Genomic DNA, 54,125 nt, shown 5'->3' on the forward strand with positions numbered 1-54,125 from the left:
GGGCGGTGTGTACAAGACCCGGGAACGTATTCACCGCGGCATGCTGATCCGCGATTACTAGCAATTCCGACTTCATGCAGGCGGGTTGCAGCCTGCAATCCGAACTGAGACCAGCTTTGATAGGATTGGCTCCATCTCGCGACTTCGCTTCCCGTTGTACTGGCCATTGTAGTACGTGTGTAGCCCAGGTCATAAGGGGCATGATGATTTGACGTCATCCCCGCCTTCCTCCGGTTTGTCACCGGCAGTCATTCTAGAGTGCCCACCTTAAAGTGCTGGCAACTAAAATCAAGGGTTGCGCTCGTTGCGGGACTTAACCCAACATCTCACGACACGAGCTGACGACAACCATGCACCACCTGTCTCCTCTGTCCCGAAGGCCGCCTCTATCTCTAGAGGATTCAGAGGGATGTCAAGACCTGGTAAGGTTCTTCGCGTTGCTTCGAATTAAACCACATACTCCACTGCTTGTGCGGGTCCCCGTCAATTCCTTTGAGTTTCAGTCTTGCGACCGTACTCCCCAGGCGGAATGCTTAATGTGTTAACTTCGGCACCAAGGGTATCGAAACCCCTAACACCTAGCATTCATCGTTTACGGCGTGGACTACCAGGGTATCTAATCCTGTTTGCTCCCCACGCTTTCGCGCCTCAGCGTCAGTTACAGCCCAGAAAGTCGCCTTCGCCACTGGTGTTCCTCCACATCTCTACGCATTTCACCGCTACACGTGGAATTCCACTTTCCTCTTCTGCACTCAAGTCACCCAGTTTCCAGTGCGAACTAGAGTTGAGCCCTAGCCTTAAACACCAGACTTAAGTGACCGCCTGCGCGCGCTTTACGCCCAATAATTCCGGACAACGCTTGCCCCCTACGTATTACCGCGGCTGCTGGCACGTAGTTAGCCGGGGCTTTCTTCTCAGGTACCGTCACTCGGATAGCAGTTACTCTACCCGACGTTCTTCCCTGGCAACAGAGCTTTACGATCCGAAAACCTTCATCACTCACGCGGCGTTGCTCCGTCAGGCTTTCGCCCATTGCGGAAGATTCCCTACTGCTGCCTCCCGTAGGAGTCTGGGCCGTGTCTCAGTCCCAGTGTGGCCGTTCACCCTCTCAGGTCGGCTACGCATCGTCGCCTTGGTGAGCCGTTACCTCACCAACTAGCTAATGCGCCGCAGGCCCATCCGTAAGTGACAGATTGCTCCGTCTTTCATTACCGCTCCATGCGAAGCGATAAATTATCCGGTATTAGCTACCGTTTCCGGTAGTTATCCCGGTCTTACGGGCAGGTTGCCTACGTGTTACTCACCCGTCCGCCGCTAACCATCAGAGGAGCAAGCTCCTCATCAAGTCCGCTCGACTTGCATGTATTAGGCACGCCGCCAGCGTTCGTCCTGAGCCAGGATCAAACTCTCCAAGAAAGTTTGTAGCTCATTTTGAATCTGACGAGAATTTAATTCTCAATGTTTGCTCCGCAAATCATCCAGCCATAGGCTTGGACCGACTTGCTTCGCGATCGGCTTTGCAAGCAAAGCCTGTATCTCACTCGTTGTTCAGTTTTCAAAGATCAAATTCTTTCGTTTTCGTTCATCACCGCATCTCAGCGGCGACTTTTATAATATATCATACATGCTCGATGTTTTGCAAGACTTTTTTTTAAACTTTTTTTTCGAAGTTTTAAATTCGTCAACATCTCGCAGCTTTCCGTTTTATTTGACTAAAACCGAAGCGAAAATAAATTTATCATAGATCCCCGTTGACCGTCAAGCACTTTTTTCGCATTTATTGTTTGAATTGAGACAGCTTGCTGTTACGCGCATATTTGGAAAGTTCCTTCGGGGGCGCGAATCTGGCATACATGCGGAACACCGTGCGATATCGGCTCGCGATCGCGTTTCTCACTTCCAGGTCCAATCTATGGTCGCTTAAGTCAAACAGCATTTCATCCAGCTCTTTACGCAGTACATAATCCAGTTCTTTGCATTCCTTATCGTTAAAAAGCATACCCAGCATGGTTGCTTGGCCTCCTTGTCGACTAGAGCATATTTTCTGAAATTATCGGAATTTGCAACATTCTAAAATGTGGCTCGATATGCCGCCTTAATGTTATGCACAGTTTTTGGGAAATTTATGAATGCGGTATGCCGAAAAAAGGCAAATAGACGCTATGCCTATTTACCCCTTCATCAGCGTGTAAGTAATCGTGCTTTCGATAATGGCGGCCACAAACAATAAAATGACGATCCATACCGATGCCGTCCATGCCTGCCGGAAACCCTCCTTCCATTTCCCCTTTAATCCTTCCTTCCCGCTCCCGCCAAGGCTCGCAATGACAAGCATCCCCATCCGAACCCCAAAAGCGCAAGCGATGATAATCGCCGGAATTTCAATGATCCCATGAGGCAGCAGACCTTTCACGACCAGATCGAACAAGCTGTTTCCCTGCTCCATAGAGGTATGAACCAGGAACCCGACAACCATGCCGTTCACAAGCAAAAACAAAATCGGAAGGATGCCCAAAAACAACCCCAAAAAGATCATCAATACGGCCTTGATGCTGTTATTGAAAAAGATGAACACGAAAAAATTCCACTTCGGGTTGGACGACCTGCTCAGGCTTTCCCCGATATCGCGGATTCCTCCCATCTGCTGATCGATGAACTGCGCCAATACGCCGGTGCTGTACCATCCCGCGACGATGCCCAAAACGAACAGGACCGTGACGAACAGCAGGGTCTTGCGGATCGAACCCAAATCTTTCAGAAAAACCGAAGGGCGAAGCATAGTTGACCTCCTCCTGGTATAACTCGCTAGTACGAGCATACTATGTAAAGTAAACAAGCATTTCCATTGTGGGAAAGGAGCGACAAACGCAAATGAATTCATTTTTTTATGTGCTGAACGGCCGCAAAATCAAACGCACCTTCTTCGTGCTCGCCGCGGCACTATTTGCGATCGGCATCATTTATGTAGAGTCAGACAATGTCACGGTATTCTCCGAAGGGGATCCAGCCGCCATTTACAGCGTTCCTACCGAAAAGAAAGTGATCGCCCTGACCTTTGATATCAGCTGGGGAGAAAAGCGCACCGAGCCTATCCTGAACATTCTAAAAGAAAAAGGCGTAACCAAAGCAACCTTCTTCCTCTCTTCCCCTTGGAGCAAAAGCCACCCGGATATCGTCAATAAAATCAAAACCGCGGGCTTCGAAATCGGAAGCCATGGCCATAAGCACGTCAACTACAGCAGCTTAAGCGACGAGGAGATCAAAACCCAGCTCATGACGGCTAATTCTATATTAACCGATCTGACGGGTAAGGAACCTACCCTGCTCCGCCTGCCGAACGGCGACTTCGATAAACGCGTGCTTAAAATCGCCGACAGCATGAATTACAAGGTCATTCAATGGGATACCGACTCGCAGGATTGGAAAAACATCGGGGTCGACAATATCGTGAACCGCGTCGTAAGCAGCGCCCATCCGGGCGATATCGTTCTCCTCCATGCAAGCGATTCGGTCAAACAAACCCATCAGGCGCTCCCGATCATTATCGACGAACTGCGGAAACAAGGTTATGAATTCGTCACGGTTTCCGATTTATTGTCGCAAGCCGATACCAAAGGAAAAGAAGTGCAGGATCAGGCGACGCTGCAGCAAGCCCTTGAAGATGCGGCAGGCATGTAGCATACGAAAATTTAAAGAAAAAAGAGCTAAGTTTCTTAGCTCTTTTTTGGTTTCAGCACTTTATGCAGTATTAAAATCTGGTATGCATTGCACGCAAGGAGTGGTACCACAATAAAGATCGTGGCATTGTTCTCATTGATTTTCAGACCGCCGACCATTTCGACGATAGTCACGGCGATCATGAAAAAGAGGGTCGGCACCCATGCGGTAACGTTGGTGGCTTTCGCTTTAAAATAGGCAACGGCAACAGCCACGATCAAAATCGCCAGTCCCAGGAGCAAATCCGCCATTTGGCTGTTTTCCTTGCCGACGAAGGAACGGAAGAACATCACTTCCAGCAGCGCCAATATTGCTAAAACAAGCTGTATGTATTGCCAAGCCTTTTTTGGGAATACACCGATAGCCGTATAATTCAGGATCATATAAGCAAAAAAACCAAGCTGCGAGTAAACGCTCGTAAGTGCTCCAAAACCGAAAAGAATAAGCACGTAAAACAATACATCGCTTACATCCTTGAAGGAAATGGATTCCCTGCTGAACGGCAGCAGAAAACCGGTGATGATGGAGACGGCGGCTCCCACCAGCAATGTTTGCAAAAATAACTTGGACCAATTTTTCAAGTTCAAATCGCCTGCACCCCCAAGACTTTATTTTACCAACGTTCACATTAAAAAACCATGCCCGGAAACGACATATTTCGAAATCCACTTCGGCATACTACATGCAGGATGATAAGCAAAAGGAGTGACGCTCATGAAGTGGCCTGTTTTAGGCATTTGGGGAATCATATTCGGACTTACCACCGTACTCTCAGGCTGCGGATCCGAACCGAGCTATGCACCGCCTCAAGGCGATTATAAAGAAATGAAGACGATGGTGGTCGACATCCTGAAAAGCGACGAAGGCAAAAAAGCCGTCGAAGATGCGCTGAAACAGGGCGGCGGAGGCTCTTCGGGCGGCAGCGGCGGTCCCGGCATGCAAATGATGACGATGCAGGCTACCGATCAGATCCGAACGGCGGTCAAGGATACCATCACCTCGCCGGAATATAAAAAGGAATTCGAAAAAATCATGACCGATCCGCAGTTCGCCGGCGACTTTGCCAAGGCGATCAGCACCCAAAACAAGCAGCTGCACATGCAGCTGATCAAGGATCCGACGTATCAAAAGGCGATCTCCGATATCATGAAGTCGCCCGAGGTCATGAAGATGTTCCTCGATTTGACCAAAACGCCGGAATACCGCAAGCAATCGATGACGGTCATGCAGGAAGCGATGCAAAATCCGATGTTCAAAATGGAAGTGATGTCGCTCCTGCGAAACGTGGTGACCCAGGAACTTCAGCCGAAGGTCGAAAAGGAAGGCGGCCAAGGCGGAGAAGGCGGCAAACAGAAGGAAGGCGGGGAAAAAGGCGATAAAGAAAAAGAAGGCGGTGGCGGCGGAGAAGGAGAAGAAGGCGGTGGCGGCAACGCTTCCTAAAAAACGAATGACACAAGAAAAAAAGCCCTCGCGACGGGGCTTTTTTTCTTTGAACCAAACGGTCTATTTTTCGCATTTGGCGATAATGCTCGCCGCCAGCTCATTGTAAATTCGTCCGCTAGCGGATTCGGATTTATATACCGATGGCGAAAAATCCGGCTCTGAAATATGGTTGTCCGGCGCTCCGAGCGGAAGCTGGGCCAAAAGTTCGGTGTGAAGCGTTTCCGCCAGCTGTCCGCCGCCGCCTCGGCCGAACACGAAATCCTTTTCTCCGCAATGGGAGCATTCGTAGTATGCCATGTTTTCCACGACGCCCAGTATTTCATGATTCGTCTGAATGGCCATGGCCCCTGCACGGGCTGCGACAAAAGCGGCCGTCGCATGCGGGGTCGTCACGATGATTTCCTTGCTTTGCGGAAGCATTTGGTGAACGTCCAGCGCAATGTCACCGGTTCCCGGCGGCAAATCGAGCAGCAGGTAATCCAGCTTGCCCCAGTTGACGTCGCCGAAAAATTGATGGAGCATTTTGCCGAGCATCGGGCCCCGCCATACGACCGGACTGTTTTCGCGGATGAAAAAGCCCATCGACATCACCTTGACGCCAAACCGTTCGACGGGAATGATCAGTTCATTCTCAACGACGGGGCCTTCCTCGATTCCCATCATGTCCGGAACGCTAAAGCCGTAAATATCGGCATCGATCAAACCGACCCGTTTGCCTTGGCGGGCCAGCGCCGCAGCAAGGTTGACGGTTACCGTGGATTTGCCGACTCCCCCTTTACCGCTCGCCACCGCGATAAAATGCACGTCCGGATCGTTCAGCAGCTCGTTTCTTTCGAGGCCGGCCGCATGCCCCTTCACCAGCTTGTCTTTATCCGTTTTTCGTTCGTGGTCGCCCAAAATCTTGCCGCGCTCATGCTCGTTGGCCGGACGGATGCGGATGTGCACATCTCCCGCTCCGGCAGCTTGCAGACGCTCGCGGATTTCTTTTTCCAGCGCTTGTCCATAATCGTCCAGCGTAATCACGGATAGCGACACCCTGGCGTCTTTCACGACGATATCTCTTATCATTTGCAGCTCCATAAGGCTTCTACCGGTAACAGGCTCGCTTACGGGCTGTAGCACCTCTTGTACTTGCTCACGTGACAACATGATGGCAGCACCTCTGCTTTGTATATTGTGCATCCGCACGAGGCGAATGCGCCCCAGAAGCCATTATACCATCAACGCTTACATTTCTGGCGACAAATTCGCCTTTTCCCCCGATAAATACCGCAGCATCCCTTTATACACCGCAGCCGCGACCTTCCGCTGGTATCCTTCGTCCCTTAAGAGCTGAGACTCCTCCGGATGGGACAAAAAGCCGACTTCGACCAATGCCGCGGGCATTTTCACGGCTTTAAGAAGGTACACGTGGTTTACGGTTTTGGCGACGCGGTCGGTATTTTCCAGGTTGCGCTTGATTTCCTCCTGGATGAACACGGCCAGCGTCTTATTGTCAGGATGATTGGGATAATAAAAGGTTTGGGCTCCGCTCCATCTGCCGGGGAAGCTGTTCAAATGGATGCTCAGAAACAGGTCGGCGTTGGAGTTTTCGATCATCTTGGCGCGCTGCTTCAAATCCTCCGTTTTGCGTTTGGAGTATCCTTTCGTATCCTTCCCTGCCAAATCGTAGTCGCCTTCCCGCGTCATGTACACGACAGCCCCCGCCTGCTGCAAATAATCGCGCAAATACAAGGCGATCGCCAGATTCACATCCTTTTCGATCAGGCCCTGCTTGCTTACGGCTCCGCCGTCGGGGCCGCCGTGGCCCGCATCGAGCACGATGACCTTTCCCGATAACGGAAGGCCCCATTGCCCCGTCGTTTTAACCGCGGGAATATTCAGCGTGGCTACGGTGACAAACACGATCGCCAGACATATGCCGATGAAAAGCTTCTTGATAGAGCTCAGCCGGATCCACAGCACCTGCTTGCCAGGCTTGGACATCAAAAATCCACCTCCGTTCCCATATCGACTCTACTCATCTATATGGGCGAAGGTGGACAAATAGTACCTTTAAGGCGTAACTTGCGCGCGCATGCCTGCGATCAGCACTTCAGCGACTTCCGGACGGGTGAATTCCGGCGGCGGACACTGCCCGTCGCGGAGCAATCCGCGTACCTTGGTGCCGGACAGGGTCAGGTGATCTTCCTTCGGATGCGGGCAGGTTTTGCTGGACGCCATGTTGCCGCATGTTTTGCAGAAGAAGCTATGCTCGAAAAACAGCGGCGTAATGCCGAGCTCTTCAGGCGTAAAGTTCGAGAATATCTCCTGCGCTTCATAAGTGCCGTAATAGTCGCCTACCCCGGCATGGTCGCGTCCGACGATGAAATGGGTGCAGCCGTAATTTTTGCGGACCATCGCATGGAAAATAGCCTCTCTAGGACCCGCATAACGCATGGCGGCAGGAAACACGCCCAAAAACGTCCGGTCCTGCGGATAATAGTTTTCCAGAAGAACCAGGTAGCTCTTCATTCGTACGTCCGCCGGAACGTCGTCCGATTTCGTCTCGCCGACAAGCGGATTCAGGAACAGGCCGTCAACGATCTCTAGCGCCGTCTTCTGAATGTACTCGTGGGCCCGGTGCACGGGATTGCGGGTTTGGAAGCCGACAACCGTTTTCCAGCCCTTTTCCCGGAACAGCTCCCGGGTTTGCGCCGGGTCGAAATAAAATTCGCGGAACTTTGCAGGCTGCGGGCGGTTAAGGACCTTGACGCTCCCGCCGACATAGATCGGGGAACGCTCGAACAGCTTTTTCACGCCGGGATGCTCCAGATCGCTCGTTTTGAACACCTTCAGCGCTTCTTCCTCCTGATCGGCTTCGTACACGCTTTCCACGGTCAAAACGGCATACACGACGCCGTCCTCGGCTCCGGTCAACGCCACTTGATCCCCCAGGCTAAGCCCTTGGGCCGTCGTTTCATCGACGGATAACGTCACCGGTATGCTCCATACCGTTCCATCGGCAAGCCGCATCGTGCTGACCACCGAACGGTAATCCTCTTCGTTCAGAAATCCTTCAAGCGGAGAAAATGCCCCGTTCCCAATTAAATCAAGATCGGAAATGGTCCAATTGTTCACCGGGATCTGCTTCAAAAACGGCGAAGCCTTCAGAAGCTCATCGCGTTCGTTTCCTTCTGCAAACCTGTTAACCAGCTTGCCGCCATGCGGAAGTATTCCAGTCATGCCGTTCATTCCTCCTATTTCGAAATTTATTGATGCAGTCCGCATTCCGTTTTTTCCGTTCCGGACCAGCGGCCGGCTCTTGGGTCTTCGCCCGGCTGCACCGGACGGGTGCAGTGTTCGCAACCGATGCTCGGATAGTTCCGGTCATGGAGAGGATTGTACAGCACTTGGTTTTCGCGAATATATGTCCAGACATCGTCGGATGTCCAATCGGCAATCGGGTTGAATTTGACCAGCCCGAACTTATGATCATATTCCACTTTCTTGGCATTGGCTCGCGTCGGAGCCTGGTCTCTGCGGATCCCCGTGATCCAGGCGTCGTATTGGGAAAGAATCCGGGTGAGCGGCTCGACTTTGCGGATGTTGCAGCACTGGTTCGGGTCGCTTTTCCACAATTCCTCGCCATGGCTGGCCGCTTGCTCCTCCGGCGTCAATTTGGGAGACACGCGCACGAACTGGATGCCGTATTTGGATTCCAGCCGGTCTCTCGTTTCGTACGTTTCCTTAAAGTGAAAATCCGTATCCAAATAAAAAATATCGGTGGACGGACTCACCTTTTGCAAAATATCAACCAAAACCACGTCCTCGGCCCCAAAACTGCACGCAAACGTAATATTCGGGAATTTCTCGACGGCAACTCGAATGACCTCTTCGGCGGAAGCATGCTCCAGCTCGGCGGCTTGAACCTCGATCCACTTTTCTTTTTCAAGCAAATTCATGCGAATGTCTCCCCTTCCAATAATTCGTATCATAATCATTGCAATAATAATCAGTGAATACCAAGCGGTTTAATATGATTTAAATCCAGTATAAAGCAATATCTTTAGTTGTCAATCCTATAAAAAGTCCTGAAACCTACGAAGAAGAAAAAGACCTTTCGCTGCGAAAGATCTTTTTCTTGGCCGGGCCCTTACATCTCCAGCGCTTTTTTAGCGGTTTTCTTATCGTTTTCGAGCAGCTGATGCAAATCGTATGCGGGATAAAATCCGCGTTCATGCATGAAGTTAAACACTTTCGTATGCAGCTTGATCGCATGGTTCAGATGTTTGACGAATGTATCTTTAAGCTGCGGAGTAGCTGCCTCCGTAACGGCTGCCGCGTAGTTTTTGACGGAGTTTTTGGCTATCCCGAGCAGATGGCCGGCATAAAAGGCGGTCAGGTCTTCGTGATGCGGCTTGCTTTTGTTGTTTCTCGCTTCCATGGGAGCCATCGGATAAAATTGCAGCAGCTCCTTCAGGTTGGACTCCGTGGAGCGGATCGTCTCCTCATAAAGCCCCCGCAGCTTCGGATCCGCCACGTCATGTACGTGCATTTTAAGCCCCATCAAAGTGTTGGACTGCGAAGCGGTAAGTTCATGCAGCTCCATCGTTTCATGCCATGCCAAATGTTTATGCTGTGCGTTAGGTTGCAAAATCAAATCCCTCCGTTCGAGTTATGCTACAGCATATGATGAATCCGCCCAATGGGCACATTGTCTTACCAAAAAAGAATAAGAATCCGCCCTGCAAAGGAACAATACGTAAGGGATCAAAACCATACCAGACTACCGAAGGAGGCATTCCCTTTGAATCAGTTCAACCAAACGCAGCAAATTACCCAGCTCGTCCAGCAGTTGATTCAGCAAACTCAACAGGCTTCGCAAGCTTACCAACAGCTGTTGAGACAAGAAGAAAGCAACGCGATGCAGCTCGAGCAACTCGCTCAGCGTGAGCGCCATGCAGCCCAGGTGATCCAAAACGCGTTGCAAGGACACCAAACTGCGATTCAACAGCTGCAGCAAATTTCCAATATGGCTCATCAAATGGAAAACGTCAGCCATTCCTACACCGGCTTTGGCCAACAGCAGTACGGAATGGGCAACAACTACCAAGGCTTTCAGCGTCAATAATCATCCAAACGGGAAATAGATCGAGCAGTTCGGTCTATTTCCTTTCAAAATTCCGATGAGGTGAAAAAGCATGATTGTTTCCTCCAACCAGCTTGGCCAATCGTTGTATTGCAGCCAATGCGGCAAGGAAAACGAACAGATCAACGTATGGTGGAAAGACGGACGGAATGACGACGGATTGGGTTACAGCGAGGTTTTTGCCGAATGCCCGGCCTGCCATGCCCAGCTCATGAAAAAACATGCGTACGGGGAAATCGGCTCTGTCGATGATGCATTACATATTTTGCAAAATGAATAACTCCGCTTTTTTGAGGGTTAATCCAACTGCCGCAAGGCAGTTTTTTTCTGGAACGGGCAAAATAAAAAGCCCCTGGCCGGTAAAGGCCAGAGGCTTGTATCCTGAAATCCAGGAAATATTAACGTTTCGAGAATTGTGGCGCGCGACGAGCCGCTTTGAGACCGTATTTTTTACGTTCTTTCATGCGTGGGTCACGAGTCAGGAAGCCCGCTTTTTTCAAAGCCGGACGGAATTCTGGGTCAGCTTTCAGCAGCGCACGGGAGATACCGTGACGGATTGCGCCTGCTTGACCGGAGATGCCGCCGCCGTTAGCGATAACGAGTACGTCGTATTGTCCGAGCGTTTCAGTCAGAGCCAGCGGTTGCTTCACGATCAGTTTGAGGGTTTCCAAACCGAAATATTCGTTGATGTCGCGTTTATTGATGACGATGCGTCCTTCACCCGGTACAAGGCGAACACGTGCTACCGAATGTTTACGACGACCTGTCCCATAGTATTGTACTTGTGCCATGAAACTTGTCCTCCTTTTAATTATCCGCGAAGTTCGTAAACTTCTGGTTTTTGTGCTGCATGTGGATGTTCGGAACCTGCATATACTTTCAGTCTCAGCTTCATTTTTTCGCCCATGCGGGTTTTAGGAAGCATGCCGTGAACAGCGGATTCCAATACACGTTCAGGTTTGCTGTTCAAGAGGTCTTGAGCGTTGGTCACTTTCAGACCGCCTGGATGCAGGGAGTGACGGTAGTATTTTTTGTTTTGCAGTTTTTTGCCTGTCAGATGGATCTTCTCAGCGTTGATGATGACAACGAAATCGCCGCCGTCAACATGAGGTGTAAATTGTGGCTTGTGTTTGCCGCGGATCAAAGCAGCTGCTTCGCTCGCCAAACGACCAAGCGTTTTGCCTTCGGCATCGATGATGTGCCAATTGCGCTCAACTTCATTTGGCTTCGCCATATAGGTGGTACGCATGAATAGTTCCTCCTTGTAATCGTCCGAAAATCATTTATCTTCGTTCATCTTTGTTATGAAAAGAAAGTCATTTGTAATGTTAGGTTTGTCGTTTTCTTACTGGGGGCTGTGGGAGAGCCATAAGAAAACACAACTTTTATTTTACAGTATAGGCAGATAAATCGCAAGCCGATTTTCAATGTTTTTAATCGAAATTCTCATACTCCACATTCCATAACATGAGACCCTTCGATTCGGCCGTCGGACCTGCTTTCATCCGGTCTTTGGCCTTCAGGATCGACGCAATGTCCTCAGGACGTCTACGGCCTTTGCCCACTTCCAGCAGCGTGCCCACGATAATGCGGACCATATGCTGCAAAAAGCCGTTTCCGGTGATATAGACATGGATCAGGCCCTGATCCCGGGTTCCCGGGCGGCACATGGATTGATCCCTTTCGATATGGGCATCATATACGGTGCGAATATGGGAAGGCTTGGTGGAATGACGGGAAGCAAAGGAAGTAAAGTCATGGGTACCGATCAAATGCTTCAGCCCTTCGGACATCGCTTCTACATCGAGCTTGCCGGGATGATGAAGCTCCGTATTTCTGCGGAACAGATCCGGATATTGATTGGCATTGATGGTGTAACGGTACGTTTTTCGCTTCGCGTTTCTTCTGGAGTGAAAATCCAGGGAAACCTCCCGGGCTTCGGTCACCAAAATATCTTTGGGAAGTCTCGAATTCAGCGCCAGGCACCATCGTTCCACGGGAATTTGGGAGGCGGTATGAAAATGAAACACCTGCCCGATCGCGTGAACGCCGGCGTCCGTCCGGCCCGAGGCATGGATTTTCACCTGCTCGCCCGTCAGCAGCTTAATGGCCTTCTCCAAATAATCCTGAATGGCGTTTCCGTCCGGCTGCGTCTGAAACCCGCTGTAATTCGTACCGTCATAACTGACTTTCATGCAAATGTTGCGCATTCCCCAAATCCTCCTGACCTCTTGCTTCCTGCTTCGATGACGCGCTTCATGCCGCAAACATAAAACGGCTCCGCCGTAATTCACGGCGAAGCCGTTCCAAGGTAATTCAAAAGGAACACGAAACGGGGCCTCTTATCCGGATAAGAAAAATCTTATTCCGTATACAGGCCCCGGACGTGAAAAAAAGGGTTCGATCAGAATCATGCGATTCCTTCCCCCCTTTCCCCATCCTCACCTGTTTACGCGCGGTCAACCAGTTCCAGATAAACCATAGGCGCGGAGTCACCGCGGCGAGGTCCGAGCTTCAGGATACGAGTGTATCCGCCTGGACGCTCAGCGTAACGGGTAGCCAACTCGCTGAACAGTTTTTGGATAGCGTCTTGCTCTCCGTCAACTGTTTCACGACGTACGAATGCTGCCACTTGGCGGCGAGCATGAAGGTCACCCTTCTTCGCTTTCGTGATCAGCTTCTCAGCGATGGAACGAACTTCCTTCGCTTTCGCTTCCGTTGTTTGAATGCGCTCATATAAGAACAGGTCGGTTACCAGGTCACGGAACAAAGCTTTACGTGCGCTGGAATCGCGGCCCAACTTTTGGTATGCCATGTTTTCCCCTCCTTCGCTAACGAATCTAAGATGCTATTCTTCTGTACGGAGTCCCAAACCGAGCTCTTCGAGCTTCTCTTGAACTTCCTCCAAAGACTTGCGGCCCAGGTTGCGGACTTTCATCATATCTTCTTCGGTCTTCGTGGTCAGCTCTTGTACCGTGTTGATGCCGGCACGCTTGAGACAGTTGTAGGAACGAACAGAGAGATCCAGCTCTTCGATCGTCATTTCAAGCACTTTTTCTTTTTTGTCTTCTTCTTTTTCGACCATGATTTCCGCATCTTTCGCCTCATCGGTCAAGCCGACGAACAGCATCAAATGCTCGGTCAAAATTTTGGCGCCGAGGCTTACGGCCTCTTCCGGACGGATGCTTCCATCAGTCCAGATTTCAAGCGTCAATTTGTCGTAGTTGGTCACTTGACCAACCCGCGTATTCTCCACGCCATAATTCACGCGGCTAATCGGGGTATAGATAGAATCGACCGGGATGACGCCAATCGGTTGATCATCACGTTTATTCTTATCTGCTTGGACATAGCCACGACCGCGGTTAGCAAAAATACGCATGTGAAGTCTCGAACCTGGTCCCATGGTAGCAATATGCAGGTCTGGGTTGAGAATTTCGACATCGCTGTCCGCCCGGATATCTCCTGCCGTCACGACTCCTTCGCCCTCAGCATCAATCTCAAGGACTTTCTCCTCGTCGGAATGAATTTTCAGGGAAAGAGCCTTCAGGTTCAGAATAATTTCCGTCACGTCTTCCATTACACCCGGAACCGTTGAGAACTCGTGCAGTACGCCATCGATTTGAACGGACGTTACGGCTGCGCCTGGCAGCGAGGACAACAGGATCCGGCGAAGGGAATTCCCCAGGGTCGTTCCATATCCGCGCTCAAGCGGTTCTACTACAAACTTGCCATAGGCACCGTCTTCACTGACGTCTACGGTCTCAATTTTCGGCTTTTCGATTTCAATCACGCAAGTACCCCTCCTTCAAGCGTCGCTCCTATTTGAAACTGTCATTACCCTTGTGTACTCATGTAGTATGCCTAAACAACCATTATTAGCAGATTGTGCCGGAAATATACCACATTTTACAGGTTTGCTTCAATTAGACACGACGACGCTTAGGTGGGCGGCAACCGTTATGCGGAACTGGAGTTACGTCTTTGATCAGGTTGACTTCCAGACCAGCAGCTTGCAAAGAGCGGATCGCTGCTTCACGGCCTGCACCTGGACCTTTAACCATAACCTCTACCGACTTCATGCCATGTTCCATCGCAGCTTTAGCCGCGGATTCGGCAGCCATCTGCGCTGCGAACGGAGTCGACTTACGGGAACCTTTGAATCCAAGGCCGCCGGAGCTTGCCCAAGAAATCGCGTTTCCATGAGGATCCGTAATCGTTACGATAGTGTTATTGAACGTGGAACGGATATGAGCCACTCCGGATTCAATATTTTTGCGGTCACGACGTTTAGTACGTACGACTTTTTTCGGTTTAGCCATTGTCTTTTATCCCCCCTTCTTATTTCTTCTTGTTCGCTACAGTACGACGAGGGCCTTTCCGTGTACGAGCATTCGTTTTAGTACGTTGTCCACGAACCGGCAGACCGCGGCGATGACGCACTCCACGATAGCAGCCGATCTCAATGAGGCGTTTAATATTCAAGGAAATTTCACGACGCAGGTCACCTTCAACCTTAACCGTTTTGTCGATCGTTTCACGCAGTTTGCTGACTTCATCTTCCGTCAAATCACGAACACGAGTGTCCGGATTGATGCCTGTAGTGCTCAGAATTTTCTGGGAAGTCGTTTTACCGATTCCGAAAATATAAGTCAAGGCGATCTCAACGCGTTTGTCACGTGGCAAATCCACACCAGCTATACGAGCCATTTTACGCTACACCCCCTTCTATTAACCTTGTTTTTGTTTGTGCTTCGGATTTTCACAGATAACCATTACAGTCCCTTTGCGGCGAATGACTTTGCATTTTTCGCAAATAGGCTTTACAGAAGGTCTTACCTTCATGTTAATTACCTCCCTCAAGTTTTGCAAAAAACAAAACTCGCTTCGTAAGGATTGACTAAAGTCTTGCTTTTACGCAAAACCTTCTTCAGAGAATTTACTCCCATCATGAAGGAAGCAAATTCATATTTAAGGATCAACCGGACTTTACAAATGTAAACCCTCGATCGAATATTTTCAAGTGCCCTATAGGATCATAACATCCCGGGCGTCCTATTGAAAGAAACGGTAAAAATTACTTACGGTACGTTATACGGCCTTTGGTTAAATCATAAGGCGATAACTGCACGACCACTTTGTCGCCTGTCAGAATACGGATAAAGTGCATCCGCAGCTTACCGGAAACATGGGCAAGAATTTGATGACCGTTCTCAAGCTCGACTTTGAACGTTGCATTCGGCAGCGGTTCGATGACCGTGCCTTCCACTTCAATTACATCCTCTTTAGCCACAGTTAGTCTCCTTTCTCTTCAGCATGGGTTTCGGTGGACTTCATAAACTTCATGACTGCATAACGCAGTTTTCCGTTCGTGACCCGACCGCTTTCATTTAAACTGTTTGCGACCTCGCTGCTTATGAAGGACTGGGGCTCCAGGTGGAGAAGGTTTTTCTTCTTTTTCTGGTCAAACTTTCGTTTGTTCCCGTCCGCTATATACACGAACCTGCTGTCCTCAATGGATACGACCACGGCCACCTGTCCGGCGTCTTTGCCTTTCAGGATCTTCACAATCTGGCCGATTTGCAGGCTGCCTGGATTACTCAAGAACCATCACCTACATATCGAGTTTTGTGAGAATTTCATGGCCTTCGGCTGTAACGGCAACCGTATGCTCAAAATGGGCACACAAGGAACCGTCGACCGTAACGACCGTCCAGTTGTCTTCAAGCGTTTTGACATAACGGGATCCGGCATTCACCATCGGTTCAATCGCCAGCACCATGCCGGGTTTGAGCCGCGGGCCCCGATCCGGAACGCCAAAGTTCGGAATTTGCGGTTCTTCATGCAGTTCTGCCCCAACTCCGTGTCCGACATACTCGCGAACAACCGAGAAGCCGGCGTCTTCGATGACGCGCTGGATGGCATGTGAGATCGTGAACAGGCGCACATCTGGTTTGACAAGCTCCAAGCCTGCATACAAGGATGCTTCGGTAACGTCCAGCAATCGCTGGGCTTCTTCCGAGATCTTGCCTACAGGATAGGTCCAAGCGGAGTCTCCATGGTAACCACGGTACTGCGCACCGATGTCTAGCGTAACAATGTCGCCTTCGTTTAATTTGCGTTTGCCGGGAAATCCGTGTACCAATTGATCATTGACTGAAGCGCAAATGCTGGCAGGAAAACCATTGTAGCCCTTAAAAGACGGCAGTGCTTTTTGACTGCGAATGTAGTGGTCAGCGATAGCGTCCAGTTCCCCGGTCGTGATGCCCGGTTCGATATGCTTTGCCATAAGACGGTGCGTTTCCGCCACAATTCGCCCTGCTTCCCGCATAAAGCCGAGTTCCGTTTCGGACTTACAAATGATCATTACGACTAACCTCGCAGCACCGACACGATCTCTTTCGATACCGCATCGATTTGTTGATCACCATCGATCTGACGCAAAAGACCTTTGTTCTCATAAAATGCAAGGAGTGGTGCTGTTTTGTTGATATATTCGTCCAGACGGGTACCGACGCTCTCTTCGTTGTCATCCGAGCGCTGATACAGCTCGCCTCCGCATTTATCACAAACACCTTCCTGTTTAGGCGGGTTGAAGATCACATGGTACGTAGCGCCGCAGCTTTTGCAAATCCGCCGCCCCGTCAAGCGGGCGAGCAGTTTGTCGCGGTCCACTTTCAGGTTGATGACATGATCCAGCTTGGTGTTCAGTCTGCTAAGGATATCATCCAGCGCTTCCGCTTGCGAAAGAGTTCTTGGAAAACCATCCAATAAAAAACCTTTTTCGCAATCGGACTGCTGCAGACGTTCCTCCACGATGCCGATCGTGACATCATCCGGTACCAAGAGCCCTTGATCCATGTATTCTTTGGCTTTGATCCCAATGGGAGTTCCCTGTTTAATCGCCAGACGAAATGCATCGCCGGTGGAAATGTGGGGAATGCCGAATTCATTGACAATGACTTCTGCCTGCGTTCCTTTCCCTGCCCCAGGAGGGCCCATGAATAGTATGTTCACGTTTCTCTCTCCCTCCGACTTGCCTCTTTACAAGAAACAACGCAATAAGTTGCCGGGAAGCGCAAAAAACGACTTCACCGGAACCTATCACTATTTATTGATAAAACCTTTATAGTGGCGTTTGATCAACTGACTTTCGATGGTCTTCATCGTATCGAGCGCAACCCCGACGACGATCAGCAGTGAAGTGCCTCCGATTTTGACCGAACTAGGCAAGCCAGCCAGCGTACCCAAGCCGATCGGCAGCAAGGAAATAACAGCCAGGAAGATGGCGCCTGTCATGGTTAGACGGGACATGACCCGGGTCAGATATTTCTCGGTAGCTTTACCAGGGCGAATGCCCGGAATATAGCCGCCGTTTTTCTTCATATTGTCTGCCATCTGGTTCGGGTTCATCTGCACGAAGGTGTAGAAGAACGTGAAACCGATAATCATCAGGACATACAGTACCATACCAAGAGGGTAATCATATCTCAAGTTTGTTTGGATCCATTGGGCCCAAGCATACGTGTTAAAGAATCCCGCGATAATGGTAGGGAACTGCAGCAGGGATACGGCGAAGATGACCGGAATGACGCCTGCCGCATTGATTTTCAGCGGAATATGCGTATTCTGTCCACCGTACATCTTGTTGCCAACCACGCGTTTGGCATATTGGACAGGAATTTTACGAATCGCCTGTTGGATGTAGATGACACCCACAATAACCGCCACAATAACAATCAGGACGATCAAAGATTTCAGCGTATTCATAAAAGCCTGACCTTCTTGAATGAAACTGGACTGAGCCGTTGTACGGATATATGTCGGAATGTTGGCGATAATCCCGGAGAAGATCAAGATGGAAATACCGTTGCCGATTCCCTTTTCCGTAATCTGCTCGCCGAGCCACATCAAGAACGCGGTACCTGCGGTCAATACGATCGCAATCACCAAGTAATCCGCGAACGTGGCGTTGGGAATCATCTGCGTACCGTACAAACGGTTAAAACCGACGGACATCGCAAATGCCTGGATGAGACCCAACACGATCGTACCATAACGAGTCAATTGCGCCGATTTCTTTTTCCCGTGCTCGCCTTGTTTTGCCCACTCGGCCAGCTTCGGAATAACGTCCATCGAAAGCAATTGCACGATAATGGACGCGGTAATATACGGCACGATCCCGAGGGCAAAAATAGAGAACTGATGGAGCGCGCCCCCTGAGAACGTGTTTAAGAGACCAAACAATTCTGAACCTTGTTGATTCGTCTGTTCCAGGACATCTTTATTGACGCCAGGAACAGGAACGAATGAGCCAATACGGTAAATGATCAGCACGAACAAGGTAAACAAAATTCTTTTTCGAAGGTCCTCAACCCGCCATATATTCTTCAGGGTCTTAAACATTAGATCACCTCGGTTTTACCGCCGGCAGCCTCGATCTTCTCTACCGCAGATTGAGAGAACTTATTTGCTTTTACAGTCAATTTCACGGTCACTTCACCGTTGCCAAGAATTTTGATGCCGCTTTTCGTGTTTTTCACTACGCCGCTCTCCACCAAAATTTCAGGAGTAACTTCTGTGCCCTCTGCAAAGCTGTTCAGTTCCTCGATGTTAACAATCGCATACTCTTTCCGGGTAGGATTTACAAAACCACGTTTTGGCAAACGACGATACAGCGGGTTTTGGCCACCCTCGAATCCAGGACGTACACCGCCGCCGGAACGAGCGTTTTGACCTTTATGACCGCGACCGGATGTTTTGCCCGTACCGCTACTTGTACCGCGACCTACACGCTTGCGGTCTTTACGGGAACCCGCAGCTGAAGTAAGTTCATGTAACTTCATCGTTCGTTGCACCTCCTTAATATTTGTAAGTTAATTCGACGCTGGAATTAACCTTCAATTTCTTTAACAGATACCAGATGGCTCACTTTGTTGATCATACCGCGAATCGCGGGATTGTCGTTGTGGACCACGCTGGAGTTAAGTTTACGCAAGCCGAGAGTTTTCACGGTAGTACGCTGAGTTTCAGGACGACCGATCACACTGCGGACGAGGGTAATTTGAAGTTTAGCCATGACATTCCCTCCTTAACCGAGCAGCTCTTCGACAGATTTGCCACGAAGTTTGGCAACCTCTTCAACGCGTTTCAGACGGGACAAGCCCTCCAGAGTCGCGTTGACCATGTTCATGGAGTTCGAAGAACCCAAAGATTTTGTCAAGATGTCACCTACACCGGCCAGCTCGAGTACTGCGCGAACAGGACCGCCGGCGATTACTCCAGTACCTTCGGAAGCTGGTTTCAACAGAACGCGTCCAGCGCCAAAGTGACCAGTAACCAGGTGAGGAATAGTTGTTCCTACGATCGGAACGTGGATCAAGTTTTTCTTCGCATCTTCGATGCCTTTGCGGATCGCGTCAGGTACTTCACCGGCTTTACCGATACCTGCACCGACCCAGCCTTTGCCGTCGCCGACAACAACCAGTGCGCTGAAGCTGAAACGGCGTCCGCCTTTTACAACTTTAGCTACGCGGTTAATATTTACAACTCTTTCAGTCAGTTCTAAAGTGTTCGGATCTACACGCAAGTCGTTAACCTCCTTTTTAGAAATTCTTAGAATTCCAAGCCTGCTTCGCGTGCTGCTTCAGCCAGGGCTTGAATCCGTCCATGATACAGATATCCTCCACGGTCGAATACAACCGCTGTGTGTCCTTTTTCCTTCGCGCGTTTTGCTACCAGTTCGCCTACTTGACGAGCTGCTTCCACGCTGCCGCCGTTTTTCACGGAACCGCTCAGTTCTTTATCAACCGTAGATGCGGATACCAGGGTTACGCCTGCTACGTCATCGATCAGTTGAGCATAGATATGTTTAGAAGAACGGAATACGTTCAAACGCGGACGAGCTGCAGTACCTTGGATTTTCTTGCGTACACGCAGATGACGTTTGACACGTGCCTTGTTCTTATCCTGTTTTGTAATCATGACTTCCTTTTCACTCCTTTCAGTTTGCCATTACAGCTTCACTAAGACGCACAAGGCAAAAGACCGGTAAGCTTAGAAAGCTTATTTCTTCTTACCAGCTTTACCTTCCTTACGGATAATGCGTTCGCCTTCGTACTTAATCCCTTTGCCTTTGTACGGTTCAGGTTCGCGAACGGAACGAATTTTAGCGGCGTATGCACCTACGCGCTCTTTATCGATACCGCGAACGATGATTTTCGTATTTGCAGGCACTTCGAATTCAATACCCGGTTCTGGAGTGATTTCAACCGGATGAGAGTAACCAACGTTCAGGACGATCTTGTCTCCGGACTTGTTTGCACGATATCCGACCCCAACGAGTTCCAGAGATTTCGAGAATCCTTCGGTTACGCCGCTCACCATGTTGCTGACAACGCTGCGGGTCGTGCCGTGAAGGGAACGATGCAGTTTGTTGTCGGATGGGCGTTCAACGATGATTTCGTTGTTCTCAACCGTTACTTTCATATCCTTGTGAAGTTCACGAGTCAAAGATCCTTTCGGTCCTTTAACCGTGATTGTAGTATTGTTCAGTGTGACATCCACACCGCTAGGTACTGCGATTGGTTTGCGACCAATACGGGACATTTGTTGCACCTCCTTGTTCTGTGACGTGTATTACCAAACGTAGCAGACAACTTCTCCGCCAGCTTTGGATTGACGAGCTTCTTTGTCGGTCATAATCCCCTTCGAAGTGGAGATAATCGCAATTCCAAGACCGCCGAGTACACGAGGGATTTCGTTGCTCTTCGTGTAAACGCGCAGACCTGGTTTACTGATTCTCTTCAAGCCGGAGATAACGCGTTCGTTGTTAGGACCGTATTTCAGGAAAACACGGATAATCCCTTGTTTGTTATCTTCGATATATTCTGCATCACGGATGAAACCTTCACGCTTCAGGATTTCAGCGATTTGTTTTTTCATCGTCGAAGCAGGCATCTCAACTGTTTCGTGACGCACAGTGTTCGCGTTACGAATACGAGTAAGCATATCTGCAATTGGATCAGACATAGTCATGTGTGTAAACCTCCTTCCCGATTATAAACTTCTTACCAGCTTGCTTTTTTCACGCCAGGGATCTGGCCTTTATAAGCTAATTCACGGAAACAAATTCTGCAAATTTTGAACTTTTGCAGTACCGAATGTGGACGACCACAACGTTCGCAACGTGTATAAGCACGTACTTTGAACTTAGGCGTACGTTGTTGTTTTACTTTCATCGAAGTTTTTGCCACTTAGCCTGACACCTCCTAAAAATTTTCGGAGAAATGGATTCGCGAATTACTTCGCGAAAGGCATTCCCAATTGAGCGAGCAGCTCGCGGGACTCTTCGTCAGTTTTAGCCGTCGTTACGATAACGATATCCATACCGCGGACTTTATCCACTTTATCATACTCGATCTCAGGGAAGATCAGTTGCTCCTTGAGGCCAAGCGTATAGTTTCCGCGTCCGTCGAATGCTTTCGTGGACACGCCGTGGAAGTCACGCACGCGTGGAAGAGTGATGTTGAACAATTTGTCCAGGAAGTAATACATGCGCTCACCGCGCAGCGTTACTTTCACACCGATCGGCATATTCTCACGCAATTTGAATCCTGCGATGGATTTTTTAGCACGAGTGATTACCGGTTTTTGACCAGCGATCAGCTGCATGTCGTTAACTGCGGAATCAAGCACTTTCGAGTTGGATACGGCATCACCCACACCCATGTTGATGACAACCTTCTCGATTTTAGGTACTTGCATAACAGTAGAATAGTTGAACTTCTGCATCAAAGCAGGAGTAACTTCATTCAAAAAACGTTCTTTCAATCTTGCTGCCATGAATCATAAACCTCCTTTCTTTAGCTCTCGATTAGTCGATAACTTCTCCGGATCTTTTCGCTACGCGAACTTTCTTACCGTTATCGAGCACTTTATAACCAATGCGGGTTACTTTGCCGCTCTTCGGATCGATATGCATCACGTTGGATACATGGATTGGCGCTTCCTGCTCGATGATTCCGCCTTGCGGATTCATTTGGCTAGGCTTTTGGTGTTTTTTCACCATGTTCACGCCTTCCACCAGTACGCGGTTTTCACGAGGATAAGCTGCAATGACGCGGCCTTTTTTGCCTTTGTCTTTACCGCTGATCACCATTACTGTGTCGTCCTTTTTAACGTGAAGCTTGTTGTTGTAGGATTCCAGAACCTTTTTCACTTTTGGCATTCGTTACACCTCCTGCGGGCTTGCCCATGGCAAGTAACTTGGAACGATTTATTCAATCGGTTATCCGATTCAATTGAAGACTTAGATAACTTCCGGTGCCAAGGAAACGATTTTCATGAAGTCTTTATCACGAAGTTCGCGTGCCACTGGTCCGAAAATACGAGTTCCGCGTGGGCTCTTGTCTTCTTTAACAACAACCGCTGCGTTTTCGTCAAATGCGATGTAAGATCCGTCCTTACGACGTACGGAACGTTTCGTACGAACGACAACAGCCTTGACTACGTCACCCTTTTTGACAACGCCGCCTGGTGTTGCTTGTTTTACGGAACAAACGATCAAATCGCCAATCGCTGCAGTACGACGTCCTGTTCCTCCCAATACGCGGATACACATCAGTTCCTTCGCACCGGAATTGTCAGCTACTTGCAGACGTGTAAATGGTTGAATCATTGAAATTTCCTCCTTTCGGAAAAACTGTCGCTATATCTTTAGATGATAACCGCTTTTTCAACGACTTCTACCAGTCTCCAGCGCTTATCTTTGGAGATTGGACGAGTTTCCATGATTTTAACGGTATCTCCGATTTGTGCAGTGTTGTTCTCATCATGCGCTTTAAATTTTTTAGTGTATTTAATGCGTTTGTGATAGAGATCATGCTTCTTGTAAGTTTCAACAGCTACGACAATGGTTTTATCCATTTTGTCGCTGACAACTTTACCGATTTGCACTTTACGAGCATTGCGTTCTTCGCTCATCGTTAGCCTCCTTCCTGAATACAGGCAATAATGACTGCATCAATTAACTAATCCCAAGTTCTCTTTCACGGATGACGGTTTTAGCACGAGCTATTTCCCTGCGCACATCACGGATCCGAGTCGGGTTATCAAGCTGTCCGGTAGCCAATTGAAAACGGAGGTTAAAGAGTTCTTCTTTAAAGCCCGCAATCTTTTGCTCAATTTCTGCAGTGGTCAAGTTACGCAGATCATTAGCTTTCATTTGCTTCACCACCCAATTCTTCACGTTTCACAAACTTCGTTTTGATCGGCAGCTTGTGAGCGGCGAGACGCATCGCTTCGCGAGCAACTTCCTCTGGCACGCCTCCAAGTTCAAACATAATCTTGCCTGGTTTAACAACTGCGACCCATTTTTCAACGTTACCTTTACCGCTACCCATACGAACCTCAAGAGGTTTTTGAGTGATCGGCTTATCTGGGAAAATTTTAATCCAAACTTTACCACCGCGGCGGATGTAACGAGTCATCGCGATACGCGCTGCTTCGATTTGGCGGTTCGTGATCCAAGTTGGCTCCAGAGCCTGCAGACCGAATTCGCCGAAGTTGAGCTCAGTGCCGCCTTTTGCCATACCCTTCATGTGACCGCGTTGCTGCTTGCGGTGTTTTACACGTTTTGGTACCAACATGATTAGTTGCCTCCTTCCTGAGCTACTTGTTTCTTAGCCGTAGGAAGAACCTCTCCACGATAGATCCATACTTTCACGCCAAGACGGCCGTAAGTCGTATGTGCTTCAGCTGTACCGTAGTCGATGTCAGCACGAAGCGTATGAAGTGGAACAGTTCCTTCACTGTAGCCTTCCGTACGAGCGATTTCAGCGCCGCCAAGACGTCCGCTGACTTGAGTTTTGATACCTTTAGCGCCTGCACGCATCGTTCTTTGGATTGCTTGTTTCAATGCACGACGGAAAGAAACGCGGCGTTCCAATTGTTGTGCAATGCTTTCTGCAACCAAGATCGCGTCCATGTCCGCTTGTTTGATTTCAGAAATGTTGATGTGAACTTTTTTACCGCCTGCAATTTTCGTTACTTGGTTCCGCAGTACTTCGACTTCAGAACCACCTTTACCGATAACCATGCCTGGTTTCGCAGTGTGGATCGTTACGTTCACACGGTTAGCCGCTCTTTCGATTTCGATGCGAGATACGGCAGAGTCTTTCAATTTATTTTTAAGGTATTCACGAATTTTAACGTCTTCCAGCAAAAGATTTCCGAAATCTTTGCCTGCATACCATTTCGATTCCCAATCACGGATAATACCGATCCGGAGTCCGACTGGATTTACCTTTTGGCCCACACGTTATCCCTCCTTATTTTTCAGATACCACCAAAGTAATGTGGCTGGTGCGTTTGTTGATTCGGCTCGCACGACCCATGGCACGTGGACGGAATCTCTTCATGGTCGGCCCTTGGTTTACGTAAACCTGGCTCACAACCAAATTGTTAATATCCATCGAGTAGTTATGCTCAGCATTGGCGATCGCCGAGTTCAGCAGCTTCTCTACGACCAGGGAAGCCGATTTCGGAGTGTGGCGAAGAATGGCGATGGCCTCACCAACTTGCTTACCGCGGATCAAGTCAACCACGAGCTTGACTTTACGAGGAGCAATCCGGATCGATCTGGCATGTGCTTTTGCTTCCATTTGTTTTACCTCCTCTCAAACAAAGAGCTTCAGTTTTATCTTCTTGTTTTCTTGTCATCGTCCGTATGACCTTTGTAAGTACGCGTTGGCGCGAACTCGCCCAACTTGTGACCTACCATGTCTTCCGTTACGTATACAGGAACGTGCTTGCGTCCATCATATACACCGAACGTGTGACCGATAAATTGCGGGAAAATCGTAGAGCGGCGGGACCAAGTTTTGATAACGGCTTTCTTGTTCGATTCGTTCATCGCTTCTACTTTTTTCAGCAGGTACCCATCAACGAAAGGTCCTTTTTTCAAACTGCGACTCATCTATAAAATCCTCCCTTCGTCCAATCTCTCGTTACTTTCGGCACTTCACAAAGTTATGCACAGCGTGCATTATTTTGTGCGGCGGCGAACGATATACTTGTCAGAAGCTTTTCCTTTTTTACGCGTTTTGTAACCAAGGGTTGGTTTGCCCCATGGAGACATAGGCGATTTGCGTCCGATTGGAGCGCGGCCTTCACCACCACCGTGAGGGTGATCGTTAGGGTTCATGACGACACCGCGAACTTCAGGACGTTGTCCGAGCCAGCGGCTGCGGCCTGCTTTACCGATTTTGATCAATTCATGATCTTCGTTGCCTACGGAACCGATCGTCGCGCGGCAAACTTTCAGGAGCTTGCGAACTTCGCCGGAAGACAAACGCACGGATACGTACTTTTCTTCTTTACCGAGAAGCTGAGCTTCTGTACCGGCAGCGCGAACCAATTGTCCGCCTTTGCCAGGCTTCAGTTCGATGTTGTGGATAACGGTACCTACCGGAATGTTTTCCAGCGGAAGCGCGTTACCGATTTTGATGTCGGCGTTAGGGCCGGATTCGATCTTGTCTCCGACTTTCAGACCTTTTGGAGCGATGATGTAACGTTTCTCTCCGTCTGCATAGTGGATCAGAGCGATATTGGAAGTACGGTTCGGGTCATACTCGATTGTAGCAACGGTACCTGGTATGCCGTCTTTCGTACGTTTGAAATCGATGATACGGTATTTACGTTTATGTCCGCCGCCGTGGTGACGAACTGTAATTTTACCTTGATTGTTGCGGCCGGCTTTTTTGCTGAGCGGCGCAAGCAACGATTTCTCCGGCTGGTTTGTCGTGATCTCTTCAAACGTAGAGACGGACATGTTACGTCTTGCCGGGGAAGTCGGTTTATACTTTTTAATAGGCACGTTTACTCCTCCTTACTCTACAGATTCAAAAAACTCAAGCGGTTTGCTGTCTTGGCTCAGCGTTACGATGGCTTTTTTCCACTCGGTCGTATAACCGTTGTAGCGGCCATAACGTTTCGGCTTCGCTGGGACGCGCATCGTATTAACGTTAGTCACTTTCACTTTGAAAATAGACTCAACGGCTTGTTTGATCTCGGTTTTGTTGGCACGAATGTCAACCTCGAAAGCGTATTTCATGTCGCTCATGTATTCGGCCGTACGTTCCGTAATCACCGGACGTTTGATAATATCACGAGGGTCTTTCATTACGCGAGCACCTCCTCTACCTTCTGAACTGCTTCTTTCGTAATGATCAGCTTGTCGTACAGAAGTACGTCAAGAACATTAATGCCGTCTGCCGCTACGAATTTCACGCCAGGAATATTACGTGCGGAAAGAGCCACATTATCATCATAGCTAGGAGCCACGATCAGGGCTTTGCGTTCCACTTTCAGGTTGTTCAGGATGGCTGCGAATTCCTTGGTTTTAGGAGCGTTCAACGCAAGTGCATCCAGAACGATGATGTTGTTGTCGATCACTTTGGAAGACAACGCGGATTTGATCGCCAAACGACGAACTTTCTTAGGAAGCTTGAACGTGTAGCTGCGTGGCGTTGGGCCAAACACAGTACCGCCGCCTTTCCATTGTGGTGCACGGATCGAACCTTGACGAGCACGGCCTGTGCCTTTTTGTTTCCAAGGCTTACGTCCGCCGCCGCGTACTTCAGAACGGCCTTTCACTTTATGCGTACCGCGACGCAAAGACGCTCTTTGCAGCAATACGGCTTGGTTCATGACATGAACGTTTGGCGTAATACCGAATACCGCATCGTTCAGTTCCAATTCATCTACTGGGCTTCCGCTAACGTTAAACACGGATACTTTTGGCATTTATTGTTCCTCCTTTCCTTAGGTGATTATTTCTTCACCGTTTCACTAATTTTCACGAAGCTGTTTTTAGGGCCTGGGATGGCGCCTTTGATCAGCAATACGTTGCGTTCTGTGTCAACTTTAACAACCTCAAGCTTTTGAACCGTTACGGTCACATGACCCATCTGTCCTGGAAGGTGTTTGCCTTTAGGAACGCGGTTTGCTTGGATGGAACCCATGGAACCTGGTCCACGATGGTAACGGGAACCGTGAGCCATTGGTCCGCGGCTTTGTCCCCAACGTTTGATAACGCCTTGGAAACCTTTACCTTTGGACGTGCCAGTTACGTCAACATACTCGCCTTCCGCAAAAATGTCAGCTTTCAGCTCTTGGCCAACCTCGTATGCTCCGAGGTCAACACCGCGGATTTCGCGAACGTAGCGCTTAGGTGCAGTGTTAGCCTTTTTGGCATGTCCTGCTTCCGGTTTATTGGCACTTTTCTCTTTTTTATCGGAGAAACCGATTTGGATCGCTTCGTATCCATCGTTCTCGATATCTTTCTTTTGCAGAACAACGCAAGGACCTGCTTCCACTACAGTTACAGGAATTACATTACCTTCAGCGGTAAATACTTGAGTCATTCCGAGTTTTTTTCCTAAGATACCTTTCATGTTGACACCTCTTTTCCCTTCTTGATTCCTTGACGGAAATTACAGTTTGATTTCGATATCTACACCGGACGGCAGGTCCAAGCGCATAAGAGCATCCACAGTTTGTGGAGTTGGGTTCACAATGTCGATCAGACGCTTATGAGTGCGCATTTCGAATTGCTCCCGAGAATCCTTATACTTGTGTACCGCACGGAGAATGGTAATGATTTGTTTTTCAGTTGGAAGCGGAATCGGTCCGGATACACCAGCACCAGAACGTTTCGCAGTTTCAACGATTTTCTCAGCGGATTGATCAAGAATTCTGTGATCGTAAGCTTTCAAACGAATACGAATTTTTTGCTTTGCCATTTTAGTCCCTCCTTCTATCGCCCAATTTGGTATCGGACATACTCCGTGAAAATTTTCTGACATCCTGCTCCATGGCAAAGGGGCCGGGTGTGTCAGTAACCTCTCACATCATCGCAACGTCTCAGAACAACATTCACTATTATATAGAAAGATTGGGCGTAATGCAAGCTTTAATAAGAAAAAGTCAGTGTCAAGCTAGCGTGGGCAGTCATTTAAGATGCCTGGAACGCGAACCCCGAAGGAACCTCTTCCTTGTAAGCGCTTTGCTTCGTTCTTTCATCAAACACAAGTGATTTGTCAGAATTTTTTGCCGTTATCCGCGAAGTGCTTTGAGTGCCATACCCGTTGTGCTGCTTTGCTTCGGTCCTTGCAGCATGCGAATCATTCCAGCGATACAACCCTTGACCGGTTGCGTCACGTTCTTGAGCAATTGCCGCATGTTTATCGACTGCTGCGGCGTTGCCTGCTTACTCGCTTGTCCTTCAACCGTTCTTACCACCGTGCCCGCTTCTTGAATCCTCATCATCGTCCTCAGCATCGCCCTGACGCCTCGCTCACTCCAACTGTACCCGCCACGCTTCGTCCGCTTGGCGAATATACGCATCTGCGATTCCGCGCTTCCCATCGGGCGCATGCCGCTTGTGTCGATCCCCTTCGCCTGGAGTGTTTTTCGGTAGTCGTCCAAATGCTTCTCATGCCGCTTTAGAAATCTTTTATACGGCTTCCAATCCTTCCGGTTCTCTTCCGCTATCTCTTGCTCCGACACGCCTTCCAGGACCGCCATAAGCGCGGCTGCATCCTGTTTGGCCAAAGACCGTCTCACGGTCTCCCACACCTGCGGCAAATGACCAACAAAGCGTTTCAAATCACGCGCCACATGAAAGCGGTCCAGCATGTACAGACATTGGTGAAAGTAGGATGTACATTCCCCGATCCACGCCGCGCCGTCTCCGTTCACCACAAGCCACGTGTTCTCGTCGATTTCGTAACGCTCCACCAGAAAGTCCCCGAACCCTTCCCAGAAGTCGCCGCCGCTCGTATGCAGGTAATGCTGTTTGTTCTTCAGCTGTACCCGCTTGCCGTTCTTCTCCCAGCCTTCGTGTACGACTGCAATTGCGTTCTCCATCCCGCGCTTTTTGCTCCGCTGCAGCTTCGTGTACAGCCCATCCACTTCCACGAACAGCACGCGGGCAGCGCGCCGTTTCACCGCTGGCATCGGCTGTTGCGCACGCTCCATCAGTTTTTCCCTGATCGCTTGGTGGCTCAGCACATTGTAGCCCAAAAGCTGCTCCAGCCGCTTTGCGCTGTCCCGGTACGACGGTCCTTGGCTTGCGAATGCGATTGCTGTCTCTTCCAAATGCGGACTGACTTTCCCGCGCCCTTCGAATTGCAACAGCTGATCCAGCAGATACACGTGTTTGCCGCTTCTACGGTCACAGTACAATCTCCGCTTAAAGCGCACATTCCCGAACACTGTGTTGACGCTTGTTTCACGCTCGTCCTTTACTCGATAACGCTCTCGGTCCCGTTGCTCCAGGATCTGCTGATCCAGCGCCTCCAGCACCTGCTTCATCGCACGAGCGAATTCCTCCTGCATTTTCCGGAAAATCCATTGCTCAATCTCTTTCATCGTCGGCATTATTGTGGTAAAGTGGCTCACAGGAGCTTCCTCCTTCTTGGTGTGTTGTGCGTCAAACATCACTTTACCAAGGGAGAAGCTCTTTTTCTATATCCGCTTTTTCCAATTCCTACACCCACAGAGATTTTACACTATCTAAGAAAAAAAGCAAAAGGCACTTCCCGGAAAAAGAAGTACCTTTTGCTTGCCTTGCGTTTACGTCACAATGTTACTCGTTCCAGCACAATGTTGCATATCGTATATCGTTCAGACTCCGGAAGTTGAAGCTTCAGTAACGAAGCTGCTTCATTCCAAAATCATTACTTGATGATGCTAGCTACCGCACCTGCACCAACTGTACGTCCGCCTTCGCGAATGGAGAACTTCGTTCCTTCTTCGATCGCGATTGGGGAGATCAGTTGTACAGTTACAGTGATGTTGTCGCCAGGCATAACCATTTCAGTTCCTTCTGGCAGGTTGATGATACCTGTTACGTCAGTTGTACGGAAGTAGAACTGAGGACGGTATCCAGTGAAGAAAGGCTTATGACGTCCGCCTTCTTCTTTAGTCAGTACGTAAACTTGAGCAGTAAACTCAGTGTGTGGGTTTACGGAAGCTGGTTTAGCAAGTACTTGACCGCGTTCGATTTCTTTACGGTCTACACCGCGAAGAAGAGCACCGATGTTGTCGCCGGCTTGAGCGGAGTCAAGCAATTTGCGGAACATTTCAACGCCGGTAACGACGGATTTTTTAGTTTCTTCAGCAATACCGACGATTTCAACTTCGTCGCCGACTTTAACTGTACCACGCTCTACGCGGCCAGTAGCAACGGTACCGCGGCCAGTGATGGAGAACACGTCTTCGACTGGCATAAGGAAAGGTTTGTCAGTGTCGCGTTCTGGAGTTGGGATGTACTCGTCGATGATGTTGAACATTTCAACGATTTTTTCAGCCCACTCGCCGTCTGGGTTTTGCAGAGCTTCACGAGCGGAACCGCGGATGATTGGAGTGTCGTCGCCTGGGAATTCATATTCGCTCAGGAGATCGCGTACTTCCATTTCAACCAGTTCAAGCAGTTCGTCGTCTTCAACCATGTCGCATTTGTTCAGGAATACGACGATGTAAGGAACGCCTACCTGACGGGACAACAGGATGTGTTCGCGAGTTTGCGGCATTGGGCCGTCAGCTGCGGATACAACCAGGATTGCGCCGTCCATTTGAGCTGCGCCAGTGATCATGTTTTTAACGTAGTCGGCGTGTCCTGGGCAGTCAACGTGTGCATAGTGACGAGCAGGAGTTTCGTATTCTACGTGTGCAGTAGAGATCGTGATACCGCGTTCGCGCTCTTCTGGAGCTTTGTCGATTTGGTCGAATGCTACGGCAGCGCCACCGTATTTTTTGGACAATACAGTTGTGATTGCTGCAGTCAAAGTAGTTTTACCATGGTCGACGTGACCAATCGTGCCAATGTTAACGTGCGGTTTAGTACGTTCAAATTTAGCCTTTGCCATTTTGAACAATTCCTCCTTAAATGGAATAAATGTTGTATGTTTATGCCGGCCGGCATTTATGCAGGGTTTCTTGGATGTTGATGATCCGGCCAGTCTTTAAAACGTAAAACTTATTCGGCAGAGCCTTTGGACTTCGAGATGATCTCTTCGGCGATGTTACGAGGAACTTCCTCATAGTGAGAGATTTCCATCGAGAACACGCCGCGTCCTTGGGTACCGGAACGAAGTGTGGTCGAGTATCCGAACATTTCGGAGAGAGGCACCTTCGCACGAATGATTTGTGCACCGGAACGGGAATCCATACCTTCGATCCGTCCGCGGCGGGAGTTCAGCATACCCATTACGTCGCCCATGTATTCTTCAGGCACGGTAACTTCGACTTTCATGATTGGCTCGAGCAGGACAGGGTTACACTTGTCTTTTGCTGCTTTAAGCGCCATGGAACCGGCAATCTTAAACGCCATTTCGTTGGAGTCGACATCATGGTAGGAACCGTCTACGATCGTAGCTTTGATGTCCACGATCGGGAAGCCGGCGAGAACACCATTTTTCATGGCTTCTTCGATACCATTCAGTGCAGGCTGAATATATTCTCTTGGTACCGCGCCACCGACAATCTTGCTGTCAAACTGGCTGCCAGTACCTGCTTCGAGAGGTTCGAACTCAACCCATACGTGACCGTATTGACCACGACCACCGGACTGACGAACGAATTTACCTTCAACGCGAGCTGGTGTACGGAAGGTTTCACGGTAAGCAACCTGCGGTTTACCCACGTTGGTTTCTACCTTGAACTCGCGACGCATGCGGTCGATGATGATGTCGAGGTGAAGCTCACCCATACCAGCCAAAATCGTTTGACCGGTTTCTTCATCCGTATGAGCACGCAGCGTAGGATCTTCTTCCGTCAATTTGCTCAAAGCAACGCCCATTTTGTCTTGGTCGGCTTTGGTTTTAGGTTCAACGGCAATCTCGATAACCGGTTCAGGGAAGTTCATCGATTCGAGAATTACCGGAGCTTTTTCGTCGCAAAGCGTGTCGCCCGTACCCGTATCTTTCAAACCTACGGCAGCCGCGATATCACCAGCGTAAACTTCGCTGATCTCTTGACGGCTGTTCGCGTGCATCTGAAGGATACGTCCGATACGTTCGCGTTTGCCTTTGGTTGCATTCAATACGTAAGATCCGGATTGAAGGATACCGGAGTATACGCGGAAGAATGTCAATTTACCGACATAAGGGTCAGTCATGATTTTAAATGCCAAAGCCGCAAACGGCTCTTCGTCGGAAGAGTGGCGTTCTACCTCGGATCCGTCCTCAAGGTGACCTTGAATCGACGGCACGTCGACTGGAGATGGCAAGTAATCGATAACGGCGTCCAGCATCAGCTGAACCCCTTTGTTACGGTACGAGGAGCCGCAGACAACCGGGAAGATCTTAACTTCGCAGACCCCTTTGCGGAGTGCAGCTTTCAGTTCCGGAACGGTGATTTCTTCGCCTTCCAGATACTTCATCGTCAATTCTTCGTCGAGTTCCGCAACCTTTTCGATCAATTCCGCGCGAAGTTCTTCGACTTGGTCTTTGAACTCTGCAGGAATTTCGGTTTCCTCGATGTTTTGACCCAGGTCGTCTTTGTACATGTAAGCTTTTTGTTCGACCAGGTCGATGATTCCTCTGAAGTCGTTTTCCGCGCCGATCGGCAATTGAATCGCAACCGCGTTCGCTTGCAGACGTTCACGCATGTCTTTTACGACGTTCAGGTAGTCGGCTCCGATGATATCCATTTTGTTTACATATGCGATCCGTGGTACGCCGTAACGGTCAGCCTGTCTCCATACGGTTTCAGACTGAGGCTCAACGCCCTCTTTCGCACTGAAAACGCCTACTGCCCCATCCAATACACGAAGGGAACGTTCAACTTCAACAGTGAAGTCAACGTGCCCTGGGGTATCAATGATATTGACGCGGTGACCTTTCCAAGAAGCGGTCGTCGCAGCGGAAGTAATCGTGATCCCGCGCTCCTGTTCCTGCTCCATCCAGTCCATCGTAGCTGCACCCTCGTGAACTTCACCGATTTTGTGCGTACGGCCTGTATAGAACAAGATCCGCTCTGTGGTGGTCGTTTTACCAGCGTCAATATGCGCCATGATCCCGATATTACGTGTATTTTTCAAGGAGAACTCTCTTGCCATGAAAATAGTCTCCCTTCAAAATTGAAGTGTAATATATGATGAACTGAATCCTACCAGCGGTAGTGAGCAAACGCTTTGTTCGCCTCAGCCATTTTGTGCGTGTCTTCGCGTTTCTTGACGGAAGCGCCTGTGTTGTTGGATGCATCGATGATCTCTGCAGCCAAACGCTCTTCCATCGTTTTCTCACCGCGGCTGCGGGAGTAGTTTACGAGCCAACGAAGTCCGAGAGCTGTACGTCTCTCTGGTTTTACTTCGATAGGCACCTGGTAGTTCGCACCACCGACACGGCGAGCTTTAACTTCCAGTACTGGCATGATGTTTTTGATGGCTGCTTCAAACACTTCCATAGGATCTTTACCCGTACGTTCTTGAATCAGGTTGAACGCGTTGTAAAGAATGCTTTGAGCAACACCTCTCTTACCATCCAGCATGATGCGGTTGATCAGACGAGTAACCAGCTTGCTGTTGTACACCGGATCTGGCAGCACGTCTCTTTTGGCAACTGGACCTTTGCGTGGCATGGATATCCCCCTTTCTTACGTCTTGGTTGTTACAAAGCGGTTAGCCGCTTATTTTTTAGCTTTCGGACGCTTAGCGCCGTATTTGGAACGAGCCTGCATGCGGTTGTTTACGCCAGCCGTATCAAGCGCGCCGCGAACGATATGGTAACGTACACCCGGAAGGTCTTTTACCCGTCCGCCGCGAACCAATACCACGCTGTGCTCTTGCAGGTTGTGTCCGATCCCCGGAATGTAAGCAGTAACCTCGATGCGGTTCGTCAAGCGAACACGGGCATACTTACGAAGTGCGGAGTTCGGTTTTTTCGGAGTCATCGTACCTACACGGGTGCAAACCCCACGTTTTTGAGGAGCGCTCAAATCCGTATCTTCACGCTTCAAAGCGTTGTATCCTTTCTGCAGAGCAGGGGACTTCGATTTGTAGATTTTAGCTTGACGTCCTTTGCGAACCAGTTGGTTAATTGTTGGCATTGTTAGCCACCTCCTTCCAATATGTTCATTCTCCTTACAAACCTCTTTTTTAAGTCCACAGACCCAGGCGGTTCATAAAAGAACAAATGAAAAGTTTTTGCCGAGAGAAGCCTGGCTTCCCTAACAAAAACGTTTCTTACGGTATTAACTTGCCTTCATCCCATATTGCTATGGTTTCACGATGGCAGCCATCGCTGCGCCCACTTCAATCCCGCATGCTTTCCCCAAATGCTGCATGGTGTCCACATAGGTGATCTTCACGCCGTGCTTGCTGCACAGCCCTTCGATCTTGGAAATGAGCCGGAATTCCGCATCCTCTGCCACATAAACTTCTGCGGCTTGGCCTGACTCCACAAGTTTCATGGTCTGTTTGGCCCCGATTTTGACATGAGCATCCTGTAATCCTTTATCATTAGACATCTTTACGATTCCTCCAAAAGCACAGGGATGTTGCTACTCACGCACCTTTGATATATTAGCACCTGCATTCGCCGATGTCAAGAAAAACGGCTATTAATTTTTGCTAGGAAAATCATTGTAAAAAAGCTTTTTGCGAGAGCAGGCGGTCAATCGCCCGCCCCCGCAAGCCGCTTTCCGTTTGAATTTACTCCACGTTTGCCGTTTCCAGCTCTTTCGAACCGTCTTCTTCCGCGTTCGGATCATCGAATCTGACGTTGCGGTAACGGTTCATACCTGTACCCGCAGGAATCAGCTTACCGATGATGACATTTTCCTTCAGACCGAGCAGCTGATCGACTTTGCCTTTGATGGCTGCGTCGGTGAGCACCCGCGTCGTTTCCTGGAAGGAAGCCGCAGACAAGAACGAGTCGGTTTCGAGGGAAGCTTTCGTGATCCCGAGCAGAACTGGCTTGGCAACGGCCGGTTCCTTGCCGGAAAGGATCGCTTCCTTGTTGGCTGTTTCATATTCGTAAATATCGACGAAAGATCCCGGCAGCAGCGGCGTATCTCCCGCATCGACGATGCGGATTTTGCGCAGCATCTGCTTGATCATGACTTCGACGTGTTTGTCGTTGATTTCTACGCCCTGGTTCCGGTATACGCGCTGAACTTCCTGAAGGATGTAGTTCTGCACGCCGCGGATTCCTTTGATGCGCAGCATTTCTTTAGGGTCGATCGAACCTTCGGTCAGCTCGTCGCCGGCTTCGATTTCCATGCCTTCGGTCACGCGCAGGCGGGAACCGTAAGTGACGGAGTAAACCTTGGTTTCGGCTTCCCCTTGGATTTCGATTTCGCGGCGGTCTTTTGCTTCGCGAATTTCTTTGACGACGCCGTCGATTTCACTGATGGTCGCCTGACCTTTCGGATTCCGGGCCTCAAACAACTCCTGGATACGCGGAAGACCTTGCGTGATATCGTCGCCCGCTACGCCCCCGGTATGGAACGTACGCATCGTGAGCTGGGTTCCCGGTTCACCGATGGATTGCGCGGCGATGATGCCGACTGCTTCCCCGATTTCGACATGTTTGCCCGTCGCCAGGTTGCGTCCGTAGCACTTCTTGCACACGCCATGGCGGGCGCGGCAGCTGAGCACGGAGCGGATTTGCAGTTTCGTAATTCCGGATCTCACGATCAGGTTGGCTTTGTCCGAATCGATCAGTTCGTTGCGGTTAACCAGAATTTCGTTGGTTTCCGGATGACGAACGGTTTCGAAGCAGTACCGGCCTTCGATACGGTCGTACAGATCCTCGATGACCTCTTTGCCGTCCTGGATTCTGCTAACCGTAAAGCCTTTGTCCGTTCCGCAGTCTTCCTCGCGCACGATGACATCCTGCGCGACGTCGACCAGACGGCGGGTCAGGTAACCGGAGTCCGCCGTACGAAGCGCCGTATCCGCGAGACCTTTCCGCGCGCCGTGCGTGGACAGGAAGTACTCGAGGACCGTCAGGCCTTCGCGGAAGTTCGACTTGATCGGGAGCTCGATGATCCGGCCGGACGGGTTCGCCATCAGACCGCGCATACCGCCGAGCTGCGTAATCTGCGATTTGTTACCCCGCGCTTTGGAGTCGACCATGAGCATGATGGAGTTGAAACGGTCCATCGATTTCATGAGGACGTCCGTAATATCGTCTTTGGCCTTGGACCAAATGTCGATAACCCGGTCGTAACGTTCTTCGTTGGTGATCAGACCGCGGCGGTACTGGTTGGTAACGACCGCAACCTTCTCTTCGGATTCTCTGAGGATCTCCTGTTTTTCTTCAGGAACGATAACGTCCGCCACCGCGACGGTTACGCCGGCACGGGTGGAGTACGTGAATCCGAGCTGCTTGATTTTATCCAAAATGATGGATGTTTCCGTCGTATGGTAGATTTCGAAGCACCGGGCGATGATTTGGCCCAGGTACTCTTTGCCGACAGCGCTGCTGATAGGCAGTTCATTCATACGTTCGCGGATATCCACGCCTTTTTCGTAAACGAAATATTTCTCAGGCGTACCGTTCAAAAGATTGTCGCGGGTCGCTTCGTTGATGTACGGGAAGCTGCTTGGGAAAATTTCGTTGAAAATGATGCGTCCGACCGTGGTCAAAAGCATCGCGTCTTGCTGTTTTTCGGTAAAGCTGGTTTTGCCGAGCGCTTTAACCGGAATGGCAACGCGCGCATGCAATCCTGCCGTGCCGCGTTGGTAAGCGGACACCGCTTCGTTGACCGAGCCCAAAATCATGCCGGAACCTTTTTCTTCCTTGTTGTCCATCGTCAGATAGAAGGAACCGAGGACCATATCCTGGGACGGAGTTACGACCGGCTTGCCGTCTTTAGGGTTCAGGATGTTGCCGGAAGCGAGCATCAGAAGGCGCGCTTCAGCCTGAGCTTCGGCGGACAACGGAACGTGTACCGCCATTTGGTCGCCGTCGAAGTCGGCGTTGTACGCCGTACATACGAGCGGATGCAAACGGATCGCATGGCCTTCGACCAAAATCGGTTCGAACGCCTGGATACCGAGACGGTGAAGCGTAGGGGCACGGTTCAGCAGAACCGGATGCTCTTTAATGACTTCTTCAAGAACGTCCCAGACTTCCGGACTTACACGCTCAACCTTACGTTTCGCGCTCTTGATGTTATGTGCAAGGCCTTTGTTGACCAATTCTTTCATAACGAATGGCTTGAACAGTTCAAGCGCCATTTTTTTCGGCAGACCGCATTGGTACATTTTCAGGTACGGTCCAACGACGATAACGGAACGGCCGGAGTAGTCGACGCGTTTACCGAGCAGGTTTTGACGGAAACGTCCTTGCTTACCTTTCAGCATGTGGCTGAGGGATTTGAGCGGACGGTTGCCCGGACCTGTTACGGGACGGCCGCGGCGGCCGTTGTCGATCAAGGCGTCTACCGCTTCCTGCAGCATCCGTTTTTCGTTTTGCACGATGATGTCCGGAGCGCCCAGGTCAAGCAGGCGTTTCAGACGGTTGTTACGGTTGATGACGCGGCGGTACAAATCGTTCAGGTCAGACGTTGCAAAACGTCCGCCGTCCAGCTGTACCATCGGGCGAAGTTCCGGAGGAATGACCGGAAGGACGTCCATGATCATCCATTCAGGCTTATTGCCGGAATTGCGGAACGCTTCGATCACTTCAAGGCGTTTGATCGCGCGGTTGCGGCGTTGGCCTTGAGCGGTGCGAAGCTCTTCTTTCAGGAATTCCAGTTCTTTTTCCACGTCGAGATCCTGAAGAAGCTTTTTGATGGCTTCGGCACCCATGCCCGCTTGGAATCCGTAGCCGTATTTTTCACGGTAGCTGCGGTATTCTTTTTCGGACAGAAGCTGTTTCTTCTCCAGAGGCGTATCTCCTGGGTCGGTCACGACATAAGATGCAAAGTAGATGATCTCTTCGAGAGATCTTGGAGACATATCCAAAGCGAGACCCATACGGCTCGGAATGCCTTTAAAGTACCAGATATGGGAAACGGGAGCTGCCAGCTCAATGTGGCCCATCCGTTCGCGGCGCACCTTCGAGCGGGTAACTTCTACGCCGCAGCGGTCGCAGACGACGCCTTTGTAACGGACACGCTTATATTTGCCGCAATGGCATTCCCAGTCTTTTTGCGGTCCAAAAATCCGTTCGCAGAACAGGCCTTCCTTCTCCGGTTTCAGCGTACGGTAATTGATGGTTTCCGGTTTTTTTACTTCTCCGCGGGACCATGAACGAATTTTTTCCGGGGATGCAAGCCCGATTTTCATGAATTCGAAATTGTTTACGTCCAACAAGGAGCAACCCTCCTAGTCCTATTGTTTTAATCCGCGAATGAGGCAGACGGGTTTGCCCCGTCCGCCGTCCATCCGCGAACTTATTCCACTCCGACTTCCGCGCCTTCCAAATTGAGGCTCAGTTTATCGCCTGCAGTATCATCGTCGTCATCGAGCTCTTTCATCTCGATTTCCTGCTCGTCGCCGCTCAGGATTTTTACGTCCATGCCGAGAGACTGGAGCTCTTTGATCAAGACTTTGAACGACTCCGGAACGCCCGGTTCCGGAACGTTTTCGCCCTTGACGATGGATTCGTACGTCTTCACCCGGCCAACCACGTCGTCGGATTTGACGGTGAGGATTTCCTGAAGCGTGTACGCCGCGCCGTAGGCTTCGAGCGCCCACACTTCCATCTCCCCGAAGCGCTGGCCGCCGAACTGGGCTTTACCGCCCAGAGGCTGCTGCGTAACGAGGGAGTAAGGACCCGTGGAACGGGCATGGATTTTATCGTCAACCATGTGCGCGAGTTTGATCATGTGCATGACGCCGACGGTCACTTCGCGTTCGAAACGCTCGCCGGTACGGCCGTCATACAGCACGGTCTTACCGTTGCGCTGCATGCCTGCTTCTTCCATCGTATCGAATACGTCGTATTCGTTGGCTCCGTCGAATACCGGCGTTGCCACGTGAATGCCGAGCTGCATGGCCGCGAAGCCCAGATGGACTTCGAGCACCTGCCCGATGTTCATCCGCGAAGGTACGCCGAGCGGGTTCAGCACGACCTGTACAGGCGTGCCGTCCGGCAGGAACGGCATATCTTCTTCCGGAAGAATGCGGGCCACGACCCCTTTGTTGCCGTGACGTCCGGCCATTTTGTCGCCTTCGGAGATTTTACGCTTCTGGGCGATGTACACGCGAACCAGCTGGTTTACGCCTGGAGGCAGCTCGTCGCCGTTCTCGCGGGTAAACACTTTGACGTCGACGATAATGCCGTCGCTGCCATGCGGTACGCGCAGAGAGGTGTCACGCACTTCGCGGGCTTTTTCGCCGAAAATCGCGTGCAGGAGACGCTCTTCCGCCGTCAGTTCCGTTACGCCTTTCGGCGTTACTTTGCCGACCAGAATGTCGCCGGCGCTGATTTCCGCACCGATGCGGATGATGCCGCGCTCGTCGAGGTTCTTAAGCGCATCTTCACCTACGTTAGGAATATCGCGGGTGATTTCCTCAGGTCCGAGTTTGGTATCGCGCGCTTCGGATTCGTACTCTTCGATGTGGATCGAAGTGTACACGTCCTCTTTAACCAGCTTTTCGCTCAGCAGGATGGCATCCTCGTAGTTGTAACCTTCCCACGTCATGAACGCAACGACGACGTTGCGGCCAAGGGCCAGTTCGCCCATCTCCGTGGAAGGTCCGTCGGCCAGGATGTCGCCTTTTTTGACGATGTCGCCTTTCTTGACGATCGGACGCTGGTTGATGCACGTTCCTTGGTTGGAACGCATGAATTTGTGCAATTTATGTTTAACGATGTCGCCTTTGACTTCTTTTCCGTCCACATTTTCGATCCGGCGTACCCAGATCTCGTCGGCGCTGGAGCGCTCCACGATGCCGTCGTGCTTCGAAACGATACATACGCCCGAGTCCTTCGCAGCTTTATGCTCCATGCCGGTTCCGACCAGCGGAGCTTTAGGCACGAGCAGAGGCACCGCTTGCCGCTGCATGTTCGATCCCATCAGCGCGCGGTTGGAGTCGTCGTTCTCGAGGAACGGAATGAGCGCCGTCGCGACGGATACGACCTGTTTAGGCGAAACGTCCATGTAGTCTACCCGATCGCTCGGCATCGGCAAAATGTTGTCGGACTGTTTGTTGTAACGGACGATAACCATATCTTCCGCAAACGTTCCGTCTTCATTCAGCTTCGCGTTCGCCTGGGCCACGACGTAGTTGTCTTCTTCATCGGCCGTCAGGTAGTCGATATGCTCGGTAACCACACCCGTCTTCGGATCGACCCAACGGTAAGGAGCTTCGATGAAGCCGTACTCGTTGATGCGGGCGAACGTCGACAAGGAGTTGATCAGACCGATGTTCGGACCTTCCGGCGTTTCGATCGGACACATCCGGCCGTAGTGACTGTGGTGAACGTCGCGGACTTCGAAGCCTGCGCGCTCACGCGTCAAACCGCCCGGTCCGAGCGCGGACAGACGGCGTTTATGCGTCAATTCCGCAAGCGGGTTCGTTTGGTCCATGAACTGCGAAAGCTGGGAGCTTCCGAAGAACTCCTTGATTGACGCGATGACCGGACGGATGTTGATCAGCGCCTGCGGCGTAATGACGTTCGCATCCTGAATCGACATTCTTTCGCGGACCACGCGTTCCATACGGGACAAACCGATACGGAACTGGTTCTGCAGCAATTCGCCGACGGAACGCAGACGACGGTTGCCCAGATGGTCGATGTCGTCGGTGTTGCCGATGCCGTGCAGCAAATTAATAAAGTAGCTGATCGAGGAAATAATATCAGCAGGCGTAATGTGCTTCACCGACTTGTCGATGTTGCCGTTCGCGATCACTTTGACCACTTTGCCGTCTTCGATCGGCGAGAATACGTCGATCGTTTGCAGCGGAATGTCGTTGGCGTCAAGCACGCCGTTGGACACATGATAGGTTTTGTGGCCCACCATCGTATCCAGATGCGGCATGATCTCGTCCAGCAAACGACGGTCAACCATTTGGCCGGCTTCCGCGATGATTTCGCCCGTTTGGGTGTCGATCAGCGTTTCGGCAAGGCGCTGGTTGAACAGACGGTTTTTGATGTGAAGCTTTTTATTGATTTTATAACGGCCGACATTGGCCAGATCATATCTTTTCGGATCAAAGAAACGCGCTACGAGGAGGCTTTTCGCGTTATCCAGCGTAGGCGGTTCGCCCGGACGAAGGCGTTCATAGATTTCGATGAGCGCTTTTTCCGTCGAATCGGTGTTGTCTTTATCAAGCGTGTTGCGGATATATTCGTCGTTACCGAGCAGGTCCAAAATTTCGGCGTCGCTGCCGAAACCAAGCGCTCTCAGCAAAACGGTAACCGGAATTTTACGGGTACGGTCAATGCGGACATACATGATGTCCTTCGCATCCGTCTCCAGTTCAAGCCATGCCCCGCGGTTCGGAATGACCGTCGCGGTGTACGTCTTTTTGCCGTTCTTATCGACTTTCGTGCTGAAGTAGACGCTAGGAGAGCGTACCAACTGGCTGACAATGACCCGTTCTGCGCCATTGATGATAAACGTACCGGTTTCCGTCATCAGAGGGAAATCACCCATGAATACTTCCTGTTCTTTGACTTCTCCGGTTTCTTTGTTGATGAGCCGCACCTTCACCCGCAAAGGCGCCGCATACGTCACGTCGCGTTCCTTCGCGTCATCGACGGTGTATTTCGGTTCACCAAGGCTGTAGTCAATGAACTCCAGCACCAAATTTCCCGTAAAATCCTGAATTGGCGAGATATCCTGGAACATTTCGCGCAATCCTTCCTCCAAAAACCATTCGTATGATTTTTGTTGGATTTCGATCAGGTTCGGAACCTCAAGTACTTCATTAATTCGCGCATAACTTCGCCGAGTGCGTCGACCATACTGAACAAGATGTCCTGCCAACTTTAACTCACCCCTCATGTCTACTCACTTCAAAAATTGATTGCGAACCTCTGTTTGGAACCTTATAATGGATTCATGCAGAGGATTCCATCCACAAATAAAGAAAAGCCCTTACCCGAATGCTTTCGAACAAAGAGCAACTTATCCATGGTCTTCCTAGCTAAACACGGAAGTGGCTTCATATCCTGTAGATTTGCCCAAAATGTACATATTATACGTGAACATGCTCTTGTTTATGCATCTCTCCGCATAAAAACTATTGACATTTCAGTCAACTAAAGACAAGAAGCCTATCCTAATACTGACATTTTATAATAATATCACATCAGTATTTTCAAGTCAATAGTCCTATTGCAAATTACCGAAAAGTTTTTGTAGCCTTAAAAATCCGGTACCCTTTATCCTTCGTCACTTCCTCGACCTGATCAAACAAGCTCTCCAGCTTGGCTTTCGCCGAAGGCGCTCCCTGCTTTTTCTGAATGACGATCCACAAGGAACCTCCGTTTTTCAAGTGCGCATGGGCCTGTTCGAAAATCGTATGCACGGTTTCTTTGCCGGCACGGATCGGCGGGTTGGTCAGCACGACATCAAAAGTTTTCCCCTGCACGGCCGCAAACAAATCGCTCTCCAGAATGGTTACGTTTTGAATGCCGTTCAGCTTTGCGTTTTCCTTCGCCAGGGCGACTGCACGGGAGTTCACGTCAAGCATGGTCACATGACCGCTGGCGGCAAGTTTGGCGGCCGCAAAACCGATCGGGCCGTACCCGCAGCCCACGTCCAAAACTTCGGCATGCTGCGGAATATCCATCGCTTCGATCAGCACCTTGCTGCCGTAGTCCACCCCTTTTTTGGAGAATACGCCCGCGTCGCTGATAAACCTGAAGGTTTGTCCCCGCAGCCGTTCCTCCAGCTCCCGCCGGTCATGGCCGGCTTCAGGCTGATTCGAATAATAATGCTGTGACATGCCGTCCCTCCGTCTCGTTTCGTCTTCCTTTTACAGATTGTCCCGATCGGTTTCATTTCAATCCACCCAAACGGGGAATCCCGTTTACAAAAACAAACCCCTTGAATTTTCAAGGGGTTTGTTATGTTTAATCACTCGTAAGAAGGAATTACTTCACTTCTACAGTAGCGCCTGCTTCTTCCAATTTAGCTTTGATGGAATCAGCTTCTTCTTTACCCACTTTTTCTTTGAGTGGTTTTGGTGCGTTGTCAACCAGGTCTTTAGCTTCTTTCAAGCCGAGGCCAGTGATTTCGCGAACCGCTTTGATAACGTTGATTTTGGAAGCGCCAGCGCTAGCCAGAATTACGTCGAATTCAGTTTGCTCAGCAGCTTCGGAAGCGCCAGCAGCGCCGCCTACTACAGCAACTGGAGCTGCAGCAGTTACGCCGAATTCTTCTTCGATTGCTTTAACCAGATCGTTCAGTTCCAATACAGTCATGCCTTTGATTGCTTCCAAGATTTGCTCTTTACTCATGGTTAAACCTCCATTTTATAATTAAAGTTTTTGTGTTTGTCTTTCAATACTGCATCGAGGAACAGGTGCTTACGCGCCTTGTTCTTCTTTCTCTGCAACGGCTTTAACTGCAAGCGCGAAGTTGCGCACAGGAGCTTGAAGCACGCTGAGGAGCATGGAAAGGAGACCTTCGCGGGATGGCAGTTCTGCCAGCGCTTTGACTTGGTCAACGCCGACGACACGGCCTTCGACCACGCCACCTTTCAATTTCAATGCATCGTTTTTCTTAGCAAAATCGTTAAGGATTTTCGCTGGAGCTACGGCATCTTCACCACTGAATGCAATCGCTGTAGGACCGGTCAATACTTCGTCCAGTTCTGTCAGCTCGGCAGCAGCGGTAGCGCGACGCAGCAATGAGTTTTTCAGAACCTGGAATTCGATGCCGGCTTCGCGAAGCTGCTTACGCAGTTCGGTCACTTGGGCAACGTTCAATCCACGGTAGTCGGCAACAACGGTAGATGCGCTTTCGCGCAGCTTAGCCGTGATTGCTTCCACTGCTTCTTGTTTCGCTTGAATCACTTTTGCGTTTGCCAATGTTCACACCTCCTGAAAGTTTCGCTGTCCGGCACCTAAACGGCCGGAACATGTACTGCAATCGTTTGGATGAAAAGTCTGACTTGCTTCCCGTTCCTAATGATTCTAGGCATGTAAAAAGCCTCCGTAGAATCACGAAGGCCTGATAAATGATGATTGTCCACACGAACGTCAGGAGCAACCATCCTCATTCTATCACAACACCTCGGTAGGAAATTAAGCCTTGCGGGGCACCTACTGTCTACGGTAAGCATATTCAACTTTAATGGTCAGTTCTTTCACAACAACTTTTACAGATTATCAGATAACGCGACGGAAGTCAACGTTAATTTCTTATCTGAAAGAAGCTGTGTTCACGCGAGCGCTTGGGCCCATCGTCGAGGATACTGCGATCCCTTTCAGATAAACGCCTTTCGCAGCTGCCGGTTTAGCACGGTTGAGGGCGTCGATGAGAGCTTTGAGGTTCTCATTCAGTTTCGCCGCATCAAAGGATACTTTACCGATCGGAGCGTGAATTTGACCTGCTTTATCCAGACGGTATTCGATTTTACCCGCTTTGATCTCTTGAACCGCTTTGGCAACATCGAATGTAACCGTGCCTGCTTTAGGGTTAGGCATGAGGCCTTTACCGCCGAGCAGACGACCCAGTTTACCGACTTCGCTCATCATGTCAGGTGTAGCTACGCAGACGTCGAATTCGAACCAGCCTTGTTGGATTTTGTTGATCATGTCCTGATCGCCAACATAATCCGCGCCAGCCGCTTCCGCTTCTTTCGCTTTGTCACCTTTCGCAAATACCAATACGCGCTGCGTTTTACCCGTGCCGTGAGGCAGGACAACGACGCCGCGAACGGCTTGGTCTTGTTTACGTGGGTCTACGCCCAAACGAACTGCAACTTCAACGGTTTCGTCGAATTTGGCAGTCGCAGCCTTTTTCACAAGCTCAACGGCTTCTGCTGGCTCGTAAAATGCTTCGCTGTCAATCAGCTTGGCAGCTTCAACATATTTCTTACCATGTTTCGCCATGTTTGTTCCTCCTTTGTGGTTTTAACGGAAATTCCTCCCACATATGCCGGTCCCAATCGACCGGTTGTCGCAGAAAAACCGAAAATAAAATTAGTCTTCGATCGTGATACCCATGCTGCGGGCAGTACCTTCGACCATACGCATAGCAGCTTCGACGGAAGCAGCGTTCAGGTCAGGCATTTTTGTTTCAGCGATTTCACGAACCTTGTCGCGTTTAACCGTTGCCACCTTTTTCTTGTTAGGTTCGCCGGAACCTTTCTCGATTTTTGCAGCTACGCGAAGCAGAACTGCAGCCGGTGGAGTTTTCGTGATAAACGTAAAGGAACGGTCTTCAAATACCGAGATTTCAACCGGAATGATCAGACCAGCTTGGTCAGCGGTACGAGCGTTGAATTCTTTACAGAATGCCATGATGTTGACACCTGCTTGACCCAATGCAGGACCTACTGGCGGAGCCGGATTCGCTTTACCTGCAGGAATTTGCAGTTTTACCATTTTGATTACCTTTTTTGCCATGTAAGACACCTCCTTCAAAAGTGGTTAACGGGACGTTTGCGCCCCTCCCACAAGAAACCTGAAGAAAATATTTATATCTTCTCCACCTGAGTATAATCCAGCTCAAGCGGGGTTTCCCGTCCAAACATGTTGACGTGAACTTTGAGTTTGCTCTTGTCGGCGAGAATTTCCTCTACAGAGCCCACAAAATTCGCAAATGGACCAACCTTGATCCGCACGGATTCCTTAATGTCGAATTCGATTTTTGGTTTAGGTTCTTCCATGCCCATATGCTTCAGAATTTGATCTACTTCTTCCGGAAGCAAAGGCGTAGGTTTGGAACCCGACCCCGTCGAACCAACGAAGCCCGTCACCCCCGGCGTGTTGCGGACAACATACCAAGAGTCGTCGGTTTGGATCATTTCAACCAAGACATACCCCGGGTAAACTTTTCTCATGACGGTTTTTTTCTTGCCGTCCTTGTTTACCACTTCTTCTTCCATCGGAACAAGAACGCGGAATATCTTGTCCTCCATGCCCATGGACTCGACGCGTTTCTCCAAATTGGCCTTGACCTTGTTCTCATACCCGGAATAGGTATGAACAACGTACCATCTTTTTTCCATAGTTTCCATATCAAGCCACCCGGGACCCTTCTTAAATAATCGCTTCGATCACAGCGGAAATGCCGATATCCAGAACCCAAAAATAAATCGTGACGAATACAATGGTGCCGAGGACGATCAGAGTATAATTCGTCAGCTCTTTACGATTAGGCCAGCGAACTTTTTTGAGCTCCGCCCAGCTTTCAGAGAAAAAGGAAAACAGAGACTTGAAACTACTTTTCACGCCGACTACACCTCCAAAAAACTATCTGGTTTCGCGATGAGGAGTTTGCTCGTTACAGAACTTGCAAAATTTCTTCATCTCCATGCGGTCGGGGTGATTTCGCTTGTTTTTGGTAGTTGTGTAGTTTCTTTGTTTGCAGTTCGTACAAGCCAAAGTGATAATTACCCGCATGCTGTGCACCTCCCGAAGACGTCCTTCTTTTCAGAAGGCTCTATATTTCCCTAGCAGAACAGCCCAAGCCCTTCATTGCTGAAAAGAAAAAACCGTTCTTGCGAAATGAATAAGAAACAAAAACCTTGCGGTCTTTGCCTGCTCATCCATTAAAACACGCGAATTTAGGCCTACCTAAAACACTTTATCATAAGGGTGAAACCGTGTCAACGAAAGAATGGCCCTGTTTCCGGCATGCCGGGATCGCTACATCCCTAGTGTTTTCAAGCCTTTTTCCTCTACTGAAAGCCGCCTGCATTCATTTACCATTATGATTCATTCCTGTGGCGCTTAAACCTTGTCATGTCCAATTGTGAAAAAAAGACTCCGTTAAGAGCCTTTTTGTTACCGAGCGTCTAATTGTCGCGAACTTCCAAATAACGTTCCAATTTGCGTTTGACACGCTGCAAGGCGTTGTCAATCGATTTCACATGCCGCTTGAGGTCGACCGCAATCTCCTGATAGGAACGGCCGTCCAAATACAGCATCAGCACTTTGCGTTCCAGGTCGCTTAAAATCTCGGACATCTTGTCCTCCAGACCCACGAACTCTTCCTGGTTGATGATCAATTCCTCCGGGTCCGACACCTGCGAACCGCAAATGACGTCCAGGAGCGTCCGGTCGGAATCTTCATCGTAAATCGGCTTGTCCAAAGAGACATAAGAATTCAGTGGAATATGCTTCTGTCTCGTCGCCGTCTTGATCGCCGTAATAATCTGCCGCGTGATGCAGAGCTCGGCGAAAGCCTTGAACGAAGACTGCTTGTCCACCCGAAAATCACGGATCGATTTGTATAATCCGATCATGCCTTCCTGAATGATATCCTCCCGGTCGGCGCCGATCAGAAAGTAAGACCTGGCTTTGGCGCGCACGAAATTCCGGTACTTGTTAATCAAAAACTCGAGCGCTTCGCTATCGCCTTCACGAAAATATTCGACGACGTCCTCATCCGACTTGTACTCGTAATCCGACAACGTTAATTCTTTGAGGTCTACACTCACCAAGAATCCCCCCGGCTGCAACGCAAGGTACCCGTTACTCTGTGAAATATACGAACAGTATAAATGATGGCAGTTGACACCGTCAACCACGTATTACCTAAAAAAGAACGCCGCTAACAAAATTGTCAAGAGATGCAAATTTGTAATAGGTTCCAATTTCTGTCATTCCCTGCGCCATTTCTCGAATAACTCCCTAAGCTCCGGTTTCAGCTTGCCGTCCAGCGTATTTCTCGTCTTCGGCGCATGCTCGCGCTGAATCCGATGCTGAATCGCCTTTTCGCAGTTTTCCACTTCGATAAGCAGTTCGCGGGCGGAAAGCCGCAGCGCGCCGCGCGCGAAGATGACATGCTGCTCGATGAAGTCGCTGGTGGCCACATAGATTTTGCGGCTGCGGAGGCTAAGCTCCCCGACCAGCCGCTCTATGCATTCATCGGCAGTTTCCTTCTCTTTCGTGAAGTAAACCTGAACTTTGCTCTGGGAAAAGGCTTTGCCAAGCCCCGGCACCCGATACGCATCAAAGACGGCGATCACCTTCCGGCCGGTAAAAGCCTGGTAATCGGCCAGTTTGCTTAGCAGATTGTCGCGCGCCTCCTGCATGCTGATTTGCGACAGCTTCGCAAGAGACGGCCAAGCACCGATCATATTGTAGCCGTCCACCAGGAGCACGTCCCGCAAATCCGCCATCCCGATCTAACCTTGGGTGCGGCGCCGCAATACTTCGTACATAACCACGCCGGCGGCCACGGAGGCGTTCAGCGAGTTGATCCGCCCGTTCATCGGCAGCTTGACCAGAACGTCGCATTTTTCCCGGATCAGCCGCCCCATGCCTTTGCCTTCGTTGCCGATGACGATGGCTACGGGCCCGTCGAAAACATTCGTTTCGTAGATCCCCGCAGCGGCCGACACATCGGTACCTACGACCCAAATCCCTTTTTCCTTCAAAGCATCGATCGTTTGCCCCAGGTTGGTGACTCTGGCTACCGGCACGTATTCGGCCGCTCCGGCCGAAGTTTTGGACACGGTGGCGGTCACCTGCGCCGAACGGCGCTTCGGAACGATGACGCCGTGCACCCCGGTGCAATCCGCCGTACGAAGGATCGATCCCAGGTTATGCGGATCCTCGATTTCGTCCAAAAGCAAAATGAACGGCGGCTCCCCTTTCTGTTCGGCAGCCTGCAAGATGTCCTCCACTTCGGCGTAAGCGTAAGGGGCGACCTGGGCCACGACGCCTTGATGCTGAACGCCCGGCGCCAGCTGGTCGAGCTTGCGCTTGTCTACGTGCTGGATGACGACGCCGAGTTTTTTCGCCTCGATGACGATCGGCTGCGTCAAATGCTTTTGCGCATTTTCGGCAACCCAGATTTTATTGATCGTGCGGCCGGATTTCAGCGCTTCGATGACCGAATGCTTTCCGCCGATAATTTCTTCCTCCATGATATCCTCCACTAGCTTTATTTGATATGACTCTGCTGCAGCATATATTCGATTCCCATGCCGATGAGCTCCCGCATCCGGTCGTGCCGCTGCGCGTAATACAAATACCCGATCAAACTCTCGAACGCCGTGGCATGACGATATTCGAGCACGTTCGCGTTTTTCGGGATGCTGCCGGATTTGGCGTTGCGCCCTTGCCTGACGACGTCCTTCTCCTCGTCCGTCAAGACGGGCTCGAGCGCCGCCAGAATCCGGCTTTGCGCTTTCGCGGACACGATGCCGGTCGCTTGGTGGTGAAGCTGGTTCGGCTTCAGGTTCCGTTTGGAAATCAGGTATTGCCTGACCGCCACTTCATAAATGGCATCCCCGATGTACGCAAGCACGATCGGGGGAATCAGCCGGGGCTGCCTGGAAGGCGGGTATTCGAACCAGCCGTTCCATTCATCCCCCGCTTCCGGCGGCAGCCCTGCATTGTCCCGGCCGCTCATTTGCGCCGCCAGCGCATGCCTTGCGCCGTATCCTCCAACACGATCCCCTGCGCCGCCAGCTGGTCGCGGATTTCATCGGCACGGCTCCAGTTTTTATCCTTGCGGGCCTGCGCGCGCTCCGCGATCAATCGTTCGACTTCTTCATCCAAAAGCACGGCGTCTTCCCCGCCATAAAGGCGAAGCACGGCGTTCAATTGTTCGAAGGCGGACAGCATCAGCTTCAGCTCTTCCGGATTGACGACAGGCTCCTGCAACAGCGAATTCGTTTCGTTGACCCATTCGAAAACCGAGGTAATCGCATCCGGCGTGTTGAAGTCGTCGTTCATTTTGTCGTAATACTGACTCAAAATGCCGTCCAGCTTCTGCTTCAGCTCCTCGCGGACCGCTCCATGCCCGTCGGGCGTCACCGTTTCCAGGCGGTGCTTCAGGTTGGAGACGGCGTTCGCGATGCGCTCCACGCTGTTCGTCGCCTGATTCATCGTTTCGGCGTTGAAGTTCAGCGGGTTGCGGTAATGCGTCGAAAGCATGAAATATCGGATCGCTTCTTTTTTGAATTCCTTGCGCAAATCTTTGACGAGTATGCCGTTGCCGAGCGATTTCGACATTTTTTCGTTGTTGATTTTGATGTAGCCGTTATGCATCCAGTAGCGCGCCAACGGCTCGCCCGTCAGCGCTTCGGATTGGGCCACTTCGCATTCATGGTGCGGGAATTGCAAATCCTGCCCGCCCCCGTGGATGTCGATGGTGTCCCCCAAGTAGCGGCGGGCCATGGCCGAGCATTCGATATGCCAACCCGGACGTCCGTCTCCCCATGGGCTGGACCAATAAATTTCGCCGGGTTTCGCCGCTTTCCAAAGCACGAAATCCTCCGGATTTTCCTTTCGCTCGTCGACGTTGATCCGGATCCCGAACTGAAGTTCATCCAGCTTTTGGTGCGACAGCTTGCCGTAATCCGGGAATTTGTTCGTACGGTAGAAGACGTCGCCGCCTTTTTCGTATGCGAAGCCTTTCTCCTCCAGCTCCCGAATGAAAGCGATGATATTGGCCATGTTTTCGGTGACTCGCGGATTGACCGTTGCCTTTTCGATGCCCAGTCCTTCCAGATCCTCGTAATAAGCCTTGATGAACGTATCGGCAACCTCCGGCACGGTGCTGCCCATTTGCTCTGCCTTCCGGATCAGCTTGTCGTCCACGTCCGTGAAGTTGACGACGTAATTGACCTCGTTGCCGATTTGCTCCAGGTACGTGCGCACCACGTCGAAAAAGATCATGGGACGGGCGTTGCCGATATGAATGTAGTCATACACGGTCGGCCCGCACACATACATTTTTACCTTTCCCGGTTCCATCGGTACAAACTCTTCTTTGGAGCGTGTCAACGTATTATATATTTGAAGCGCCATAGTCACTTTTCCTTTCGTTCGGGATTTTCAGCCAAAATCCTCGGTTTTTCTTATCTTTCTTATCCAATCGCGATTCAGGCGAATCATCGGCGTCGGATTCTGCCTCCCGCGTGCAACGTCCTTGCCCGGAACGGGCTTTATTCCCCCTGCTCCGGTTCCCGCGCGGCATGGATGCGGACCAGCTCGCCGCGTTCGCCTTTCAGGTTTTCCAGTTCGCTGCGAAGCCGGTCGATCTCCTGCTGCATGCTGCGAAGCGAATCGACGATCGGGTCGGGCAGCTGGTGGCTGAGCCGGTCGACGCGGCGGCCGTCCTGCTTCACGATCCGGCCCGGGATGCCGACGACCGTACTGTTCGGCGGTACTTCCTTGAGCACGACGGAGTTGGCTCCAATGTTGCTTTGGTCGCCCACCTTAAAAGAACCCAGAACCTTTGCGCCGGAAGCGATGACGACGTTGTTGCCGATCGTCGGATGGCGTTTGCCTTTCTCCTTCCCCGTACCGCCAAGCGTTACGCCCTGGTAAATGACGACGTCGTCGCCGATTTCGCAGGTTTCCCCAATCACGACGCCCATGCCGTGGTCGATAAAGAGCCTGTTGCCGATTTTCGCGCCGGGGTGGATTTCGATTCCCGTCATGAAACGGCTGAACTGCGAAATGACGCGGGCAAGGGTGAACCATCGGCGGGCGTACAGCTTGTGCGCGATCCGGTGAGCCCAGATGGCGTGCAATCCCGAGTAGGTGAATACCACTTCGAACAGGCTTCTGGCGGCCGGATCGTTTTCAAATACCGTCTGGATATCCGATCTGATTCTTTTAAACATGTCCGTTCCCCTCTTTGTGCTCTTCTCTTCCTTCGCTCCCATAAGCGCAGGCTGCCGCCGCCTTAGCGGCTCGCCTGAAAACCAAAAAACGCCTCGGCAGCTTACGCTGCAGAGGCGTTATGATACGCGGTTCCACTCTGCTTGAATCCGGCCTGATTGGCGCGTCGCTCTTTCTGATGCGCACGGCTGGATTCCACTCAATTGCCCTGATAACGGGGGACCTTCCGGCATAGTCTAACGGCTCCGGACGGAACCGCTCATCCATGCAGCTCACAGGCGCATTTCCGCAGCCGGCATATGGATAACTTCCAGCCAGCATGGAAAGCAAATTCTCCATGAGGTTATCCTCTCTGGTAAATGCCTGAGGCTAAAGCGTACTTCTCCTGCTCATCGCTCTTTCGATCACTTCGTCTATAATATCCGGCCTGTTCTTATAGACAGGCTCTATAGATCTTATTTTGGTAGTTATTATATCCGAAAATACATCGGGCTGACAAGAAAGTTTTCGGCATTTGGGCGCAGCCTTCCCGGTCAAGCTCCCTTGATCTGCGATCTCAGCCGGTCGATGACCCGGTCCTTGCCGAGCAAATAGATCGTTTCGTTCAGGTCGCGCCCGTGCATCTGGCCCGTCAGCGCCACGCGGATCGGCATAAAGAGCTGTTTGCCTTTAAAGCCCGTTTCCTTTTGCACCTCTTTGATCATGGCTGCGATCTGCGGCGCCGAATATTCGGCGGAAGCTTCGATTTTTTCAAGCAAGGCTTTCAGCACGGTCGGCACATGCTCCTCGCCCAAAATCGGCAGGGCTTCGGCGTCCACTTCCAGATGAGTCCGGAAAAACATGGCCGATAATTCGACGATGTCCGAAGCGGCGACCATTTGCTCTTGGTACAGGGCAACCAGTTTTTTCGCCCACGCTTCCTGTTCGGCGGAAAGCTCGGCAGGAAGGCGGCTCGCTTTTTGCAAATGCGGAATCGCAAGCTGCGCAATACGCTCCGGATCCGCTTTTTTAATGTATGCGTTGTTGAGGTGCGCCAGCTTGTTTTGGTCAAACACCGCCGGGCTTTTCGACAGACGGTCCGGATTGAAGATTTTGATCAATTCCTCCAGGCTGTAGATCTCCTCTTCCCCTTCGGGCGACCAGCCGAGCAGGGCGATGAAGTTGACGAGCGCTTCGGGCAAATATCCGAGCTGGTCGTATTGCTCGATGAACTGGATGATCGATTCGTCCCGTTTGCTGAGCTTTTTATGATGTTCGTTCACGATCAGCGTCATATGGCCGAAACGCGGCGGCTCCCAGCCGAGCGCTTCATAAATCATCAGCTGCCGCGGCGTGTTGGAGATATGGTCTTCCCCGCGAAGCACGTGGCTGATTTGCATCAGGTGATCGTCGATGACGACCGCGTAGTTGTATGTCGGAATGCCGTCTTTTTTGACGATGACGAAGTCGCCGGTATCCTGGGTATTAAACGAAATCGTTCCCTTGACCATATCGTCGAACGTATACGTTTTGTTTTCGGGAACGCGGAAACGGATGCTTGCGACGCGGCCTTCCGCTTCGTACGCTTTCCGCTGCTCCTCGGTCAAATTACGATGTTTGCCGGAATAACGGGGAGTTTCGCCACGCGCAAGCTGCTCTTCCCGTTCCTTTTCAAGCTCTTCTTCCGTGCAGTAGCAGTAGTAAGCAAGCCCTCTGTCCAGCAGCTCCTGCGTGTATTTGTTGTAGATGTCGAGACGTTCGGTCTGACGGTAAGGTCCGTACTCCCCGCCGATATCGATGCTTTCGTCCCAATCGAGGCCGAGCCATTTCAAATATTTCAGCTGGCTTTCTTCGCCCCCGGCGATGTTACGCTTGACGTCGGTATCCTCGATCCGGATCACGAAGTCCCCGCCCTGATTGCGGGCATACAAATAGTTGAACAGCGCCGTTCTGGCGTTTCCGATATGTAAATGTCCCGTAGGACTCGGTGCGTACCGTACGCGAACTTTATCAGTCATGAAAATCCCCTCCACTTTGTGTTTGCTTAGCCCAACGCTAATTCAGACGTGCTAGTTGGCCGCTACGGCTCCCGGATCGATCTTCCGATCGCTGTTGTCTCC

General features: G+C 50.6%; 69 protein-coding genes, 1 rRNA gene and 1 other annotated feature (1 of these 71 only partly in view). Of the genes, 4 read left to right on the forward strand and 66 right to left on the reverse strand.

From position 1 onward, the window contains the following. The 3 genes from MKY58_RS24415 to MKY58_RS24425 form a co-directional block, all read right to left on the reverse strand. Positions 1 to 1,416, reverse strand: a 16S ribosomal RNA gene (locus MKY58_RS24415) (it extends 138 nt beyond the left edge of the window). A gap of 361 nt (positions 1,417 to 1,777) precedes the next feature. Continuing rightward, positions 1,778 to 2,008 (reverse strand): hypothetical protein, encoded by a 231-nt coding sequence (locus MKY58_RS24420; RefSeq protein ID WP_036712662.1) that lies wholly within the window; start codon positions 2,006 to 2,008, stop codon positions 1,778 to 1,780. Positions 2,009 to 2,170: 162 nt separating this feature from the next. Continuing rightward, entirely contained in the window at positions 2,171 to 2,779 is a 609-nt protein-coding gene (locus tag MKY58_RS24425; RefSeq protein WP_339322460.1) for a stage II sporulation protein M, read from the reverse strand. Positions 2,780 to 2,871: 92 nt separating this feature from the next. On the opposite strand from MKY58_RS24425, the gene pdaB reads away from it, so the two are divergent. Next, positions 2,872 to 3,678, forward strand: a complete 807-nt coding sequence (gene pdaB / locus MKY58_RS24430; RefSeq protein ID WP_339322461.1) for a polysaccharide deacetylase family sporulation protein PdaB — start codon at positions 2,872 to 2,874, stop codon at positions 3,676 to 3,678. A 35-nt stretch (positions 3,679 to 3,713) separates the two neighbouring features. On the opposite strand, the gene MKY58_RS24435 is transcribed toward pdaB, so the two are convergent. Continuing rightward, complete coding sequence (locus MKY58_RS24435) at positions 3,714 to 4,304, reverse strand: KinB-signaling pathway activation protein (RefSeq protein ID WP_339322462.1); 591 nt, start codon at positions 4,302 to 4,304, stop codon at positions 3,714 to 3,716. A gap of 127 nt (positions 4,305 to 4,431) precedes the next feature. On the opposite strand from MKY58_RS24435, the gene gerD reads away from it, so the two are divergent. Then, positions 4,432 to 5,157, forward strand: a complete 726-nt coding sequence (gerD, locus tag MKY58_RS24440; RefSeq protein ID WP_036712658.1) for a spore germination lipoprotein GerD — start codon at positions 4,432 to 4,434, stop codon at positions 5,155 to 5,157. Positions 5,158 to 5,220: 63 nt separating this feature from the next. Here gerD and MKY58_RS24445 read toward each other — a convergent pair whose 3' ends face one another. The 5 genes from MKY58_RS24445 to MKY58_RS24465 form a co-directional block, all read right to left on the reverse strand. Continuing rightward, positions 5,221 to 6,309 carry an Mrp/NBP35 family ATP-binding protein gene (locus MKY58_RS24445; RefSeq protein WP_036712655.1) on the reverse strand — a complete coding sequence of 363 codons (1,089 nt, stop codon included), beginning with the start codon at positions 6,307 to 6,309 and terminating at the stop codon, positions 5,221 to 5,223. Positions 6,310 to 6,387: 78 nt separating this feature from the next. Further along, positions 6,388 to 7,146 (reverse strand): N-acetylmuramoyl-L-alanine amidase CwlD, encoded by a 759-nt coding sequence (cwlD, locus tag MKY58_RS24450; RefSeq protein WP_212952118.1) that lies wholly within the window; start codon positions 7,144 to 7,146, stop codon positions 6,388 to 6,390. Positions 7,147 to 7,215: 69 nt separating this feature from the next. Continuing rightward, on the reverse strand, positions 7,216 to 8,385 hold the full coding sequence (sat, locus tag MKY58_RS24455) for a sulfate adenylyltransferase (protein ID WP_339322463.1): 1,170 nt from the start codon (positions 8,383 to 8,385) through the stop codon (positions 7,216 to 7,218). A gap of 26 nt (positions 8,386 to 8,411) precedes the next feature. After that, positions 8,412 to 9,104, reverse strand: a complete 693-nt coding sequence (locus MKY58_RS24460; RefSeq protein WP_339322464.1) for a phosphoadenylyl-sulfate reductase — start codon at positions 9,102 to 9,104, stop codon at positions 8,412 to 8,414. A 191-nt stretch (positions 9,105 to 9,295) separates the two neighbouring features. Then, positions 9,296 to 9,751 (reverse strand): spore coat protein, encoded by a 456-nt coding sequence (locus MKY58_RS24465; protein ID WP_339325241.1) that lies wholly within the window; start codon positions 9,749 to 9,751, stop codon positions 9,296 to 9,298. A 198-nt stretch (positions 9,752 to 9,949) separates the two neighbouring features. Between MKY58_RS24465 and MKY58_RS24470 the strand changes: the two genes are divergently transcribed. Both MKY58_RS24470 and MKY58_RS24475 read left to right on the forward strand, forming a co-directional pair. Next, complete coding sequence (locus MKY58_RS24470; RefSeq protein ID WP_339322465.1) at positions 9,950 to 10,273, forward strand: hypothetical protein; 324 nt, start codon at positions 9,950 to 9,952, stop codon at positions 10,271 to 10,273. 70 nt (positions 10,274 to 10,343) lie between these two features. After that, positions 10,344 to 10,571 carry a hypothetical protein gene (locus MKY58_RS24475; protein ID WP_339322466.1) on the forward strand — a complete coding sequence of 76 codons (228 nt, stop codon included), beginning with the start codon at positions 10,344 to 10,346 and terminating at the stop codon, positions 10,569 to 10,571. A gap of 118 nt (positions 10,572 to 10,689) precedes the next feature. On the opposite strand, the gene rpsI is transcribed toward MKY58_RS24475, so the two are convergent. From rpsI to gltX, 57 genes are all read right to left on the reverse strand, one after another. Further along, positions 10,690 to 11,082 carry a 30S ribosomal protein S9 gene (gene rpsI, locus MKY58_RS24480; RefSeq protein ID WP_036712641.1) on the reverse strand — a complete coding sequence of 131 codons (393 nt, stop codon included), beginning with the start codon at positions 11,080 to 11,082 and terminating at the stop codon, positions 10,690 to 10,692. A gap of 20 nt (positions 11,083 to 11,102) precedes the next feature. Beyond that, positions 11,103 to 11,540, reverse strand: coding sequence for a 50S ribosomal protein L13 (gene rplM, locus MKY58_RS24485; RefSeq protein ID WP_036712637.1), 438 nt, complete (start codon positions 11,538 to 11,540; stop codon positions 11,103 to 11,105). Between the two features lie 184 nt (positions 11,541 to 11,724). After that, complete coding sequence (gene truA, locus MKY58_RS24490; protein WP_339322467.1) at positions 11,725 to 12,501, reverse strand: tRNA pseudouridine(38-40) synthase TruA; 777 nt, start codon at positions 12,499 to 12,501, stop codon at positions 11,725 to 11,727. 239 nt (positions 12,502 to 12,740) lie between these two features. Next, positions 12,741 to 13,106 carry a 50S ribosomal protein L17 gene (gene rplQ / locus MKY58_RS24495; RefSeq protein ID WP_036712632.1) on the reverse strand — a complete coding sequence of 122 codons (366 nt, stop codon included), beginning with the start codon at positions 13,104 to 13,106 and terminating at the stop codon, positions 12,741 to 12,743. Between the two features lie 33 nt (positions 13,107 to 13,139). Then, the gene (locus MKY58_RS24500) at positions 13,140 to 14,084 is read right to left on the reverse strand and encodes a DNA-directed RNA polymerase subunit alpha (protein ID WP_127606487.1); all 945 of its coding nucleotides are present in this window, start codon (positions 14,082 to 14,084) and stop codon (positions 13,140 to 13,142) included. Positions 14,085 to 14,217: 133 nt separating this feature from the next. Next, the gene (gene rpsK / locus MKY58_RS24505) at positions 14,218 to 14,613 is read right to left on the reverse strand and encodes a 30S ribosomal protein S11 (protein WP_127606489.1); all 396 of its coding nucleotides are present in this window, start codon (positions 14,611 to 14,613) and stop codon (positions 14,218 to 14,220) included. A gap of 19 nt (positions 14,614 to 14,632) precedes the next feature. Then, positions 14,633 to 15,001 (reverse strand): 30S ribosomal protein S13, encoded by a 369-nt coding sequence (rpsM, locus tag MKY58_RS24510; RefSeq protein ID WP_036712625.1) that lies wholly within the window; start codon positions 14,999 to 15,001, stop codon positions 14,633 to 14,635. 21 nt (positions 15,002 to 15,022) lie between these two features. Further along, a complete protein-coding gene (rpmJ, locus tag MKY58_RS24515; protein WP_003322638.1) occupies positions 15,023 to 15,136 on the reverse strand; it encodes a 50S ribosomal protein L36 in 114 nt (37 codons plus the stop codon). Positions 15,137 to 15,368: 232 nt separating this feature from the next. After that, a complete protein-coding gene (gene infA, locus MKY58_RS24520) occupies positions 15,369 to 15,584 on the reverse strand; it encodes a translation initiation factor IF-1 (RefSeq protein ID WP_006212898.1) in 216 nt (71 codons plus the stop codon). Between the two features lie 2 nt (positions 15,585 to 15,586). After that, positions 15,587 to 15,895: a KOW domain-containing RNA-binding protein gene (locus MKY58_RS24525; RefSeq protein ID WP_339322468.1), complete on the reverse strand. Its 309-nt coding sequence runs from the start codon at positions 15,893 to 15,895 to the stop codon at positions 15,587 to 15,589. Between the two features lie 10 nt (positions 15,896 to 15,905). Then, positions 15,906 to 16,658: a type I methionyl aminopeptidase gene (gene map, locus MKY58_RS24530; RefSeq protein ID WP_339322469.1), complete on the reverse strand. Its 753-nt coding sequence runs from the start codon at positions 16,656 to 16,658 to the stop codon at positions 15,906 to 15,908. Between the two features lie 5 nt (positions 16,659 to 16,663). Next, positions 16,664 to 17,308 carry an adenylate kinase gene (locus tag MKY58_RS24535; protein ID WP_339322470.1) on the reverse strand — a complete coding sequence of 215 codons (645 nt, stop codon included), beginning with the start codon at positions 17,306 to 17,308 and terminating at the stop codon, positions 16,664 to 16,666. A 90-nt stretch (positions 17,309 to 17,398) separates the two neighbouring features. Then, positions 17,399 to 18,697 carry a preprotein translocase subunit SecY gene (gene secY / locus MKY58_RS24540; RefSeq protein ID WP_339322471.1) on the reverse strand — a complete coding sequence of 433 codons (1,299 nt, stop codon included), beginning with the start codon at positions 18,695 to 18,697 and terminating at the stop codon, positions 17,399 to 17,401. After that, a complete protein-coding gene (rplO, locus tag MKY58_RS24545; protein ID WP_036712615.1) occupies positions 18,697 to 19,137 on the reverse strand; it encodes a 50S ribosomal protein L15 in 441 nt (146 codons plus the stop codon). The genes secY and rplO overlap by 1 nt, the downstream gene beginning before the upstream one ends. A 47-nt stretch (positions 19,138 to 19,184) precedes the next feature. Continuing rightward, positions 19,185 to 19,370: a 50S ribosomal protein L30 gene (rpmD, locus tag MKY58_RS24550; protein ID WP_036712612.1), complete on the reverse strand. Its 186-nt coding sequence runs from the start codon at positions 19,368 to 19,370 to the stop codon at positions 19,185 to 19,187. A gap of 12 nt (positions 19,371 to 19,382) precedes the next feature. Next, positions 19,383 to 19,880 (reverse strand): 30S ribosomal protein S5, encoded by a 498-nt coding sequence (rpsE, locus tag MKY58_RS24555; protein WP_036712609.1) that lies wholly within the window; start codon positions 19,878 to 19,880, stop codon positions 19,383 to 19,385. A gap of 26 nt (positions 19,881 to 19,906) precedes the next feature. Further along, entirely contained in the window at positions 19,907 to 20,275 is a 369-nt protein-coding gene (gene rplR, locus MKY58_RS24560; RefSeq protein WP_160045386.1) for a 50S ribosomal protein L18, read from the reverse strand. 81 nt (positions 20,276 to 20,356) lie between these two features. Continuing rightward, positions 20,357 to 20,899, reverse strand: coding sequence for a 50S ribosomal protein L6 (gene rplF / locus MKY58_RS24565; protein WP_339322472.1), 543 nt, complete (start codon positions 20,897 to 20,899; stop codon positions 20,357 to 20,359). Positions 20,900 to 20,929: 30 nt separating this feature from the next. Continuing rightward, positions 20,930 to 21,328 (reverse strand): 30S ribosomal protein S8, encoded by a 399-nt coding sequence (gene rpsH, locus MKY58_RS24570; RefSeq protein WP_160045384.1) that lies wholly within the window; start codon positions 21,326 to 21,328, stop codon positions 20,930 to 20,932. Between the two features lie 32 nt (positions 21,329 to 21,360). Beyond that, positions 21,361 to 21,546: a type Z 30S ribosomal protein S14 gene (locus MKY58_RS24575; RefSeq protein ID WP_013312154.1), complete on the reverse strand. Its 186-nt coding sequence runs from the start codon at positions 21,544 to 21,546 to the stop codon at positions 21,361 to 21,363. Positions 21,547 to 21,592: 46 nt separating this feature from the next. After that, positions 21,593 to 22,135: a 50S ribosomal protein L5 gene (gene rplE / locus MKY58_RS24580; protein WP_036712597.1), complete on the reverse strand. Its 543-nt coding sequence runs from the start codon at positions 22,133 to 22,135 to the stop codon at positions 21,593 to 21,595. A 31-nt stretch (positions 22,136 to 22,166) separates the two neighbouring features. Beyond that, positions 22,167 to 22,520 carry a 50S ribosomal protein L24 gene (rplX, locus tag MKY58_RS24585; RefSeq protein WP_339322473.1) on the reverse strand — a complete coding sequence of 118 codons (354 nt, stop codon included), beginning with the start codon at positions 22,518 to 22,520 and terminating at the stop codon, positions 22,167 to 22,169. An 81-nt stretch (positions 22,521 to 22,601) separates the two neighbouring features. After that, positions 22,602 to 22,970 (reverse strand): 50S ribosomal protein L14, encoded by a 369-nt coding sequence (gene rplN, locus MKY58_RS24590; protein ID WP_160045381.1) that lies wholly within the window; start codon positions 22,968 to 22,970, stop codon positions 22,602 to 22,604. A gap of 38 nt (positions 22,971 to 23,008) precedes the next feature. Further along, positions 23,009 to 23,275, reverse strand: coding sequence for a 30S ribosomal protein S17 (gene rpsQ, locus MKY58_RS24595; RefSeq protein WP_160045380.1), 267 nt, complete (start codon positions 23,273 to 23,275; stop codon positions 23,009 to 23,011). Between the two features lie 43 nt (positions 23,276 to 23,318). Further along, entirely contained in the window at positions 23,319 to 23,516 is a 198-nt protein-coding gene (gene rpmC, locus MKY58_RS24600) for a 50S ribosomal protein L29 (protein WP_036712586.1), read from the reverse strand. After that, positions 23,506 to 23,940, reverse strand: a complete 435-nt coding sequence (gene rplP, locus MKY58_RS24605; RefSeq protein ID WP_194234539.1) for a 50S ribosomal protein L16 — start codon at positions 23,938 to 23,940, stop codon at positions 23,506 to 23,508. Before rplP ends, rpmC begins: the two co-directional genes overlap by 11 nt. A gap of 2 nt (positions 23,941 to 23,942) precedes the next feature. Further along, entirely contained in the window at positions 23,943 to 24,608 is a 666-nt protein-coding gene (gene rpsC, locus MKY58_RS24610) for a 30S ribosomal protein S3 (RefSeq protein WP_339322474.1), read from the reverse strand. 13 nt (positions 24,609 to 24,621) lie between these two features. Beyond that, the gene (gene rplV, locus MKY58_RS24615) at positions 24,622 to 24,954 is read right to left on the reverse strand and encodes a 50S ribosomal protein L22 (RefSeq protein ID WP_212952123.1); all 333 of its coding nucleotides are present in this window, start codon (positions 24,952 to 24,954) and stop codon (positions 24,622 to 24,624) included. A 35-nt stretch (positions 24,955 to 24,989) separates the two neighbouring features. Beyond that, on the reverse strand, positions 24,990 to 25,268 hold the full coding sequence (gene rpsS, locus MKY58_RS24620) for a 30S ribosomal protein S19 (protein WP_036712573.1): 279 nt from the start codon (positions 25,266 to 25,268) through the stop codon (positions 24,990 to 24,992). A 69-nt stretch (positions 25,269 to 25,337) separates the two neighbouring features. Next, the gene (gene rplB, locus MKY58_RS24625; protein WP_339322475.1) at positions 25,338 to 26,168 is read right to left on the reverse strand and encodes a 50S ribosomal protein L2; all 831 of its coding nucleotides are present in this window, start codon (positions 26,166 to 26,168) and stop codon (positions 25,338 to 25,340) included. Positions 26,169 to 26,180: 12 nt separating this feature from the next. Next, the gene (gene rplW / locus MKY58_RS24630) at positions 26,181 to 26,474 is read right to left on the reverse strand and encodes a 50S ribosomal protein L23 (protein ID WP_339322476.1); all 294 of its coding nucleotides are present in this window, start codon (positions 26,472 to 26,474) and stop codon (positions 26,181 to 26,183) included. Continuing rightward, positions 26,474 to 27,097, reverse strand: coding sequence for a 50S ribosomal protein L4 (gene rplD, locus MKY58_RS24635; protein ID WP_339322477.1), 624 nt, complete (start codon positions 27,095 to 27,097; stop codon positions 26,474 to 26,476). Before rplD ends, rplW begins: the two co-directional genes overlap by 1 nt. A 26-nt stretch (positions 27,098 to 27,123) precedes the next feature. Then, positions 27,124 to 27,747, reverse strand: coding sequence for a 50S ribosomal protein L3 (rplC, locus tag MKY58_RS24640; protein WP_339322478.1), 624 nt, complete (start codon positions 27,745 to 27,747; stop codon positions 27,124 to 27,126). A 39-nt stretch (positions 27,748 to 27,786) separates the two neighbouring features. Beyond that, positions 27,787 to 28,095, reverse strand: a complete 309-nt coding sequence (gene rpsJ, locus MKY58_RS24645) for a 30S ribosomal protein S10 (RefSeq protein WP_005544556.1) — start codon at positions 28,093 to 28,095, stop codon at positions 27,787 to 27,789. Between the two features lie 313 nt (positions 28,096 to 28,408). Then, positions 28,409 to 29,755 carry an ISLre2-like element ISTco1 family transposase gene (locus MKY58_RS24650; protein ID WP_339320778.1) on the reverse strand — a complete coding sequence of 449 codons (1,347 nt, stop codon included), beginning with the start codon at positions 29,753 to 29,755 and terminating at the stop codon, positions 28,409 to 28,411. 278 nt (positions 29,756 to 30,033) lie between these two features. Beyond that, positions 30,034 to 31,224, reverse strand: coding sequence for an elongation factor Tu (tuf, locus tag MKY58_RS24655; protein WP_339322479.1), 1,191 nt, complete (start codon positions 31,222 to 31,224; stop codon positions 30,034 to 30,036). Positions 31,225 to 31,334: 110 nt separating this feature from the next. Next, positions 31,335 to 33,416 (reverse strand): elongation factor G, encoded by a 2,082-nt coding sequence (gene fusA, locus MKY58_RS24660; protein ID WP_339322480.1) that lies wholly within the window; start codon positions 33,414 to 33,416, stop codon positions 31,335 to 31,337. A gap of 50 nt (positions 33,417 to 33,466) precedes the next feature. Then, a complete protein-coding gene (gene rpsG / locus MKY58_RS24665) occupies positions 33,467 to 33,937 on the reverse strand; it encodes a 30S ribosomal protein S7 (protein ID WP_212952126.1) in 471 nt (156 codons plus the stop codon). 48 nt (positions 33,938 to 33,985) lie between these two features. Further along, a complete protein-coding gene (gene rpsL, locus MKY58_RS24670) occupies positions 33,986 to 34,405 on the reverse strand; it encodes a 30S ribosomal protein S12 (protein ID WP_036712553.1) in 420 nt (139 codons plus the stop codon). Between the two features lie 168 nt (positions 34,406 to 34,573). Next, complete coding sequence (locus MKY58_RS24675) at positions 34,574 to 34,825, reverse strand: ribosomal L7Ae/L30e/S12e/Gadd45 family protein (protein ID WP_339322481.1); 252 nt, start codon at positions 34,823 to 34,825, stop codon at positions 34,574 to 34,576. Positions 34,826 to 35,009: 184 nt separating this feature from the next. Then, positions 35,010 to 38,624 (reverse strand): DNA-directed RNA polymerase subunit beta', encoded by a 3,615-nt coding sequence (gene rpoC, locus MKY58_RS24680; RefSeq protein ID WP_339322482.1) that lies wholly within the window; start codon positions 38,622 to 38,624, stop codon positions 35,010 to 35,012. A gap of 80 nt (positions 38,625 to 38,704) precedes the next feature. After that, positions 38,705 to 42,250: a DNA-directed RNA polymerase subunit beta gene (gene rpoB, locus MKY58_RS24685; RefSeq protein ID WP_339322483.1), complete on the reverse strand. Its 3,546-nt coding sequence runs from the start codon at positions 42,248 to 42,250 to the stop codon at positions 38,705 to 38,707. A gap of 358 nt (positions 42,251 to 42,608) precedes the next feature. After that, positions 42,609 to 43,214 carry a class I SAM-dependent methyltransferase gene (locus tag MKY58_RS24690; RefSeq protein ID WP_339322484.1) on the reverse strand — a complete coding sequence of 202 codons (606 nt, stop codon included), beginning with the start codon at positions 43,212 to 43,214 and terminating at the stop codon, positions 42,609 to 42,611. Between the two features lie 148 nt (positions 43,215 to 43,362). Continuing rightward, entirely contained in the window at positions 43,363 to 43,728 is a 366-nt protein-coding gene (gene rplL, locus MKY58_RS24695) for a 50S ribosomal protein L7/L12 (RefSeq protein WP_036712545.1), read from the reverse strand. A gap of 69 nt (positions 43,729 to 43,797) precedes the next feature. Further along, positions 43,798 to 44,301 carry a 50S ribosomal protein L10 gene (gene rplJ, locus MKY58_RS24700; RefSeq protein ID WP_212952131.1) on the reverse strand — a complete coding sequence of 168 codons (504 nt, stop codon included), beginning with the start codon at positions 44,299 to 44,301 and terminating at the stop codon, positions 43,798 to 43,800. 105 nt (positions 44,302 to 44,406) lie between these two features. After that, positions 44,407 to 44,566 (reverse strand) — a sequence feature (ribosomal protein L10 leader region). A 68-nt stretch (positions 44,567 to 44,634) separates the two neighbouring features. After that, positions 44,635 to 45,327, reverse strand: coding sequence for a 50S ribosomal protein L1 (rplA, locus tag MKY58_RS24705; protein WP_160045365.1), 693 nt, complete (start codon positions 45,325 to 45,327; stop codon positions 44,635 to 44,637). 90 nt (positions 45,328 to 45,417) lie between these two features. After that, entirely contained in the window at positions 45,418 to 45,843 is a 426-nt protein-coding gene (gene rplK / locus MKY58_RS24710; protein ID WP_036712539.1) for a 50S ribosomal protein L11, read from the reverse strand. A 71-nt stretch (positions 45,844 to 45,914) separates the two neighbouring features. Then, positions 45,915 to 46,448 (reverse strand): transcription termination/antitermination protein NusG, encoded by a 534-nt coding sequence (gene nusG, locus MKY58_RS24715; RefSeq protein ID WP_036712536.1) that lies wholly within the window; start codon positions 46,446 to 46,448, stop codon positions 45,915 to 45,917. A gap of 31 nt (positions 46,449 to 46,479) precedes the next feature. Continuing rightward, positions 46,480 to 46,671, reverse strand: coding sequence for a preprotein translocase subunit SecE (gene secE / locus MKY58_RS24720; protein ID WP_036712533.1), 192 nt, complete (start codon positions 46,669 to 46,671; stop codon positions 46,480 to 46,482). Between the two features lie 21 nt (positions 46,672 to 46,692). Further along, on the reverse strand, positions 46,693 to 46,842 hold the full coding sequence (gene rpmG / locus MKY58_RS24725; protein WP_076176720.1) for a 50S ribosomal protein L33: 150 nt from the start codon (positions 46,840 to 46,842) through the stop codon (positions 46,693 to 46,695). Positions 46,843 to 47,237: 395 nt separating this feature from the next. Beyond that, positions 47,238 to 47,882 carry an RNA polymerase sporulation sigma factor SigH gene (gene sigH, locus MKY58_RS24730; RefSeq protein ID WP_036712530.1) on the reverse strand — a complete coding sequence of 215 codons (645 nt, stop codon included), beginning with the start codon at positions 47,880 to 47,882 and terminating at the stop codon, positions 47,238 to 47,240. A gap of 162 nt (positions 47,883 to 48,044) precedes the next feature. Next, positions 48,045 to 48,566 carry an NYN domain-containing protein gene (locus MKY58_RS24735; protein WP_036712528.1) on the reverse strand — a complete coding sequence of 174 codons (522 nt, stop codon included), beginning with the start codon at positions 48,564 to 48,566 and terminating at the stop codon, positions 48,045 to 48,047. 6 nt (positions 48,567 to 48,572) lie between these two features. Continuing rightward, positions 48,573 to 49,316: a 23S rRNA (guanosine(2251)-2'-O)-methyltransferase RlmB gene (gene rlmB, locus MKY58_RS24740; protein ID WP_339322485.1), complete on the reverse strand. Its 744-nt coding sequence runs from the start codon at positions 49,314 to 49,316 to the stop codon at positions 48,573 to 48,575. A 17-nt stretch (positions 49,317 to 49,333) separates the two neighbouring features. Then, positions 49,334 to 49,804: a ribonuclease III domain-containing protein gene (locus MKY58_RS24745; protein WP_052147138.1), complete on the reverse strand. Its 471-nt coding sequence runs from the start codon at positions 49,802 to 49,804 to the stop codon at positions 49,334 to 49,336. Continuing rightward, positions 49,801 to 51,207 carry a cysteine--tRNA ligase gene (gene cysS / locus MKY58_RS24750; RefSeq protein ID WP_339322486.1) on the reverse strand — a complete coding sequence of 469 codons (1,407 nt, stop codon included), beginning with the start codon at positions 51,205 to 51,207 and terminating at the stop codon, positions 49,801 to 49,803. The genes MKY58_RS24745 and cysS overlap by 4 nt, the downstream gene beginning before the upstream one ends. A 137-nt stretch (positions 51,208 to 51,344) precedes the next feature. Beyond that, a complete protein-coding gene (gene cysE, locus MKY58_RS24755; protein ID WP_339322487.1) occupies positions 51,345 to 52,070 on the reverse strand; it encodes a serine O-acetyltransferase in 726 nt (241 codons plus the stop codon). 489 nt (positions 52,071 to 52,559) lie between these two features. Then, positions 52,560 to 54,023 (reverse strand): glutamate--tRNA ligase, encoded by a 1,464-nt coding sequence (gene gltX, locus MKY58_RS24760; RefSeq protein ID WP_339322488.1) that lies wholly within the window; start codon positions 54,021 to 54,023, stop codon positions 52,560 to 52,562. Positions 54,024 to 54,125 lie beyond the last annotated feature (102 nt).

Source organism: Paenibacillus sp. FSL W8-0194, from assembly GCF_037969745.1.
Classification (GTDB): Bacteria; Bacillota; Bacilli; order Paenibacillales; family Paenibacillaceae; genus Paenibacillus_AQ; species Paenibacillus_AQ cookii.

What these genes read in the sequence shown, in the direction of transcription:
- rpmC (WP_036712586.1), bottom strand. Translation starts at nt 23,516, where the DNA reads ATGAAAGCTAATGATCTGCGTAACTTGACCACTGCAGAAATTGAGCAA.
- rplO (WP_036712615.1), bottom strand. Translation starts at nt 19,137, where the DNA reads ATGAAGTTACATGAACTTACTTCAGCTGCGGGTTCCCGTAAAGACCGC.
- rlmB (WP_339322485.1), bottom strand. Translation starts at nt 49,316, where the DNA reads ATGGAGGAAGAAATTATCGGCGGAAAGCATTCGGTCATCGAAGCGCTG.
- MKY58_RS24465 (WP_339325241.1), bottom strand. Translation starts at nt 9,751, where the DNA reads ATGGAGCTGCATGAACTTACCGCTTCGCAGTCCAACACTTTGATGGGG.
- gerD (WP_036712658.1), top strand. Translation starts at nt 4,432, where the DNA reads ATGAAGTGGCCTGTTTTAGGCATTTGGGGAATCATATTCGGACTTACC.
- rplQ (WP_036712632.1), bottom strand. Translation starts at nt 13,106, where the DNA reads ATGGCATACCAAAAGTTGGGCCGCGATTCCAGCGCACGTAAAGCTTTG.
- cysE (WP_339322487.1), bottom strand. Translation starts at nt 52,070, where the DNA reads ATGGGAGCGAAGGAAGAGAAGAGCACAAAGAGGGGAACGGACATGTTT.
- MKY58_RS24690 (WP_339322484.1), bottom strand. Translation starts at nt 43,214, where the DNA reads ATGTCACAGCATTATTATTCGAATCAGCCTGAAGCCGGCCATGACCGG.
- rplC (WP_339322478.1), bottom strand. Translation starts at nt 27,747, where the DNA reads ATGAAAGGTATCTTAGGAAAAAAACTCGGAATGACTCAAGTATTTACC.
- sat (WP_339322463.1), bottom strand. Translation starts at nt 8,385, where the DNA reads ATGACTGGAATACTTCCGCATGGCGGCAAGCTGGTTAACAGGTTTGCA.
- rpsG (WP_212952126.1), bottom strand. Translation starts at nt 33,937, where the DNA reads ATGCCACGCAAAGGTCCAGTTGCCAAAAGAGACGTGCTGCCAGATCCG.
- rplA (WP_160045365.1), bottom strand. Translation starts at nt 45,327, where the DNA reads ATGGCGAAACATGGTAAGAAATATGTTGAAGCTGCCAAGCTGATTGAC.
- MKY58_RS24460 (WP_339322464.1), bottom strand. Translation starts at nt 9,104, where the DNA reads ATGAATTTGCTTGAAAAAGAAAAGTGGATCGAGGTTCAAGCCGCCGAG.
- fusA (WP_339322480.1), bottom strand. Translation starts at nt 33,416, where the DNA reads ATGGCAAGAGAGTTCTCCTTGAAAAATACACGTAATATCGGGATCATG.
- rpsQ (WP_160045380.1), bottom strand. Translation starts at nt 23,275, where the DNA reads ATGAGCGAAGAACGCAATGCTCGTAAAGTGCAAATCGGTAAAGTTGTC.
- MKY58_RS24420 (WP_036712662.1), bottom strand. Translation starts at nt 2,008, where the DNA reads ATGCTGGGTATGCTTTTTAACGATAAGGAATGCAAAGAACTGGATTAT.
- rpmG (WP_076176720.1), bottom strand. Translation starts at nt 46,842, where the DNA reads ATGCGGGTAATTATCACTTTGGCTTGTACGAACTGCAAACAAAGAAAC.
- rplK (WP_036712539.1), bottom strand. Translation starts at nt 45,843, where the DNA reads ATGGCAAAAAAGGTAATCAAAATGGTAAAACTGCAAATTCCTGCAGGT.
- pdaB (WP_339322461.1), top strand. Translation starts at nt 2,872, where the DNA reads ATGAATTCATTTTTTTATGTGCTGAACGGCCGCAAAATCAAACGCACC.
- MKY58_RS24745 (WP_052147138.1), bottom strand. Translation starts at nt 49,804, where the DNA reads ATGAGCGGCCGGGACAATGCAGGGCTGCCGCCGGAAGCGGGGGATGAA.
- nusG (WP_036712536.1), bottom strand. Translation starts at nt 46,448, where the DNA reads ATGGAAAAAAGATGGTACGTTGTTCATACCTATTCCGGGTATGAGAAC.
- MKY58_RS24445 (WP_036712655.1), bottom strand. Translation starts at nt 6,309, where the DNA reads ATGTTGTCACGTGAGCAAGTACAAGAGGTGCTACAGCCCGTAAGCGAG.
- rplE (WP_036712597.1), bottom strand. Translation starts at nt 22,135, where the DNA reads ATGGCAGCAAGATTGAAAGAACGTTTTTTGAATGAAGTTACTCCTGCT.
- gltX (WP_339322488.1), bottom strand. Translation starts at nt 54,023, where the DNA reads ATGACTGATAAAGTTCGCGTACGGTACGCACCGAGTCCTACGGGACAT.
- MKY58_RS24735 (WP_036712528.1), bottom strand. Translation starts at nt 48,566, where the DNA reads ATGGCGGATTTGCGGGACGTGCTCCTGGTGGACGGCTACAATATGATC.
- MKY58_RS24675 (WP_339322481.1), bottom strand. Translation starts at nt 34,825, where the DNA reads ATGTCTAATGATAAAGGATTACAGGATGCTCATGTCAAAATCGGGGCC.
- rplD (WP_339322477.1), bottom strand. Translation starts at nt 27,097, where the DNA reads ATGCCAAAAGTATCCGTGTTTAACGTTAGCGGAAGCCCAGTAGATGAA.
- rpsK (WP_127606489.1), bottom strand. Translation starts at nt 14,613, where the DNA reads ATGGCTAAACCGAAAAAAGTCGTACGTACTAAACGTCGTGACCGCAAA.
- MKY58_RS24425 (WP_339322460.1), bottom strand. Translation starts at nt 2,779, where the DNA reads ATGCTTCGCCCTTCGGTTTTTCTGAAAGATTTGGGTTCGATCCGCAAG.
- rplR (WP_160045386.1), bottom strand. Translation starts at nt 20,275, where the DNA reads ATGATTACAAAACAGGATAAGAACAAGGCACGTGTCAAACGTCATCTG.
- tuf (WP_339322479.1), bottom strand. Translation starts at nt 31,224, where the DNA reads ATGGCAAAGGCTAAATTTGAACGTACTAAACCGCACGTTAACATTGGC.
- map (WP_339322469.1), bottom strand. Translation starts at nt 16,658, where the DNA reads ATGATCATTTGTAAGTCCGAAACGGAACTCGGCTTTATGCGGGAAGCA.
- rpsS (WP_036712573.1), bottom strand. Translation starts at nt 25,268, where the DNA reads ATGAGTCGCAGTTTGAAAAAAGGACCTTTCGTTGATGGGTACCTGCTG.
- rpmJ (WP_003322638.1), bottom strand. Translation starts at nt 15,136, where the DNA reads ATGAAGGTAAGACCTTCTGTAAAGCCTATTTGCGAAAAATGCAAAGTC.
- rplM (WP_036712637.1), bottom strand. Translation starts at nt 11,540, where the DNA reads ATGCGTACCACCTATATGGCGAAGCCAAATGAAGTTGAGCGCAATTGG.
- secY (WP_339322471.1), bottom strand. Translation starts at nt 18,697, where the DNA reads ATGTTTAAGACCCTGAAGAATATATGGCGGGTTGAGGACCTTCGAAAA.
- rplP (WP_194234539.1), bottom strand. Translation starts at nt 23,940, where the DNA reads ATGTTGGTACCAAAACGTGTAAAACACCGCAAGCAGCAACGCGGTCAC.
- rplW (WP_339322476.1), bottom strand. Translation starts at nt 26,474, where the DNA reads ATGAAAGACCCTCGTGATATTATCAAACGTCCGGTGATTACGGAACGT.
- rplN (WP_160045381.1), bottom strand. Translation starts at nt 22,970, where the DNA reads ATGATTCAACCATTTACACGTCTGCAAGTAGCTGACAATTCCGGTGCG.
- rpmD (WP_036712612.1), bottom strand. Translation starts at nt 19,370, where the DNA reads ATGGCTAAACTTCAAATTACCCTCGTCCGCAGTGTGATCGGTCGTCCT.
- truA (WP_339322467.1), bottom strand. Translation starts at nt 12,501, where the DNA reads ATGCGCAACATTTGCATGAAAGTCAGTTATGACGGTACGAATTACAGC.
- rplX (WP_339322473.1), bottom strand. Translation starts at nt 22,520, where the DNA reads ATGCCAAAAGTGAAAAAGGTTCTGGAATCCTACAACAACAAGCTTCAC.
- rpsJ (WP_005544556.1), bottom strand. Translation starts at nt 28,095, where the DNA reads ATGGCAAAGCAAAAAATTCGTATTCGTTTGAAAGCTTACGATCACAGA.
- rpsL (WP_036712553.1), bottom strand. Translation starts at nt 34,405, where the DNA reads ATGCCAACAATTAACCAACTGGTTCGCAAAGGACGTCAAGCTAAAATC.
- MKY58_RS24475 (WP_339322466.1), top strand. Translation starts at nt 10,344, where the DNA reads ATGATTGTTTCCTCCAACCAGCTTGGCCAATCGTTGTATTGCAGCCAA.
- rplV (WP_212952123.1), bottom strand. Translation starts at nt 24,954, where the DNA reads ATGGAAGCAAAAGCACATGCCAGATCGATCCGGATTGCTCCTCGTAAA.
- rplF (WP_339322472.1), bottom strand. Translation starts at nt 20,899, where the DNA reads ATGTCCCGTATTGGTCGCAAACCAATCGCAGTACCTAGCGGTGTGGAT.
- rpsI (WP_036712641.1), bottom strand. Translation starts at nt 11,082, where the DNA reads ATGGCACAAGTACAATACTATGGGACAGGTCGTCGTAAACATTCGGTA.
- rplL (WP_036712545.1), bottom strand. Translation starts at nt 43,728, where the DNA reads ATGAGTAAAGAGCAAATCTTGGAAGCAATCAAAGGCATGACTGTATTG.
- rpsM (WP_036712625.1), bottom strand. Translation starts at nt 15,001, where the DNA reads ATGGCTCGTATAGCTGGTGTGGATTTGCCACGTGACAAACGCGTTGAG.
- cysS (WP_339322486.1), bottom strand. Translation starts at nt 51,207, where the DNA reads ATGGCGCTTCAAATATATAATACGTTGACACGCTCCAAAGAAGAGTTT.
- rpsH (WP_160045384.1), bottom strand. Translation starts at nt 21,328, where the DNA reads ATGACTATGTCTGATCCAATTGCAGATATGCTTACTCGTATTCGTAAC.
- cwlD (WP_212952118.1), bottom strand. Translation starts at nt 7,146, where the DNA reads ATGTCCAAGCCTGGCAAGCAGGTGCTGTGGATCCGGCTGAGCTCTATC.